The organism is Microcoleus sp. K4-B3, from assembly GCF_036704615.1.
Taxonomy (GTDB): Bacteria; Cyanobacteriota; Cyanobacteriia; order Cyanobacteriales; family Microcoleaceae; genus Microcoleus.
Genome location: NZ_JAUBSF010000028.1, coordinates 1 through 57671 on the forward strand (window position 1 = coordinate 1; position 57671 = coordinate 57671).

Annotated in this window: 47 protein-coding genes, 1 tRNA gene and 3 pseudogenes; 26 read left to right on the plus strand and 25 right to left on the minus strand. The window is 45.7% G+C overall.

Translation table 11 applies throughout. The features are described 5' to 3' along the window. Positions 1-75 precede the first annotated feature (75 nt). From QUA78_RS14400 to QUA78_RS14410, 3 genes and pseudogenes are all read right to left on the minus strand, one after another. Positions 76-330 (minus strand): annotated as a pseudogene (locus tag QUA78_RS14400) (DUF4277 domain-containing protein); the annotation flags it as partial. A 293-nt stretch (positions 331-623) separates the two neighbouring features. Next, positions 624-2744, minus strand: a complete 2121-nt coding sequence (locus QUA78_RS14405) for a ShlB/FhaC/HecB family hemolysin secretion/activation protein (RefSeq protein WP_333299964.1) — start codon at positions 2742-2744, stop codon at positions 624-626. Positions 2745-3044: 300 nt separating this feature from the next. Then, complete coding sequence (locus QUA78_RS14410; protein WP_333299965.1) at positions 3045-3914, minus strand: DUF928 domain-containing protein; 870 nt, start codon at positions 3912-3914, stop codon at positions 3045-3047. A 422-nt stretch (positions 3915-4336) separates the two neighbouring features. On the opposite strand from QUA78_RS14410, the gene QUA78_RS14415 reads away from it, so the two are divergent. Then, positions 4337-6028 carry a transglutaminase family protein gene (locus tag QUA78_RS14415; RefSeq protein WP_333300019.1) on the plus strand — a complete coding sequence of 564 codons (1692 nt, stop codon included), beginning with the start codon at positions 4337-4339 and terminating at the stop codon, positions 6026-6028. A gap of 108 nt (positions 6029-6136) precedes the next feature. Then, entirely contained in the window at positions 6137-6277 is a 141-nt protein-coding gene (locus QUA78_RS14420) for a hypothetical protein (protein WP_333299966.1), read from the plus strand. Positions 6278-6448: 171 nt separating this feature from the next. Here QUA78_RS14420 and QUA78_RS14425 read toward each other — a convergent pair whose 3' ends face one another. The 4 genes from QUA78_RS14425 to QUA78_RS14440 all read right to left on the minus strand — a co-directional run bounded on the left by QUA78_RS14425 (position 6449) and on the right by QUA78_RS14440 (position 10723). Beyond that, positions 6449-6979, minus strand: a complete 531-nt coding sequence (locus QUA78_RS14425) for a hypothetical protein (protein WP_333299967.1) — start codon at positions 6977-6979, stop codon at positions 6449-6451. A 10-nt stretch (positions 6980-6989) separates the two neighbouring features. Next, positions 6990-8396: an AAA family ATPase gene (locus QUA78_RS14430; RefSeq protein ID WP_333299968.1), complete on the minus strand. Its 1407-nt coding sequence runs from the start codon at positions 8394-8396 to the stop codon at positions 6990-6992. A gap of 162 nt (positions 8397-8558) precedes the next feature. Next, on the minus strand, positions 8559-9545 hold the full coding sequence (locus QUA78_RS14435) for an aldo/keto reductase (protein WP_333299969.1): 987 nt from the start codon (positions 9543-9545) through the stop codon (positions 8559-8561). A 266-nt stretch (positions 9546-9811) separates the two neighbouring features. After that, positions 9812-10723 (minus strand): alpha/beta fold hydrolase, encoded by a 912-nt coding sequence (locus QUA78_RS14440; protein ID WP_333299970.1) that lies wholly within the window; start codon positions 10721-10723, stop codon positions 9812-9814. 172 nt (positions 10724-10895) lie between these two features. On the opposite strand from QUA78_RS14440, the gene QUA78_RS14445 reads away from it, so the two are divergent. Next, on the plus strand, positions 10896-11087 hold the full coding sequence (locus QUA78_RS14445; protein ID WP_333299971.1) for a hypothetical protein: 192 nt from the start codon (positions 10896-10898) through the stop codon (positions 11085-11087). Between the two features lie 330 nt (positions 11088-11417). Next, the gene (locus QUA78_RS14450) at positions 11418-11906 is read left to right on the plus strand and encodes an anti-sigma regulatory factor (protein WP_333299972.1); all 489 of its coding nucleotides are present in this window, start codon (positions 11418-11420) and stop codon (positions 11904-11906) included. Positions 11907-12151: 245 nt separating this feature from the next. Here QUA78_RS14450 and QUA78_RS14455 read toward each other — a convergent pair whose 3' ends face one another. Then, complete coding sequence (locus QUA78_RS14455) at positions 12152-12427, minus strand: DUF6439 family protein (RefSeq protein ID WP_333056391.1); 276 nt, start codon at positions 12425-12427, stop codon at positions 12152-12154. A gap of 119 nt (positions 12428-12546) precedes the next feature. Here QUA78_RS14455 and QUA78_RS14460 point away from each other — a divergent pair, with 119 nt between their 5' ends. From QUA78_RS14460 to QUA78_RS14475, 4 genes are all read left to right on the plus strand, one after another. Next, positions 12547-12921, plus strand: a complete 375-nt coding sequence (locus QUA78_RS14460) for a DUF2203 domain-containing protein (protein ID WP_333299973.1) — start codon at positions 12547-12549, stop codon at positions 12919-12921. 119 nt (positions 12922-13040) lie between these two features. Continuing rightward, the gene (asnS, locus tag QUA78_RS14465; protein ID WP_333299974.1) at positions 13041-14432 is read left to right on the plus strand and encodes an asparagine--tRNA ligase; all 1392 of its coding nucleotides are present in this window, start codon (positions 13041-13043) and stop codon (positions 14430-14432) included. Positions 14433-14543: 111 nt separating this feature from the next. Continuing rightward, positions 14544-15290: a Uma2 family endonuclease gene (locus QUA78_RS14470; protein WP_333299975.1), complete on the plus strand. Its 747-nt coding sequence runs from the start codon at positions 14544-14546 to the stop codon at positions 15288-15290. Between the two features lie 290 nt (positions 15291-15580). Beyond that, a complete protein-coding gene (locus QUA78_RS14475) occupies positions 15581-16741 on the plus strand; it encodes a DUF6386 family protein (RefSeq protein WP_333299976.1) in 1161 nt (386 codons plus the stop codon). Positions 16742-16949: 208 nt separating this feature from the next. Here QUA78_RS14475 and QUA78_RS14480 read toward each other — a convergent pair whose 3' ends face one another. Continuing rightward, a complete protein-coding gene (locus tag QUA78_RS14480; RefSeq protein WP_333299977.1) occupies positions 16950-18431 on the minus strand; it encodes a pitrilysin family protein in 1482 nt (493 codons plus the stop codon). Positions 18432-18712: 281 nt separating this feature from the next. Further along, positions 18713-20308: a pitrilysin family protein gene (locus QUA78_RS14485; RefSeq protein WP_333299978.1), complete on the minus strand. Its 1596-nt coding sequence runs from the start codon at positions 20306-20308 to the stop codon at positions 18713-18715. Positions 20309-20695: 387 nt separating this feature from the next. On the opposite strand from QUA78_RS14485, the gene QUA78_RS14490 reads away from it, so the two are divergent. Together QUA78_RS14490 and QUA78_RS14495 are read left to right on the plus strand one after the other, a co-directional pair. Beyond that, a complete protein-coding gene (locus QUA78_RS14490; protein ID WP_333299979.1) occupies positions 20696-21313 on the plus strand; it encodes a helix-turn-helix domain-containing protein in 618 nt (205 codons plus the stop codon). Positions 21314-21337: 24 nt separating this feature from the next. Then, positions 21338-21859, plus strand: coding sequence for a GNAT family N-acetyltransferase (locus QUA78_RS14495; RefSeq protein ID WP_333299980.1), 522 nt, complete (start codon positions 21338-21340; stop codon positions 21857-21859). An 8-nt stretch (positions 21860-21867) separates the two neighbouring features. Here QUA78_RS14495 and QUA78_RS14500 read toward each other — a convergent pair whose 3' ends face one another. Then, entirely contained in the window at positions 21868-22230 is a 363-nt protein-coding gene (locus QUA78_RS14500; RefSeq protein WP_333299981.1) for a hypothetical protein, read from the minus strand. 75 nt (positions 22231-22305) lie between these two features. Between QUA78_RS14500 and QUA78_RS14505 the strand changes: the two are divergent. Beyond that, a pseudogene (locus QUA78_RS14505) lies at positions 22306-22548 on the plus strand (TetR/AcrR family transcriptional regulator); the annotation flags it as partial. A gap of 50 nt (positions 22549-22598) precedes the next feature. On the opposite strand, the gene QUA78_RS14510 reads toward QUA78_RS14505, so the two are convergent. Then, positions 22599-22961 (minus strand): hypothetical protein, encoded by a 363-nt coding sequence (locus QUA78_RS14510; RefSeq protein WP_333299982.1) that lies wholly within the window; start codon positions 22959-22961, stop codon positions 22599-22601. Positions 22962-23083: 122 nt separating this feature from the next. Here QUA78_RS14510 and QUA78_RS14515 point away from each other — a divergent pair, with 122 nt between their 5' ends. Beyond that, positions 23084-23875, plus strand: coding sequence for a cobalamin biosynthesis protein (locus QUA78_RS14515; protein WP_333299983.1), 792 nt, complete (start codon positions 23084-23086; stop codon positions 23873-23875). Between the two features lie 4 nt (positions 23876-23879). On the opposite strand, the gene QUA78_RS14520 is transcribed toward QUA78_RS14515, so the two are convergent. After that, positions 23880-24248: a phage holin family protein gene (locus QUA78_RS14520; RefSeq protein ID WP_333299984.1), complete on the minus strand. Its 369-nt coding sequence runs from the start codon at positions 24246-24248 to the stop codon at positions 23880-23882. A gap of 109 nt (positions 24249-24357) precedes the next feature. On the opposite strand from QUA78_RS14520, the gene QUA78_RS14525 reads away from it, so the two are divergent. Beyond that, positions 24358-24855, plus strand: coding sequence for a pentapeptide repeat-containing protein (locus tag QUA78_RS14525; protein WP_333299985.1), 498 nt, complete (start codon positions 24358-24360; stop codon positions 24853-24855). A 140-nt stretch (positions 24856-24995) separates the two neighbouring features. Here the strand turns inward: QUA78_RS14525 and QUA78_RS14530 are convergent, their stop codons facing one another. Next, a complete protein-coding gene (locus tag QUA78_RS14530; protein WP_333299986.1) occupies positions 24996-27200 on the minus strand; it encodes a transglycosylase SLT domain-containing protein in 2205 nt (734 codons plus the stop codon). Positions 27201-27650: 450 nt separating this feature from the next. Here QUA78_RS14530 and QUA78_RS14535 point away from each other — a divergent pair, with 450 nt between their 5' ends. The 3 genes from QUA78_RS14535 (at position 27651) to QUA78_RS14545 (ending at position 33028) form a co-directional block, all read left to right on the plus strand. After that, positions 27651-28829: a transposase gene (locus QUA78_RS14535; protein WP_333299987.1), complete on the plus strand. Its 1179-nt coding sequence runs from the start codon at positions 27651-27653 to the stop codon at positions 28827-28829. An 86-nt stretch (positions 28830-28915) separates the two neighbouring features. Then, positions 28916-30394, plus strand: a complete 1479-nt coding sequence (locus tag QUA78_RS14540; protein WP_333299988.1) for a leucyl aminopeptidase — start codon at positions 28916-28918, stop codon at positions 30392-30394. A 414-nt stretch (positions 30395-30808) separates the two neighbouring features. Further along, positions 30809-33028 carry a PAS domain S-box protein gene (locus tag QUA78_RS14545; protein ID WP_333299989.1) on the plus strand — a complete coding sequence of 740 codons (2220 nt, stop codon included), beginning with the start codon at positions 30809-30811 and terminating at the stop codon, positions 33026-33028. Positions 33029-33661: 633 nt separating this feature from the next. On the opposite strand, the pseudogene QUA78_RS32860 reads toward QUA78_RS14545, so the two are convergent. Next, positions 33662-34323: pseudogene (locus QUA78_RS32860) on the minus strand (cysteine peptidase family C39 domain-containing protein). 211 nt (positions 34324-34534) lie between these two features. Between QUA78_RS32860 and QUA78_RS14560 the strand changes: the two are divergent. The 6 genes from QUA78_RS14560 to QUA78_RS14585 all read left to right on the plus strand — a co-directional run bounded on the left by QUA78_RS14560 (position 34535) and on the right by QUA78_RS14585 (position 40097). Further along, entirely contained in the window at positions 34535-35704 is a 1170-nt protein-coding gene (locus QUA78_RS14560; protein WP_333299992.1) for a phosphotransferase, read from the plus strand. 17 nt (positions 35705-35721) lie between these two features. Next, positions 35722-36840, plus strand: coding sequence for a T3SS effector HopA1 family protein (locus QUA78_RS14565; RefSeq protein WP_333299993.1), 1119 nt, complete (start codon positions 35722-35724; stop codon positions 36838-36840). A gap of 90 nt (positions 36841-36930) precedes the next feature. Then, a complete protein-coding gene (locus QUA78_RS14570; protein ID WP_333299994.1) occupies positions 36931-37125 on the plus strand; it encodes a bacteriocin in 195 nt (64 codons plus the stop codon). A gap of 333 nt (positions 37126-37458) precedes the next feature. Beyond that, positions 37459-37650, plus strand: a complete 192-nt coding sequence (locus QUA78_RS14575) for a hypothetical protein (protein ID WP_333299995.1) — start codon at positions 37459-37461, stop codon at positions 37648-37650. 151 nt (positions 37651-37801) lie between these two features. Beyond that, complete coding sequence (locus tag QUA78_RS14580) at positions 37802-38947, plus strand: hypothetical protein (RefSeq protein WP_333299996.1); 1146 nt, start codon at positions 37802-37804, stop codon at positions 38945-38947. 55 nt (positions 38948-39002) lie between these two features. After that, a complete protein-coding gene (locus tag QUA78_RS14585) occupies positions 39003-40097 on the plus strand; it encodes a T3SS effector HopA1 family protein (RefSeq protein WP_333299997.1) in 1095 nt (364 codons plus the stop codon). Positions 40098-40458: 361 nt separating this feature from the next. On the opposite strand, the gene QUA78_RS14590 is transcribed toward QUA78_RS14585, so the two are convergent. Together QUA78_RS14590 and QUA78_RS14595 are read right to left on the minus strand one after the other, a co-directional pair. Continuing rightward, a complete protein-coding gene (locus QUA78_RS14590) occupies positions 40459-40806 on the minus strand; it encodes a hypothetical protein (RefSeq protein WP_333299998.1) in 348 nt (115 codons plus the stop codon). A 394-nt stretch (positions 40807-41200) separates the two neighbouring features. Then, positions 41201-41443, minus strand: coding sequence for a hypothetical protein (locus tag QUA78_RS14595; protein WP_333299999.1), 243 nt, complete (start codon positions 41441-41443; stop codon positions 41201-41203). A gap of 297 nt (positions 41444-41740) precedes the next feature. Here QUA78_RS14595 and QUA78_RS14600 point away from each other — a divergent pair, with 297 nt between their 5' ends. Beyond that, positions 41741-41881, plus strand: coding sequence for a hypothetical protein (locus QUA78_RS14600; protein ID WP_333300000.1), 141 nt, complete (start codon positions 41741-41743; stop codon positions 41879-41881). 521 nt (positions 41882-42402) lie between these two features. On the opposite strand, the gene QUA78_RS14605 is transcribed toward QUA78_RS14600, so the two are convergent. The 5 genes from QUA78_RS14605 to QUA78_RS14625 all read right to left on the minus strand — a co-directional run bounded on the left by QUA78_RS14605 (position 42403) and on the right by QUA78_RS14625 (position 48466). After that, positions 42403-42594: a hypothetical protein gene (locus tag QUA78_RS14605; protein WP_333300001.1), complete on the minus strand. Its 192-nt coding sequence runs from the start codon at positions 42592-42594 to the stop codon at positions 42403-42405. A gap of 327 nt (positions 42595-42921) precedes the next feature. Then, positions 42922-45132, minus strand: a complete 2211-nt coding sequence (locus QUA78_RS14610) for an NHLP family bacteriocin export ABC transporter peptidase/permease/ATPase subunit (RefSeq protein ID WP_333300002.1) — start codon at positions 45130-45132, stop codon at positions 42922-42924. 19 nt (positions 45133-45151) lie between these two features. After that, positions 45152-46924, minus strand: coding sequence for an NHLP bacteriocin system secretion protein (locus tag QUA78_RS14615; protein WP_333300003.1), 1773 nt, complete (start codon positions 46922-46924; stop codon positions 45152-45154). Positions 46925-47401: 477 nt separating this feature from the next. Further along, positions 47402-47800 (minus strand): alr0857 family protein, encoded by a 399-nt coding sequence (locus tag QUA78_RS14620; RefSeq protein WP_333300004.1) that lies wholly within the window; start codon positions 47798-47800, stop codon positions 47402-47404. A gap of 150 nt (positions 47801-47950) precedes the next feature. Continuing rightward, entirely contained in the window at positions 47951-48466 is a 516-nt protein-coding gene (locus QUA78_RS14625; RefSeq protein ID WP_333300005.1) for an HNH endonuclease, read from the minus strand. Positions 48467-49039: 573 nt separating this feature from the next. Between QUA78_RS14625 and QUA78_RS14630 the strand changes: the two genes are divergently transcribed. Continuing rightward, positions 49040-49375 carry a ribbon-helix-helix domain-containing protein gene (locus tag QUA78_RS14630; protein ID WP_039886507.1) on the plus strand — a complete coding sequence of 112 codons (336 nt, stop codon included), beginning with the start codon at positions 49040-49042 and terminating at the stop codon, positions 49373-49375. A gap of 435 nt (positions 49376-49810) precedes the next feature. After that, positions 49811-51229 (plus strand): D-alanyl-D-alanine carboxypeptidase, encoded by a 1419-nt coding sequence (locus QUA78_RS14635; RefSeq protein WP_333300007.1) that lies wholly within the window; start codon positions 49811-49813, stop codon positions 51227-51229. 177 nt (positions 51230-51406) lie between these two features. On the opposite strand, the gene QUA78_RS14640 is transcribed toward QUA78_RS14635, so the two are convergent. After that, complete coding sequence (locus QUA78_RS14640; protein WP_333300008.1) at positions 51407-52513, minus strand: N-acetylmuramoyl-L-alanine amidase-like domain-containing protein; 1107 nt, start codon at positions 52511-52513, stop codon at positions 51407-51409. Between the two features lie 179 nt (positions 52514-52692). Here QUA78_RS14640 and QUA78_RS14645 point away from each other — a divergent pair, with 179 nt between their 5' ends. Further along, the gene (locus QUA78_RS14645; protein WP_333300009.1) at positions 52693-54189 is read left to right on the plus strand and encodes a serine hydrolase; all 1497 of its coding nucleotides are present in this window, start codon (positions 52693-52695) and stop codon (positions 54187-54189) included. Between the two features lie 274 nt (positions 54190-54463). Here QUA78_RS14645 and QUA78_RS14650 read toward each other — a convergent pair. Further along, positions 54464-54535 (minus strand) — tRNA-Gln (locus QUA78_RS14650). Positions 54536-54636: 101 nt separating this feature from the next. Then, positions 54637-57351 carry a GAF domain-containing protein gene (locus tag QUA78_RS14655; RefSeq protein ID WP_333398879.1) on the minus strand — a complete coding sequence of 905 codons (2715 nt, stop codon included), beginning with the start codon at positions 57349-57351 and terminating at the stop codon, positions 54637-54639. Positions 57352-57671 lie beyond the last annotated feature (320 nt).

The window sequence follows — 57671 nt, forward strand, 5'->3', positions numbered from 1 at the left end:
GACTAATTATGAAATGGAACCGAAAGATAAAAAATAAAGGCAACTTAGTTAATGCAGTTTAGATGTTTAACAGCTTATTCCCTTTCCGATTAGATGTGATGTTGCTTGGACTACGAAAAATTCCTCGAATATGTATAATGGGGCGCTTAAAAATCCTAGTCCATTCAAAATCATTGCTTTCATGATTTGTCCTGGGCTGAGAATTTATTGGGTTGTTATTCCTACTATTTTATTGACTTCTTCTACTAATTCCATCTCGTCTATTATGCCTGCTACTATTCCTAGATGGTCTAAATTTAAGACTTTTATGGCTTCTTGATACTCATTCATGGTTTTTTCCTCTTCGATCCTAATTCGTTCATTGTAACTCAAAAAAGCCGGAAGTGATTACGGGGCAATCACTTCCGGCTTGAATTTTTCAAATTTACAACCATCAATTCTATTTAAAGACTTGCGGAATGTGGGTTAAACATACTGCCAATTTATTAACGGTTGTACAAACTTGTCGTCGTCAAGGACGTTCCGTAATTGATTTTTTTGAGCAAGCTATAAAAGCGATGGTTAATCCCGATATGCAAGAACCATCTTTAATTCCTCAAATTTAGACCTGAATTCTTACCATTTTAGGGTGTATAAATTATGTTGAAGTAAATTCCCTTATCTTGCAGATTGTCGCCCCGATCGCTAATTCTCACCAAAGGAAGAGCGTAATCTACGCGCAGGCTCAGCCGCTGTATCGGTTCCCAGATTACCCCCAAACCCACACCTGCTAAAAATGTCTGATTGGTTAATTTATTTGGATTGTTCGCAACGTTCCATACCGTACCCGCATCCAAAAATGGAGCCAATTGAAGTTTGGGATTTCCCGAAGCATCACGCTGCAAAGTAATCCGATCTTCGATCGAAACTCTGAAGCCGTTATCGCCAGAACGGACATTTTGGCGGTAGCCGCGCAAAGATTGCCCGCCGCCAATTACAAATTGCTGTGAAGGCAACAAACTATTAGCTGACAACTGCAAGTCTGACTGCAAAATTAATAAATGTTTGTCATTCAATCGCTGTACTCGCTGCACTTGACCCAGCCAGCTAAAAAATTGTCCGTCTGGATCGGAACCTTCGTTTTGAGTAGCATCAAACAAGCTAGTGCCGATCGTAAATTGCGATCGCACCGCCCAAGCACCCTGCGGATCGCGCCGAATGTAGTCCTGTCCCAGCTTAATGGCGCTCGTAGTGGTGACACCATTGGAGTCCGGGCCGATGCCAAAAGGAAACGGTTCGCCGGCGAGAAAAGTTCTGCCTGTCTGATAAGTAAAACCGGCAGATAAGGCAAATTCTTCGATCGGCGTTCTCCGCAGCGGCTGGCGGTAACTAATTTCAAATAAATGCGATTTTCCCGAAATGTCAAAACGGTTAAAAGGTGCTTGTACGATACTATTGCGATTCGGCGCCGCCCTCAATTGCAAAGTGCCATTCATCGCATTTAGTGGCAGGCGATAGCTGAAATCGAACACGTCTGAATCGCCGAGCGATCGGTAATAAGCCGCCGCAAGTTCGTCGCCATTTCCCGTTATATTGCGGTGCCGCAAACTAACTCCCAATCTTTCGGAACCGACACTGGGAGGCGAATAATTGTCAATGCTGAAACTAGGTTGAAACGGATTAGCTTCCGAGACTCGGACGATCAGAATGCTCTCGCCTTCATTATCCCCAGCCCGCAGGCTGGCTTCTACATTGTCAAATAAAGGATCGACTCGCAGCAGCCGGAGTTGGTCTTCTAATGAAGCTGTGCTTAAAGGCATTCGGGCCCCGAGTCGAAGCCGGCTGCGGATGTAACTTGGATGCAATCTTTTAGTTCCTTCTACCTCAATTCGGGTCAGCTTGCCTTCGATCACTTGAATCTGGACGACCCCTGCGGTGATAGTTTGGGGCGGCAAGACTGCTCTCGAAGTGATGTAGCCACGATTGAGGTAAATTTCGGTAATTTTGTCAGCGATTTGTTTGAGTTCTTCTAGGGTAGCCGAACGGCCTTCTAACGGCTTGACTAAGGCATTAATTTCGTCTTGGCTTAAAATTGTGCTGCCAACTACTTGAATTTTCTGCACCTCAATTGCTGCATTCGGCAGCGTTGGGGGAACTGGCGACGGGGGTTGGGGCGCTACTGTTGGCGGTACTTGGGGAGGTTCTGGGGAAGGCTGCGGGACCGGTTGCAGAAATCGATCGCGATTTGGATCTGGCTGAGTCGGTGGCGGAGGCAGGTTGAGAGGTGGCGAGGGTGGGTTCTGGGCTAAAACATGATTGCAATCTAGCTGGTTCTGACACTTGGGATCGTTGTCAACCAGATTTTTTTGTTCGGGCAAGATGCCCGCACCACAAGCAGTTTCATCGATTGTGGAACAAGCATCTTGCCTGTTCTCGGCGGGGTTCGATTGTGTTTCTGGTTCAGGATTGCTCTCGATGGAATCGGGGATTTGATTTAAGTTTGTTGCAGTTTCATCCTGCTTGATTTCCAGTTTTTGCAGGGCTAATACTTCGTTGCCCCTATCTGCTGAGTTGTCAGCGGCGACTGGAAACTGAGAAATATCGTCCGTTTGGGATATAGCTTTATTGGCATAAAAGCAAGCCATCGGGAGCGCTGTTAGAAGTGAAATCCCCAACCTAAATAGTGCAATATTTGCATTCGGGTGCATAATTAATAATTTCTCTAAAATAAGTTTGTCGGCTGTTTGACTATGCCAGTTTATCATTTAGTATTAGACGAAATTTGACATCAAAATTTCCCCAGTCCGGCTTTCAAGATGCCACAAGCCCGAACTGCTGATTAGCACAAAAATTTTAATTTATTTAGGACGATCGACCAAAAAACCCGGAACAGGCAAAAATCATCTGTGGCGCTGCCAAATACCGCGCTCGAAACCGAGTTTTTCGTACTTGCTGCACAAGTCATACTATTTTAGGTTTTAAATTTTAGATTTGGCAATGACTTATGGCGGCTATCACGGTTTGGGGCTTGCCTACCGTTGCATTTTTTTTTAACTGGTATCGAATTATTGTCTTGTGATAGGTGTTAACTCACTTGCGACTAAGGGTTCTTGGGCGATTTTGCCGAGTTGGACTGAGTTCAACACTGCTGACCACTTGATCGCTAAACTGGCATCGCTGGGAGACGCGATGCGCAATTGAGCTAGAGTTGCCAGGTACTCGTACCAGAGACCTTGTTGGGCGAAGATGCTGAGCTTGGCGCGATCGGGCGATCGATCCAACTCTGCTTTCACGTTTGGGGCGAGTGCGGTGCGGTTGATCCACCCGGAAACGAGAACATCATCTGTTGTATAGTTTTTTGGGTTGCATTTGATAGTAAAGTACCATTGATAGTTTTTGCCAACTTCCAGGGCTGGGGAGTTGTCGTCGGAGTCGAGGCTGACGCTAACGACACCTGCACGGCTAGTTACCATGCGAAAACTTTTTTTGTATAGTGTTTTGTCCCTTTCGTCTGCTAACTCAAACTGAACTGTTTTGTCGATGGCTACCGGAAGGTAGTAGAAAAAAGTCGGCTTTGCTGATATGGTTTGCCCCATAGTTGATTGGGGAATCAAGGCAGTTAAGGCAGTTGTGGCGGTCGGGCATTCTAAGCCGCGGGTTCCTCCCCCTTCCCGCCTTCCGGGTACTCCCTGCTCCGGCGGTTGAAAGCTATTCCACGCGGCTCCTAATTGCTGGTTGTTCGGTCTGCTTCCGCTGGGTTCAGGGGGTTGAACTGTTTGCCAGTTGAGGGGTAGCTGCGGTTGTGAGTGGCGGTGGACGCTGTTTGCGGGGCTGTTGAGAGCCTTTGCTGGTATTAAGAAACTACCAACGGCAACTGCGTCTACAGACAGAATTAAGGAAATGGCACCGATATTTAGAGCAGACTTCCAAGCCATGACGAACCTGCCTTCTAATAAACCTAGGAACTTTATCGCACGGTTTTATTCTACCCAAGGTTTTGACGCATATAGTAATCTGTTGTACTTAATTTATATCTTCAGGCAGATACGATTAGTTTGGTCGCTCTGATCAACATAGAATTCTCTGTCGCGTTTTTCAGTGGTAGCTTAGTAGTTATACTTACTTGCATTCACGGCAGGAGGTTGGGTTGAGCTTGTTTAACCCAATTTTGACACAGACTAATATTCCAGGTTTTTTAACTCTGACAAGAGGCTACAACGCCTCTTTTCGTAAAAACACCCGGTTGATGCGTCAGTCCTGGATATCAGGAAACTCGGCAATTTTGCTGGTGAACCTCAAGCGATCGGCTACAAGTTACAAATCAGGTTTTCTGTACAATACCGGCAAGAAATTTAGCATGAATCTCGATTCACCTGTTCTCTCGGACAAACAGCCTTCGGGGCTGCGGATGGTAAGACCCATCGGAGTCTTGGCACTGCACGGCATTGCTTTTTTAGGAAATAGGTTGTTCGCTGTCGATCGCGCCGAAGGGCTGCTATTGGAGATCGATCGAGAAAGTGACAACACTACTGTTTTGAATCCTTATCAAACGGCTAAGTTTGCCGGCGCAACGGGGCTGGCTATTTCGGAAGATACTCTCTGGTTTGCGCGGGATGAGGATATTTGTTGCTGTCCGGGGGCAATTCGGGGCGGGGCGATCGCTGAACTCAAATCAGAACATTTTGTTTCGCTTTCTTATGCTGCTGACGGGATTGCTGTTTGGAAATCTACGCTTTATGTTACGTGCCAGAGATTGGGATCTATTCTGGTTTTTGACGGGAAAACGGGTCGGGAAATTACTCGGTTTTACGCTCCCGGTATTGGGGTAGAAAATATCACTGTCCGGGAAGAAGAACTTTGGGTTTGCGACAAGACTGAGCAAACTGTTTACTGTTTGGAACGGGCAACTGGGGAGATTAAATTTAGCGTTTTGACTCCCTTTGAGTCGCCTTCTGGTTTGGCTTTTCACAAGGATTCCGAAACCGGAGAGGAGGTTTTGTACGTGGCTTATTCCGGGGATGAACTTTACATCCGGGATGACCCGAATGCGGAAGATCCTTTTCAGTTGACAAAGCGCGATCGCACTTTTATTCACCCTTTGTATTTTCACTACAATGAAGCCGACCGCTACGCTCTGTCAAACGGTTTTTTGATGGAAATGTCTTATGTGGAGGAACTGTCTCCTCTCGATGAGGTAGAAATCGAAAATTTGGAGTGGCGGATTGCTTTGCCTTCGGAAACTCATCGGCAAAAGGTCAGGAAAATTACGCCGATCGGAATGCCTTTTACTGAGGAAATTCAGGAAGGGGAACGGGTGGCGGTGTTTAAGTTCGATCGGCTGCTTAAGGGGGAACGCCGAATTTTTGGCTGGAAGGCTTTGTTAGAAGTTCGCTCGATTAAGTATCAGTTGTCGCCTCGGGATGTCGAAAAGATTCCGAAGCTGTCGCCGGATTTTGCAGCTAAGTATTTGGTGGACAATGACAATTTGGCGATGGATACGGAGATTGTGCGATCGGCTGCTGTGGCTGCCATTGGCTCGGAAACTAATATTTTGAGGCAGTTACTGAGCATTCGCAATTTTGTTTACGACCAACTTTCTTACGGGATTAGGCCTCACATTGACACTCCGGATCTTGTACTGCGCCGCGGCATTGGTTCTTGCGGCGAGTACGTGGGGGTATTGTTGGCTTTGGCAAGGTTGAACCGGATTGCTTGTCGCACGATCGGGCGCTACAAGTGTCCGGCTTTTGCGGACAGAAAAGGGGTGTCGCTGGAGCCTGATTTCAATCACGTTTGGCTGGAATTTTACATTCCGGGTTTTGGCTGGGTACCGATGGAATCTAATCCTGATGATATTCAAGACAGAGGCCCTTATCCTTTGCGATTTTTTATGGGTTTGGCTTGGTATCACGTAGAAATTGGCAAGGGAATTCGGTTTCAAAGTCTCACGAGCGGGGGTCTTCCTTTAAACAAGGAGGATGTTTCCGTGGGGACTCTGGCAATTAATCATGTGAGGTTTACAATTTTGGAAGAGTTGCCAGCAGTTTGAATTGAGTGTTAAGAGTTAACAGTTAGCAGTCAAAATTCAACTGTTAATTGTTAACATTTTTAATCTAAAATTGAAAGTAGAAAATGTAAAATCAGAGGAAGAGGCGTTGTGGAATTTTCGATTGCTAATATTCTCGTTTTAGTAGCCTTTGTACTGCTGCTGACGGTGACTGGCGGGGTCGCTTATTTGACCGCGGCTGAGTGGCGCGATCGCAGGCGGTTAGATAACGCTAAACGGAAAAAAGAGTAGCTCTTGGCTGTTGACAAAGTGCATTTTTTATAATAAAAAACAAGGCGACCAACCATGTCGCCTTGTTTTTTGATTTGGGGAGTTTTCACCCCAGAGGTGCAAGGAAAGAGATAACCTAGGTGTGGCGCTTCAAAAACATCTTATTGAATAGCCTTAATTGACAGATTTTTTCTACTTTTTATTTTTCCGCTTCCCTCCACCTGTTTTAGGTGGGTTTCCCCGCAACAAATCACCTAAAGCATCATTACTTCTGTTATTAAAATCAAAATTATTTTTCCCAAACGTCTTTAATAACTCTCTCTGATATTCCTCATGTTCGTAGGGTAAAGAACCGGCACACGCATAAATAAATGCTTTCGCCGTATAACTTTTTTTCAGATGTACCTTGAAAGTATTGTATGTATTAATTACTTGCTGTGTGCCATGACCTAAATCACCGATATTATCTTTTAATTCTACAAAACAGATAACGCGCTCGCTGTCTTTAGCGTAAAACACTATCAGGTCGCACATTTGTTGACCTTTTTCTATTCCCCATAAAAATTGACGCAGCTTACAACTAGGATTTGATTGGTCATCTATGTTAAAAAAAAGTATTGTTTCGCCCGCTAGGGGTTCTACTTTTACTGAAGCTTGACTTTCCTTAAAATAGGTTTGACCTGGAAGTAAACAGGAGGATAAAAGCAAATTTTCAAAAGGCATTAACTGTCTCTCAATCTTGAATTTTCAGTAAATTAGCATAAATGCGGGAAACATCATCAGACACTTGACCAAAAGTTTCCCAATTTATTGTACCTTCTTCACTGATAATGTTTTTTGCTGTTCCATCCTCAAACAAATAGACTGAAACTTTTTCTTGAGAAATAAAAGCATCTGTTCGCTCTAAATAAAACATTTCTTTAATGCTATCTGGATCTTCATGCTTAGCTGCTTGCATGAGATTAGCAAGATGGTCAACAATGTAGGGACTGTGGGTTGTAATTAAGACGTGCAATCCAGCATTGACTAACATTGCCAAAAATTCAGCTATCTCTACTTGAGCCGCTGGATGTAAATTCATTTCTGGCTCATCAATTATCAGTAACTCATTTGGTTTAACTAAATAGCGCAAACAGAGAACTAATGGAGCTAATTCTTTTACCATTGAAGAAACAATAGGCATCTCCAACTTGGTACTTTCTTTCGGTTGAAAAAGTAGTTCTTTTCGCAATTCGGATGTTGTTTCAAAGCCGACCTCTCCTTGTAAAATCTCCTTTTCCAAGAAATCAGCTAAGTTGATATATTCCTGTAATCGAGGATTTTGTTTTATTTCCTCATCTCTGTCTGTGTTTTGTTTTTGATAGATTGTTAAAATCATCTCCAAAAAACGCTTTACTGGTTCCAGTAAAGGCGTTTCTCTTCGTCCCAATTCAGATTTATCTCTCTCTTTTAAAGGTTGTTCGCCTCTAATTTCTTTGACTCTAAAAGAGCTAAAGGGAAAAGTTATAAAAGTAGTCCTTTCAGTAGGGAATATATGTATACAATCATAAAATGCTCTGTGGAGCATCTGAAAAATTTCCTGAATTACGAATCGCTTAATCGCTGTTTTAGGCAGCTTATTCAAATCTTTGCCTCCTCCTAAATAAAAGTATAATATTGTTTCGCCTGATTCTTTCACAGAATTTAGTAAGCCCAAAGAAATTTCTCTTTCGACAGAAACGGATTTTATCCTTTCCTGAAACTCTAATTTTGTTTCTTCCAACTTAAAATCTACTTGCAATTTTTCAAAATCTGCTCGTTCTGTAGCCATAAAAGAGGGCATCCAGTTTCGAGCAAAACGAGCCACATCATTAATATAAATTTCCGCACAGTCATTAGCAAATTTAATCATATCAATTTGTGCATTACCTTCATCAAAAAGTTGCTGAAGTGCGCTATCTATGATTGGATATGTCTCTTGGGTTTTACCGTCAAGATAAGCTTTTAAGTAATTTCCGTATCCCTGCTGTCCGAGGATCGCTGATAAAGTGTATGCAGCCCATGTTTTCCCTTCACCATTACGACCAATAAAAACAGTTAAAGGCTTTAAATCAATTTCTGCTTTTTCAACAACACCTAAGTTTCTAATTTCTAATTTCATTAAAAAATGTCCTGTTAATAAACTATCAGATAGAGAGGAACCTGAAACCGTTAGTTTTATATATTTTCCATTCCTCAACCCATTATACCTGGATTGGTGATTCCTGTTCAATATTAACAGCAAGTAGAGCGGCGACGAGCGCCGCATTTCCCAACATCAGATCTAAGTCCACTGTCGGAAAAAGGTATTTTCTTGCCAAGCGGCGGCGGTGCGCTTTTCAAGTGCTGCCATTTCTGTTGTGTTCAGGGGTTGGAATGCTTGGGCGACTTGGAAGTTTTCTTCTAATTGCTTTACTGAGTCGGCGGCGATGACGCAGCAGTGGACGCCGGGGAGTGAAAGCGTGTAGCCCATTGCTTGGTGCATTCCATCTAAAACACCGTTCTGAAATAATTTGCCGTAAGCTGGTATTTTCATGGCTATGACACCGATGTTTTTGGCTTGGGCGACTGGTAAAGCACTGGTAACAAAGGAGCGCGGGTGATGTTTTTCGGCGGCGTTGAGGGAGATTAATGTTGTGTCGAAAGGATAGCGCTGCAAGCCTGCGGCAATGATGGCTGGTTCGTGGTGTCCGGTGATGCCGGCAAAACGAATTATTTTTTGCTGTTTGGCTTCTTCGATCGCCTTTATTGCTCCTTTGGCACTGAAAATTTGGTCTAATTCTGTTTGGAATGAGACGTGGTGGAGTTGCCACAAGTCTAGCCGATCGGTTTTCAATCTTTTGAGCGATCGCTCTAAGTCTCTCCACGCGCCATCTCTGTCTCTGGCGGAGGTTTTTGTGGCTAGGAATAGGCGCGATCGATATTTTGGCAAAACTTTGCCTAAGTTTTCTTCGCTGGGCCCGTACTCGGCCGCCGTGTCAAAATAGCGAATGCCTAGTTCGATCGCGCGTTCAATTTGCGTCGCCGCTTCTGCTTCTCTTCCCGGCTGCGACAGCGGTGTTTGTCCGGCTCCCCCCAAACCGAAAATCGGCACTTTCACGCCGGTGTTGCCTAACAGTCGTTCTGGCATTTTTACTGTGGCGGCCGCCTTGTTATTGGGTGCGGCTGCGATTTCCCGATCCTGCTGTTCGATCGCCTTAGCACCTGCAATACCGCTGGCAACAGCTATACTGCTCAATATAAAATTGCGGCGAGTCTTTTTGCTGGTCATGGTTTCCGTATCCTCAGAATATTTGAGTTGAGATTAACCAGAAAGTTAAATGAAGTCATCAGTCATTAGTCATTAGTCATTAGTCATTGGTTATTGATTATTGGTTATTGGTTATTTGTCCTATGTTTCTCGTTAGTTCTTCAGTTCTAATAACCAATAACCAGTAACCCATGCCCCATGCCCTATGCCCTATGCCCCATGCCCTATGCCCTATGCCCCATGCCCTATGCCCCATGCCCTATGCCCCATGCCCTATGCCCTATGCCCTATGCCCCATGCCCTATGCCCTTGTCAATTATCCATGTGCGAATCAGTTCATTTATCTGTTCTGGTACTTCGTCGTGGGGACAGTGACCGGCTTTGATAAAGTGTTCTGTCAACTCTGGATAGTGGTTGCGAAATTTGGCGCTTCTTTCTGTAGAATTCATCCACGGGTCGCCTTCTCCCCACAGCATTAGCAACCGGCATTTTAATTGACTCAGCAATACGTCGATTTTTTCGCCTTGGGGTGTTCGGAATACGGAGGCGAATACTTTGGGGGCACCGGGATCGCAGGAGGGAAGGTAAATTTCTTCTACTAATTGGTCTGTGACGGCGCTTTGGTCGAGATAAACTTTTTCTAGGGTTTTCCGAATTGTCGATCGCTGGCGCACGTACTGGAATAGCAGAAAACTTGCCCAATCTTGCTGAAATAAAGTTTTAGCAACCGCAGATATGGCTTTTTGCAGGGGTGGGGCTTCGGGTGCGGGCTGCGGTTCGCTGAAGGGCCCGGCGCTATTGATTAATATCAGTCCGGCTGCTGATTCGGGGCGCTGGGCTGCTACACACAAGGCGGCGTAGCCTCCGAGGGAGTTGCCGGCTAATACGGCGGGCCGACCGATGATGTTGGTGATAAAGTCGTGGAGTTGGTCGCGCCAGAGGTCGCCGCTGTACTGCAATTCGGGTTTTGCCGATCGCCCGAATCCAATCAAGTCGATCGCCCACACTTCAAAGTCTTTGCTCAGCCCGCTGATATTTTTGCGCCAGTGGTCTGTGGACGCTCCAAAACCGTGAATTAACAGCAGGGGAGGGCGTTCTGGATGCCGATCGCTGGATCGAACGTAGTATACTGAATGCCCCCGCCACTGCCAGTAAGTGCCGGCTATGGGGGCTGAAGTCATGGCTGGGGTTGCTTGCATAATGTAAAGAAATAATTATTTACTTTAAATATTGTATCGCGACGCTCAGATTTATAAAGTTTTGCAAACGCGCCGGGCTTGCGCCAGCAAAGAATTATTCTATTTGGGCGAGTTGGGAGATCGCGATAGCCCGCTCTCAGGATGAATAAGTTTTGTAACGAATATTGATTTTGTGAGAGTCGCAACAATGGGAGATATTTTGCCCGATCGCATTTGGGAAATATATCGGGTCTGGGCTGCAACACACCTAGGTATGATGATTTTGCTGTGGGGTAGCCTAGCAAGTTGTTGGCGATCGGCGCAAAGCAGCGGCTGCGAGTGTCGAACCCGATTGGCAAGGGTGAAGGGATCGGCTTTTTTATAGTTATTTCCGAGCTTTTCAAGGTGGGGATCGTTTGGTAGGATCTGTTGACGGCTTGGGGGAGGCAGCGAGCCTAAGCGTTGCGAGTTGGCAAAAGCCGACATCAAAAATCTGGCTGCTGGGAGAAGTTATAAGTAAAATTACTGATGGTTCTCTGCAGAAGTTTCTCAGAATCGCTGAATATTTTGTGACGTTGTTTGCTGTTCTTAACTGCTTTGATACTCTAAGATAGAAGTAGAGCTGCGGCGCTCAATTAATTAGCATTTTGAATACTAGGGAGCCAACTATGCAGGGTGTGAACTTTATCCACCTGAAAGTTAGGGAGTTTTCTGAGTGATTGCTATTTCACCCCGTCCGGTCGGACGCAATTGGATTACGATTAGCTTCGCTTCTACTCTATACCTTTGTCCTATTTTGGATCTGCTCCTAGCAGAGGTGCCGGATTACTCGCAAGCGGAATTGCGGTTGGGGCTTCAAGAAGCTTTGGTAAATGCTGCTAAGCATGGAAACAAGTTAGACCCCGGTAAAACTGTTGGAGTCCGTTTTTCGGTCGTCCAAAACCAATATTGGTGGGTAATATCGGATGAAGGTTCGGGCTTTAATGCTCCTTGCAATTGCAACCTTTATACCGATGATTGCGACAGTCTCCTAGCAGAGGATGTTGTAGATGAATCTGCACTCCCCCATGTGGAACAGGAATGTGGTAGGGGGTTGTTTATTCTTTACCAAATATTCGATCGGGTAGAGTGGAATTCTCAAGGTACAGAGTTACGGCTGTGCAAAGAACTTCCCAGTGGCTACCGCCTGCCTCGCTTGCGCTAGCACCGCTATTTGGCAGCAGTTTTCACCTCAGCTAGACCTGGAATTTTTTTCGTTCCCGGGCTCAACCTTGCAGTGAGAACTTGGAGGATCTGGCTATTGATAGCCGATCGTAATGCAAAATGTGAGTTTTGAGTTAAAAAAGTATAAATCTTTTGAACTCACAATCGCGCCGCTCGATCGAGCGGCGCGATTGTCTAAGTTTTGAGCCACTAATCAAGTCAAAACTCAAGACTCAACACTCAAAATTATTTGCCGTGGGTCGGACAGGGAGGAGCAGATATCGATCGATCCAGCCATCCTGCTGCTTGGTTTAAGCGCGGGAGAGCTTCTTCTGGCTGTTTTTTGAGCAAAAAGACCAGAGCGGCCGCGGCTTGCTCGCAGGCTCGCGCGGAACGGTTGGCTTTGAGGCGGTGCCAATCTTTTTCGGGGATGGCGAGGCGCGCGGCGAGAGCTTGGGCTAGTTCTACCGTGCTAAGCTCGTTGAGGTTGACAGTTTGGGTTGTTTGTGTAGTTTCAAGCATAGGTGGCAATTATAGCGATTTGGCTGCCGTTTCTAAATTTAACAAATAATATACTTGACATAATAACAACTTAATAGCGAATTGGTTTTTTTAAATTATTGTCAGGTTTGCAGATCAAAATGCCTCAACAGCCGTCAGATTTAAATCGAGAGACACCGGGAGATGATGAAAGTGAGTTTGTTCAAGCGATCGCAGCAGTGGAGCGATCGCTCGCGGCAGTCAAAGAACGGTACACTCAAATTCAGGTCGATCGACAGCGCCAAGTCGAACTCGGCCATCGCCGCGAAGAAATCCGCCAGTCAGGGCGCCGAAATCCATTGCCGCAACTCAAAAAAGAATTGCGGGAAATTGAGCAAGAATTGGAAACTATCGAGTTGAATTTAGAAAGCAGCCTGTTTTCTTGGGGAAGCATAAAACAACCTTTTTGGCAAGCAGTTCGGTTTGGGGGGCTTGGCATTTTGATCGGTTGGATTTTGAAATCCTATGCAGGTTGAAGGATGTTGGGAGTTGGGATTTTTGATTTTTTTATTTACCGCAGAGGGCGCAGAGGGCGCAGAGGAAGAGAAAAGAGAGAAATATGGTGCAAAATATTAAATAAACAGGAGTGGATATTATGACAAATCAACGAATAGCAGCAATTTTGCGCGCAGGTGAACCCGACGACACTGTAACGGTTCAAGGTTGGGTTCGCACTAAGCGCGAATTGAAAGGATTTGCCTTTGTCGAAGTCAACGACGGTTCGGCGATGGCTAACTTGCAAGTAGTCATAAATTCCGATTTGCCAGATTTTGAAAATGTACTGAAACAACTGAATACAGGTGCATCTCTAGAAGTGTCGGGTGTGCTGGTAGCGTCTCCAGCAAAAGGACAGCGAATTGAGTTGAAAGCCTCGCAAGTACAAGTTTATGGGGATGCAGACCCGCAAACTTATCCGCTGCAAAAAAAGCGCCATTCCTTTGAATTTTTGCGGACAATCGCGCATTTGCGGCCGCGCACAAACACCCACGGTGCTGTCTTTCGAGTCCGCAATGCTTGTTCGGCGGCGGTACACCAATTTTTTCAAGAACGCGGTTTTTTGTGGGTTCATACTCCGATTATTGCTGCTAGCGACTGCGAAGGGGCGGGGGAAATGTTCGCCGTTACCAACTTTGATTTAAAGAACGTGCCGCGCACAGATTCGCAAGAGGTAGATTATGCTAAAGACTTTTTTGGAAAGCGCGCCTATTTAACAGTTAGCGGTCAGTTGGAAGCGGAAGTTATGGCGATGGCTTTCGGCAATGTTTACACTTTCGGGCCGACTTTTCGAGCGGAAAATTCTAATACTTCGCGACATTTGGCTGAGTTTTGGATGATTGAACCGGAGATGGCTTTCTGCGATCTGCAGGGAGATATGGATTTGGCTGAGGCGTTTTTAAAGTACATTTTTAAATACGTTTTGGAGCATTGCCCGGAAGATATGGAGTTTTTCAACGACCGCATTGACAAAACGGTTTTGGCTACTGCTGAAAATATCATTAACAATCAGTTTGAGCGGATTACTTATACGGAGGCGATCGCACTTTTGGAAAAAGCCGACAAAAAATTTGATTTTCCCGTAAGTTGGGGTTTAGATTTGCAGTCGGAACACGAGCGTTATTTGGCTGAGGATTTGTTTAAAAAGCCGACGATTGTCAGCGATTATCCCGTGGAGATTAAAGCATTTTATATGCGTTTAAACGATGACGAGAAAACGGTGCGAGCAATGGATGTTTTGGCTCCTAATATTGGGGAAATTATCGGCGGTTCGCAGCGGGAAGAAAGGCTGGATGTGTTGGAGCGGCGCATGGAAGCGCAGGGTATGAATAAGGAGGAATTGTGGTGGTATTTGGATTTGCGCCGCTACGGTACTGTGCCTCACGCTGGGTTTGGTTTGGGATTTGAGCGGTTAGTGCAGTTTATGACGGGAATGGGGAATATTCGGGATGTGATTCCGTTTCCGAGAGCGCCTTTAAGTATTGATTTTTAGTTGAGGATTGTGCGGGAAAACGTAGGGACACGGCAATGCCGTGTCCTCCGGGTAAGGACACGGCATTGCCGTGTCCCTACTAAAATCTAAAATGTCAAATGGTATAAACTAATGGTTCTTCAAATCCCATCAAGTTCCAAAGCACCAACTGTCACCTGGGAAGCCTTACCAGCCGACTTTGTATTACCGGACGATCCCGTGGAAAATATTCAACAACCGCCCCTTGCTGCCGCCCTCACCGATGCTCTGGGAGCCGCCGGACGCATTCAACCGATCGCACTAATCGGTTCCAATTTTGGACTGGTAGCGACAGTAAATAAGCAGACTGTAGTCAAAGCACCGGATTGGTTTTACGTGCCGCAAGTGCATCGAGTCGCAGAGGGCAGCATTCGTCGCAGTTACACGCCCAATCTCGAAGGTGCGCCGGTATCGGTGGTGATGGAGTTTTTGTCTAACGAAGATTACGCCGAACTGTCGGCGCGATCGACTCCTCCCTATGGCAAGCTCTACTTCTACGAACAGATTCTGCAAGTGCCCACCTATGTTACCTACGATCCCTACGAGCCCAAGCTGGAAGTGCGGTATCTGCAAAATGGTGGTTATGCAGCCCAGACCGCTGATGCTGAGGGACGGGTGCGGATTCCAGAGTTAGATTTGTGGCTGGGGATTTGGTCGGGGGAACGGCTGGGGCAAACTATGAATTGGCTGCGCTGGTGGGATTCGCAGGAAAATTTGCTGCTGTGGAGCTCGGAACAGGCCCAACAGGAACGGCTGCGGGCAGAACAGGAACGCCAGCGGGCGGATGTATTGGTGGCAAAGTTGCGCGAGTTGGGTGTCGATCCCGATCGGCTGGCGTGAACGGGCGGGATGTCTGTCAGCCGAGTTTTTCAAGGGGGCGATCGGCATTCCGCAAACAGGAGTTATATGATGCCCGCTTATTGCTCATAACTAGAAGGACTTTAGTCCTTACTACAAAGTTAAAACGGCATTACCACGTCCTTAACTGGTTCCCAGGCGCTTAGCCTAATAACCAGTAAAAAGGGTTAGAAGAAAACGAGTTCAATCTTTATGAGTTGGTGTTCACGGAACCTGCTATTAAAACTGGTTTAGTCCGTCGTTAAATCCATACACTTCAGGTAGAACTTCTGATGCTAGATGAAAAACGTGTTGTAGGAACTGAGATCGCTACATGGTTTCTATTCCATCCTGACGATCTCGCTCATCGTCTTCAAAATCCTGAGGAATGGTGTTGGCATGAGTTTGCGATTAGCAAAGAGTTCGCATCTGGTAATCTGGTTGCCATCACGACAGGAGCAGATGGGGCATTTCTCATTCGCTTTACAGATCAAAATCTAACAGAACAAGAGCAGTTACACGTGCTCGCCTCTGTTACTTTTCGGTTGTGTGTTAGGAACAATTGCCTGTATCTGGATGGCGGTGATTTATTGCCCTCCGCTCAAATGTTCGGCTACCACGACGCAACTTCCTGGCTAGAAATACCCAATGGAAATTATCAGGTTATAGTCCATACTTTTGACTGTAAAAAATGCTCTAATGATGCCAATCTTCCTTCCTATACTGTTCAGTTCCAACCTGTCGTGACCATCGACACGCTCGATTCACCGACACTCATTCCGAGATTGATCTATGCAAAAGGACTCTTTGAGCAGTCAGACCCACGCCAAGAATGGCGGCAGTCTATTACTTCGACCCTTGAGTCTGAATACGCACTAATGCAATGGCCAGAGATGATTTTTCCCAGTTTTAATACAAAATTGTTAATAGACAGAAATCAATGTCAAAATTTAAAGTTGATTCGTTATCGATACACGAAATCATCTCACTATCGTGAATTTGAAATTGTGATTGGTCATGCTTTAGAACCTCAAGCCATCGGGACACTTTTTCAAGTTACAAGTTATGGTCAGCATTATGACCAATTTGACTTGAGCGGAATTGGAAAAAAGCTTGTACAGCTTATTCGGATCTTTGAGCGTGACGATTTATGGTGGGCAGAAGTAGAACCATTCCAACCTCCGACAGTTGCTACCGACTCTTCATCACTGGATCACCTGAAACGGCTTTTTGCTCACTATGCAGAAACCAATGCAAATTATCCTCAACTCGTTGAGTACCCTCAATTCTATGCAGAACGAATAGCTTCACTCTCTGTACCAAGAGAATTGGGTTGGGCGATCGCCTACGCCCTCGATCTAACTCCAGAGGTTAAACGCAGTCTATTAATAATGATGTCAGACCAGGATTTAGTTCAACAGTTGTCTAAAATCCTGGAACTGAAATCCCAGTAAGATTACCTTGGATGGAGTTAGTGAGTTAGCTGTAGCCATAGGGTGTGGAGCCATCGAAAATTCACAAATAAAGAGCGACAATCTCACAGCGACGCACCACACAATAGTTAGGTGCGTCGCTCAAAAACTTACAAATTCCAGCGAAGTTTCGGCAGCGACGCACCCTACAAAATACTGAAAAGAGAGGAATGCAAGTCTTTGTTATCGGTTAAGTCGCCGAGGGAATAGTGATATCAACAGATTGCACTTTGACAGAATTTCCCAAACTCGATAACGGCGGTTGAATTGCCGCAGTATTTCCCACTACTAATGTTACCAAATTCTCCGGTTTCAAGTAAGTCTTGGCTACGCGCTGCACGTCGGCAATTGTTGCTGCTTCGATGCTGCGGCGGTAGCGAAAAATGAAATCTTCGGGATAACCGTAGTATTCGTAGCGAATTAATCGCGACAAAGTTTGACTGGGATTTTCAAATTTGAAGATGAAAGAATTCAGGGTGGAATCTTTAGCGAAAGCTAATTCTGCCGGGGTAATTGGTTCGGTGCGGATACGATCGATCTCTGCCCGAATTGCCTGGATAAACGGTACTGTTGCGTCCGATCGCGTTTGGCCTCCAGCGACAAACACCCCCGGATAGTCATATCTCGGACTCCAAGCAGCGTATACTGAATAAGCTAAACCTTGGCGCGATCGCACGTTATTGAACAAACGGCCGCCGAAACCGTTGAGAACCCCATTCATTACGTCCAAAGCACCGTAATCTGGACTGCTGAGCATTCCGCCCAAATGTCCCATTTGCACGTAACTTTGACTTAATTGCGGCTGATTTACAAAAAATACGCCGCCGCCCTTTGCTGGCGATACGGTTGGTAGCGCAGGCACTTCTGCACTTGGATTCGGTTGCCAGTTGCCAAATTTTTGCTCGACGAGCGATCGCATTTTAGCAGTATCAAAATCGCCAGAAATACCCAAAATCATGTTTTTGGGGTGGAAATATTTCTGGTAGAAACTCACCACATCGTCGCGGGAAATATTGGCGATGGTTTTGTATTCTACCGTGCGCGCGTAAGGACTGCGATCGCCGTAAATTAACTTTTCAAACTCGCGGCCGGTAATATCGTTAGGATCGTCATTGCGGCGGGCGATCGCACCTTGAGTTTGATTCTTCGCTAAATCTAACTTTTCCTGAGCAAATATTGGCTCCCGAATCACTTCCGCAAATAAGTCAAACACGGGTTCCACATCTTCAGCTAAAGCACTAAAATTAGCGGTACCAGAAGCAACATCAATCCCCGTTTCTACCGAAGCTGCTCGCTGTTCTAGCAACTGATTTAGTTCATCAGCCGTATGCCGGCTCGTGCCGCCAGTTCGCATCACTTCTCCCGTCAATCCTCCCAATCCAATTTTATCGGCAGGTTCAAAGCGCTCGCCCGTGCGAAATAGCGCCGTTCCCCCGACTAACGGGAGTTCCCGGTCTTCCATCAGATACACCCGGATGCCATTTTTCAGCTCGAAGCGAGTGTATTTAGGCAGTTTAATTTCTGACAGCGGGGGAAATGTTAATTCGTCGTAGTGTTTGGGTGCCGCCGCAAAGGAAGGTAACAAATTAAACGTGCCCAGTGAAACAGTAAAAAAGCAAAGCGATAGCAGAAATAACTTTACTTTTTTCAGTCTCAATTTAGTCCTTTTCATTCTTTCTCCAATGTTTCCTATTGTGATGATTCTCAATCGAGGCAGAGCCTCTGGATCTGCGTTCCCAGGCAGAGCCTGGAAACGAGTGTTTCTTCCTTCTTTTTCAGGGCTTACGCAAATGGCACATTGAATGAGGTTTGTAGTTGGGCGCCGGCCTCGGTGCAGCGGGCTAGAGCATCGACTACAAACCTCAAAATCGCTCAAAAATTGTGAGACTTGCGTAAGGCCTGTTTCTTTTATCCGTTACATCTTGTACACTGCTTCGTTGCCGAACCTTCTTCTTACAGCGGCAAAAGCTTACCAATCGTGCGATTTTCCGGGCGGAAAGTTGCCTGAGAGACACGCTGAATGTCAGCGGGAGTAACAGCCGCGATCGCATCCAATTCCTTGAACAAATTTCGCCACGAACCAGTTTTTACTTGATAGTCCAGCAGCGAAAATGCCATGCCCATATTAGAATTTAGCGATCGCAACAAATCGGCTCTCGCCTGAGTTTTCACGCGCTCCAATTCCAAAGCAGAAACCGGCTCAGTTTTCAGGCGGTCGATTTCCTTGGTCAAAGCTGCCGCCACCTCATCAACCGTTCGGTCCGGAGCAGTTTGAGCGTAAAATAACATCAAATTCGGATACTTTTCCCCCGGATAACCGCTGAAACCTTGAGCCGCCAGCGCCAATTGCTGTTGTTCTACCAAAGACTTATAAAGCCGAGAAGTGCGGCCATCGCTGAGCAAAGAACCAATCATTTCATAAATCGCATTGTCGGGATGATTCATCGCCGGCCGATGGTATCCTTCCAAGTACCAAGGTTGAGTTTTTAATTTCAGCGTGAATTCCTGAGTTTGGGTTTGGGGAGGTTCGACAATTTGCAATTCTGGAGGCGCTGGTTTCGCCTTGTAACGGCCGAAATAAATTTGAGCGAGTCGCTTCACCTCCGAAGCTTTCACGTCTCCTACCACCGCAACAGTCAGCTTGCTGGGGACGTAGTGAGTCTCGAAAAACTTCTGCACGTCGCTGCGGCTGAGGTTTTTAATGTCTTCAGTGTAGCCTATTACGGGGCGGCGGTAGGGATGAACAGAGAAAGCTTTGTTGGCAAAAACTTCAACCATTTGTCCGATCGGAGAATTCTCGGTTCGCAGCCTGCGCTCTTCTAAAATTACCTGTTTTTCTTTGTAAAATTCCCGAAATACCGGTTCGAGAAATCGCTCGGATTCCAGCGACATCCACATTTCTAACTTATTAGCTGGAAGGCTGTAAAAATACATTGTGGCGTCGGTGGAAGTAGCGGCATTTAGTCCGACTCCGCCTGCTTGTTCGACTATTTTGCCGAGTTCGTTGCGCTTGACAAATTGCGAAGCTTCGGCTTCAATTTTGTCAAATTCTGCTTTTAATTTGGCGACTTCTTCAGTTTTGCCGCTGGCCTTGGCTGCTTGCATTTGCTCGAAGAGTTGGTCTTGTTTTTCTAGCAGCGGCTTTTCGGCTTTGTAGTCGGTAGTGCCGATTTTTGGCGTGCCTTTGAAGGCTAAATGTTCGAGATAGTGAGCGACACCTGTTTGACCGTCGGGTTCGTTTGCGCCGCCGACATCGGCGTTAATCAAAAACGATGCTACGGGCGCTCTTGGCCTTTCGAGCACGATGAATGTCATGCCATTGTCGAGCTTAAATTCGGTGACTTGGCTGATTACTCGATCGAGCGACGGTTGAACAGAGACTGCTTGGGAGCCGCTAGCGGGGTTGGGGCGGGCGAGGGCGATTTCGGGAGAAATTCCCCACCACAGCAGTACAGCGGCCAGCAGGGAGGCGATGAATCGAGTTTGGCGATCGGGCGATTCCCTACGGGATAGCTTCGCTTCACGGGGTTTTTGGAACTGCGGGGTCATTCGATTTTAGATTTTAGATTTTGGATTTTGGATTGTCAAACAAAAAATGTTTGTGCTCGGCGGCCAGAGATTCTTTTTTAAGGATAAAGATTTTTGGAGGCATAAGCGATCTGTTGCGCCCCAGATGTTAGGCTGATACAGCAAATCTCACAAAGGGTCATGGGATTTTAGATTTTAGATTTTAGATTTTGGATTGTCAAACGGCAAGAAGTTTATGCCGAATAACAAGAGATGCTTTTTAAGCATGAAGATTTTTGGGGGCATAAGCGGTCTGTTGCGTCACTTCCAGTTTAAGATTAAAATCACGCACAACTTAAAACTTAACATAATTTAGTTTTTCAGTCCTGAACCTGCTGTTCCAAGTCGCCAATTACCGATTGCAAAGCCATGCGAATTTTTAATCAGTCTCCTCCTTCTGAAACAGAAACCAAAAAGCGGATTTTACAAGCCGCTCAGCGGTTGTTTGCCCGCAGCGGATACGACGGCACTACAACTCGCGATTTAGCAGCGGCGGCGGGGGTGGCGGAGGGTACGCTATTTCGGCATTTTGATAATAAAAAAGCGATTTTGATTGAGGTGGCGACGGAAGGATGGGTGGAGTTGCTGACGGATTTGCTGACAGAATTGAGCGAGATGGGAAGTTACAAAGCAGTGGCTCAGGTGATGCGGCGGCGGATGCTGAATATCCGCGAGAATAGCGACATGATGCGGGTGTGTTTTTTGGAGGCGCAATTTCACCCGGATTTGCGCGACAGAATTCAGTTGGAAGTCATCGGAAAAATGAGCGCTGTGGCTGAGGCTTTTTTTGAAACGGCGATGGAAAAAGGAGTTTATCGGAAGATGAATCCCAAGATTGTCGCTCAGGTATTTTTGGGTATGTTTGCAGTCGCGGGTTTCAGTCAAAATACGATTATGGAGCCGAATGCTTCTCCGCAGCAAATGCAGGAAATGGCTGAAGGATTAGCCGATATTTTTCTGAATGGGGTTTTGCAGAAAGATGAATAATTAGGGCAACAGGGAAAAGTTGTTATGGGCAAAGTTTGGGACTATTCTATTCGGCCGCTAACGCAGGAAGACGAGCCTTTTCTGTGGCAAATGCTATATGAAGCGGCGCACATGGCAGAAGAAGGCGAATCAACGGTGCAAGCGGTTGTCAATCATCCTTTAATTGCGAAATATGTCAAGAATTGGGGACGTGCAAACGATCTGGGCTTCGCAGCAATCGAATTGAACGGGAGCCAGCCAGTAGGAGCCGCCTGGCTGCGTTTGTTTACAGAGGATGACAAGGGGTTTGGCTGGGTTGACGATACTACCCCGGAATTGGCGATCGCCGTTCTTCCAGAATATACTAATCAGGGTGTAGGAACGCAGTTGCTCGCTCGTTTGTTGTCAGCAGCAAAAGTCTCTTATCGATCGGTATCCCTGAGTGTCAGAAGCTCGAATCGAGCCCTGAGTTTGTACGAGCGCTGTGGATTTAAATTAATTGAGGGAAGCGAGACAATCAACCGCACAGGAGGGACATCATTCACCATGAAAGTTGATTTGGATTAAGTGAATGATTACTCTATAAAATAGTACATTTCCTGTACCCAATTCTCCCGATTTTCCTGCCATTCATCCGTCACGACTTCCCAAGTTGTATTGCTTTCAAGCTCCAGCAATAGACTTGATACTTCTTCCAGCGTCGATGCTATATGACATTCTTGTACCCAACTTGCCCTGAGTATTTTCCAGAGACTTTGTACCGCTTCCCGCTGAAAATTAGATTCTAATTCAACTAGCAATTTGGCTAGGTGTTTTTCGTCAATTGCTGCTGACACCTCGCTCATCCAACAGTCGCGACGTTCATTCCATTCTTCCGTCACTGCGTCCCCGTTTAGGTGGGATTGAAACTCTAACAGTAATTGGTTTAGTTCTACCATATTAAATTTTGTCTTGTTTGCAGTATGTGCTATTTTTGTACAAATTTTATTGATTTAGACTGTTGGTTTTTTATAATGAACGATGTGGCTGAGGCTTGTTTGGAAACGGCGATGGAAAAACAAGTTTATCCAAAGATGAATCCGAAGATTGTCGCTCAGGTATTTGTGGGAATGTTTGCAGTCGCGTGCTTCAGTCAAAATACGATTATGGAGCCGAATGCTTCTCGGCAGCAAATGCAGGAAATGGCTGGAGGAATCGCAGATATTTTTCTGAATGGGGTTTTGCAGAAAGATGAAGAATTAGTCATTAGTCATTAGGAAATTTTAGAGCCTGAAAACGCATATCTACAGGCTCTGACTCGTCGAAATTACTCCTTAAACTTGTGCATTTGCTGTACCCAATTCTCGCGATTCTGCTGCCATTCATCGGTCACAGCTTCCGAATTTATATTGGTTTCTAGTTCCAGCAATAAACTTGATACTTCTTGAACAATCGATGCTCCCAGACATTTTGCTACCCAACTGTCCCGGCGCTCTTGCCACTGAATATCAACCGATTTTCCCTGCAAGTTAGATTCCAATTCAACTAGCAATTCTGCTAGATATGTCAGGTTAACTGATGCGGCCACATCGCTAACCCAACTTTCCCGGCGCTCTTTCCATTCTTTTTTCACTCCTTCCGATTTGAGGTTTCTTTCAAACTCTAACAGTAACTGATTTAATTCTACCATCTTAAATGTTTGATTTTTTGTAGTTTGTGCTACAATAATTATACAAAAGTTTTCCACAAACAAAGTGTTAATTTTTTTAAAGCTTGCGGTCGCAGTGAAACTACAGAATAGATAACTGAATAATGAGCGATGAATTTACGTTAGATATGCTAGACATTCCCAGCAGTTGGAGGGGCGGGGAAGGGGACTGGACAGGAGTGGCGACAGCTATTGCGAGAGGGGAAACTGTCGAAGTAATTCAAGAAGTTGGTTCTACGTTGTGGCGAAATAGTTTGCCAGAAAAACATTGTTTGTGTTGGGAGGGGGAAAATCTATCCACTATCAAAGCCAGAATTTGGATTAGTTTCACCCAGAGAAGATTTTCGCCGGAGTCTGCTTTTCCCAAAGTTCAGTGGCATCCGAGAGTGTTGTGGCTAGGGATAGGTTGCGAACGCTATACAGCGCGAGAATTAATCGAAACTGCGATCCAAAATGTATGTCGCGGTTATCATTTAGCGGAAAGTGCGATCGCAGGTATTGCGACAATAGACACTAAAGCATGTGAAGTCGGCTTGCTGGAACTTTGTCAAGCGCGAAATTGGCCGTTAAAAACTTTTGCTGCTGACATTTTAAGTTCAGTAGAAGTCCCCAATCCTTCAAATATTGCAGCAAAACAAGTCGGGACGCCCAGCGTAGCAGAAGCTGCGGCACTTTGTGTAGTTAGAGAAGAAAATTTAACCGCAGATGAACGCGAATATACGCAGATATCAATCAATCATCAGCGTCCATCTGCGTTTATCTGCGGTTCAAATCCCCTCTTAGTCCCTAAACAAATATTTCGCACTAAAAATCCCCCCCTTTCACAAGGAGGGGTTAGGGCGGGTTCTGCGGTAACAGTAGCGGTTGCAGTTTGCCCGATCGAGTATCTGGGATAATGTATTACTGAGCCAAAGTATTGGCATTCACAAATCGACCAATCAACCCAGAAACGAATGACAAAACAATCGAACCAAACAAAGCCGGCCAAAAACCGTTAACCACAAAGCCGATACTGAACGCACCCGCCAACCACGAAGCCAGGGAAAGCGAAATTGCATTCACAACAAACAAAAACAAACCTAAAGTAATAATACTCAAAGGCAGCGTCAGCAAAGTAATAATCGGTCTGACAACCGCGTTCACCAATCCGATAACAACAGCAGCCAGCATCGCCGCCGGAAAGCTAACCACCGCAATACCTGGTACAATGTTAGCGGTAACGATCAGCGAAACCGCTGCGACTATCCAAGTTAAGAAAAAACTTAGCATATCTTTTTTTCCATCTCCATCACTATTAATTAAGATTGTAACTGTTTAGTCGATCGACCAAAGTTCGGGATACACTACGAAATACCCACCTTGCGAGAATATCAGACTTATGAAACTCCGGCAACTAGCAGCATTCCTCTTGGCGCTAACTATCTTCATCCTGCCGCGGTCAGCCCAGGCTCAATCTAAATATTACCCTCCTCCGCTGTCCTTTAGCAACGCCGAACTGACAAGACGCGATTTTTCCGGTCAAATGCTGCGGGCCGCTGAGTTTTCTAACGCTAATATGGACTTGACTAATTTTTCTAATGCCGATTTGCGGGGAGCAATTATGAGCGCTTCGGTGATGACTCAGGCGAATTTGCACGGAGCAAATTTAACTAATGCAATGGCAGATCAAGTTAAATTTACTAATGCCGATTTAAGTGATGCAATTTTAGCGGAAACAATTTTGCTGCGTTCTACTTTTGAGGGTGTAGATATCACCGGCGCTGATTTTACTGATGCACTTATGGATGGCGCACAAGTTAAAGAATTGTGCATAAAGGCAAGCGGTATTAATTCCCAAACAGGGATTTCTACTCGCGATTCTTTGGGATGCCGCTGATTTATTTTATAATCCCATAATTTCAATTTCTGGAATATTGGTAGGGGCGGGCTAGAAGCCCACCCCCAACTCAATAAATACAACAAATAAACTTGTTTGTCAGGAACAGGCTCTCCGGCTTCTGACAGCCTAAACCAGAATTACTGAGGCTTTGCTTTTTTCAGAGAAGCCGCATAATTCTCACTCATTAACTGATTAACTTCTGGATTGTAAATCCGCAGATAATTCCAGTAATTCTCAAAGACCGATTTTACGTATCCTTTCGTTTCAGGAAACGGAATCTTTTCCGCAAAAGCATCCGGGTCACTAAAATTAAACCTCTTCAACCAATCTGATACTGCATTAGGCCCGGCATTGTAACTCGCCACAGCTAACATCGAGTTATTCTTGTACTCGTCGTGAGTGTGATCCAAATACCACGTACCGAGTTTAACGTTGTCGTCAACATTCTCCAATGAATACTTTTTGAGGCTAATTTTATCAGCAACCCAAGCTGCTGTTTCCGGCATTACTTGCATTAAACCGGTAGCGCCAACTGATGATTTGATAGCGGGCATAAACCGCGATTCTTGCCGGATTAATGCTGTCACTAATACTGGATTTATTTTGCGTTCTTGCGACCATTTGACAATTGTTTCTAAGTAAGGAAAAGGATAAAGTGCTTGCCAATAAGCCGGCTCCTGTCTGAAAGCGAGGTATTGGGTTCTATCATCTGGTTTGTCGCGCTGGCGCAAACTCCCAACCATCCACAAACCGTCTAAATTGTCTCCGACTCCAATTCGCATTAAACCGTCGGTAAACTGTTCGGCAATACTTGGTTCTACGCGGTCGATAAATTCTACTTGCCATAGCGTCCAGGCATCTCTATCTTGACCTAATTGATAGAGTTCTTTCAACGCAGGAGAACCGGCGGTTGGTTCGGGGCGCTGAGGGGGCCGCACTACATTGGGAGACAAATTTCGGACTGTGGTAAAGTCGCCTACGGGCCAGCCGAGAAGTACAGCCGATCGCCACGCAAAATATGATTCTGGATAGCGTAAGAGAGTGTACTCAAATGCAGTATTAGCGTCTTGTTCGCGGCCGAGTTGCTTTGCCCATTTCCCGACCCAAAATGTTGCTTCTGGAGCTTGTTCGCTGTCTGGATTGTGGGTGCTTAATTCTCTCGCCCACTGCCAAGCTGATTTTAAATCTCCGCCTTTGGCATACTGCTGGGCGATCGTCCACCGCAATTCGCCGGCTTTATCAGAATTATTGTATTTTGTCAAGAGCAACTTCCGGGTATCTGAGGCGGATTGACCGCTGCGTGCTTTGTCGAGAAGTTGGGATTTATCTAACAAAGCTTCGGCGGCATAATTGGGAAATTTGCTAATAACTCGATCGAGCAAAACGATCGCTTCTTTCGGTTCGTTCAAGCGCGACAGCCGAATTAAACCCAAACCACTATCTTCGGCATCGGGAAACTCCCGCACTAATTCTTGATAGGCAATTCTAGATTCCGGGATTTTGCCGTCGAGCCACAAACCGCGAGCTTTGCGGTAAAGATTTTTGGCGGTGCGGGGAGCTTTCCCGTAAGCAATAGCTCCTTTACCGTAATCCTGTTTTTCCCAATAGCCGAAGGCAATTTCTTCCCAATCTTCCGGTTTCAAAGCAGCGCTGTTTCGCTGCACAAGTTGTTCCAAAATTGTACCGTAATCTTTGACATAATGACCGTATTTTGCTACGAGCAGCATCAACTCCGGCTGATTGGGATTTTCTTTTAACTTGCTGAGGGCAATTTCCACGCTGCGAGGATGAGCGGGAAATTCAGTAATTGCCTGTTGCCAATATTCCGGTTTGGACTTGCCTAAAACATATAAAGCTTCCGCTGCTACCGGGTCGTTCGGATAGTTTTTGAGCAGTTCCTGCCAAGCTTTTTGGGCTTTGCCTTTGTCGCCGCTCAATTGGTAGGCTTCCGCCCTTTTTAGGGCAATGTGAGCAGCTAAAACCGGATATTCTTGCTCTAATTTGTCCAATAATTTTAATGCTTTGACGGCATTTCCTTGCTGGATTAAATCGCTGGCAAGCAGGTAACGGGCCCGGCTTTGAGGGGAGATTTGCTGCTGCGGGTTCGCACTTGCAGACTGAGTAGCCGCGAGTTTAACTAATTTCGCCTCTCGATCGCTCGGTGACAGCGATACCAGCATCTTGACTTCCGATTCGGAATTCGCTGCCTCCAGAGGCTGCTGGGCCTTCTGGAACGAGCCCAAACCCGTCCATTTCGTCCCAGCAACCAAAGAGCCGATCGCCATAACGCAAACTGAAACGCTGATTAAAACAGAAACTTTGGCCCGGCGTCGTTTTACCATGGGAAAATTTAAGAGAATAAGAATAAAGAACCGATCGTTTGTCAAGAGCTATCACAGGCAGGATGCCTGTTCCACCCCATCACAGGCAGGATGCCTGTTCAACGAGAAATAAATGTTAAGAGTGGGGCCAAAACGGACAGCCGGCCCCCAAACAGATTATTGAGATTGGGGCGATGTCCGATCGCAGGCGGACTTGGCTGATATAGTAGCAGAATTTATTTTGATGTGGAGCGGAAAATTTGTGCGATCGATCTATTTACCCGCACCCATGAAAAACCACAAACCACTAACTACCAAAACTTATGCTTAGAGCCTCCGTGCTGGGGCCGGCGGAGGAAAGCTAACAACAGGCTGTCTTCCCGCAGTATGGGTCGGATCTTTAACCATTCTTCATATCCTACGACTATTTGCAGGATACAATTAACAGGTCAAGTTAAGGTCGTTCTTAATATGGCTCAGCTAACACTAACGTTAAAGCTTCCGTTTCACAGGTTGAATGCCTGCAAAGCACTTGAATTTGAGCGGCTCACCGCCGTCAATACGGCTGTTGCAAATGATTTGCTGGCAGTTGACAACAAGGATCGTAAAAAGCTGACGAGTGCCGCGTTTAGACATATTGAGATTGGATCGATGTGGATCAATCAAACCATTCGGAATACCCATGCAAAAACTAAGGTGAAGCACTTTAAGCAAATGTGGCTTGAAGTGAACAACCAAGGTTATGAGGTTCTCAAGTCGGGCAATTTATTCACTGTCTCTTTCAGTCTCTATCGAGGGCGGAAAGGAAGAATTCCTCTTGATGTTCATGCCGCCTCGCATACCGAAGTTTTGGATAAAGCGATCGAAGGTTCTGCCAAATTAGGCAGTCTGAAGCTATGCAAGTCCAAAAAAGGTGTTTGGTATGCACTCATTTCTGTATCGATGGAAGTTCCCGATGCAGGTGATGTTAAAGGTTGGATTGGAGTCGATCGAGGACAAAACAATATTGCAGTCGCAGCACTGCCCAACTCCTTCGGCAAGTTCTGGAATGGTCGCAAAGTTAAAGCCGCCCGACGACGGTTTCAGAAAACCCGTAAGGTTCTCCAAGAAGCGAAAAAGCTGAAAAAGGTTAAGCAGCTAGAATCGCGTGAGCGTCGCATCATGACGCAGATCAATCACGAGATTTCTAGGCAGTTGGTTCAGTTTGCTTCATACTTCGGAATGGGATTGCGGTTTGAGGATCTTTCTGAAATCAGAAGTACCTCAAAGCAACGCAAGAAAACCAAATCGGATGCAGCTCAGAACCGAGATGCTTGGGCGTTTTATCAGCTTGAAATCTTCACTCGCTATAAAGCGATTCGTGCAGGTGTTCCCGTTGAGTCGGTGCCGGCACCCTATACCAGTAAATCGGATCATCGAAATGGTGTTATCGGCAAACGAGTCAAGCACCAGTTCAAAGGATTTGATGGGTATCGCTGTAACGCGGACTGGAACGCTTCGCAAAATATTGGGCAGTGGGTAGGATTTGCGTGTCCTTTGAATCTTCAGAAAGCGGTGTCTGCAATGGAAATCGTTGATTCAGAGGATGGGGTCAATGACAGTCCCTTAACTGGTGATGCGTCTTTGACGACGGCTTCAGCCTCGTCTTAGACAACCGCTAGAATCCCTCGCGCTTGGGCCGGGGGGGTGTCAAAAAGTACAATCTAAAGTCTAAAATCTCAACTCTAAATCAAAACATGGAATTTCTAGTCACCGATACGCCCCGCTCTGTTTGGACCGGAGACGCCTTGGCAATTGGTCTATTTGAGGACGCCCTGGAACTCACCGGGGAGCTGGCACAATTAGATGAAAAGCTTGCAGGCACCTTGAAAGAGCTGCTACTGGAAGTAGATTTTAAGGGCAAAGCTGGTACGAGCGCCATCACCCGCGTCGGCGGCAATAATCCCATTCGCAAAATTGCGATCGTCGGTTTGGGGAAAACAGAGGACTTAAAATTAGACACGGTGCGACAAGCTGCGGGTGTTTGCGGCAAGTTAGCCAAAAAGGAGAAATGCAAAACCCTCGGAATTAGCTTTCCAGTGTGGAAAAACGCGCCGGATGTTACAGCCAGCGCGATCGCCGAAGGTGTAGAACTCTCCTTGAATCAAGACAACCGTTTCAAATCGGAACATGAAGACAAAAGCCCGCAACTCGAACAAATTCATTTGCTCGGTTTTGCCGGTACTGAAAGTGCGATCGCCCGCGCCCGCCAAATCACTGCCGGAGTCATTTTAGCACGGGAATTAGTCGCAGCACCGGCAAATTTTGTCACCCCGATTACAATGGCCGAAACCGCTCAAAGTCTAGCTGCCGAATGCGGTTTAGAATTAGAAATATTGGAGCGGGAAGACTGCGAAAAACTAGGCATGGGAGCTTTTCTCGGCGTTGCCCTAGCATCTGATTTACCGCCAAAATTCATCCACCTCACTTACAAACCCGAAGGTACACCGCGCCGCAAAATAGCAATTGTGGGCAAAGGATTGACCTTTGATTCCGGCGGTTTGAACATCAAAGGAGCGGGCAGCGGCATTGAAATGATGAAAGTAGATATGGGCGGCGCTGCGGCTACTTTGGGAGCGGCAAAGGCGATCGGGCACATCAAACCCGATGTGGAAGTTCACTTTATCAGCGCCGTCACTGAAAACATGATTAGCGGCCGCGCCATGCGCCCTGGAGATATCCTTACAGCTTCCAACGGCAAAACAATTGAAGTCAACAATACCGACGCAGAAGGCCGTTTAACCCTGGCCGATGCTTTGGTATTTGCTGATAAATTGGGAGTTGATGCAATTGTCGATTTAGCAACTCTAACCGGGGCCTGCGTAATTGCTTTAGGCGAAGATATCGCGGGTTTGTGGAGTCCTCAAGATAGCGTCGCCGCCGAAATAGTCGCCGCCTCAGAATTGGCAGGAGAAAAATTTTGGCGAATGCCGATGGAAGAAAAATATTTTGAGGGCTTGAAAGCATTGCACGCCGACATGAAAAACACTGGCCCGCGTCCCGGCGGGTCGATTACGGCGGCGCTATTTTTGAAGCAGTTTGTGAAGGATACTGCTTGGGCGCATTTAGATATTGCCGGCACGGTTTGGAGTGACAAAGAAAATGGCTACAATGGCCCTGGGGCTACCGGTTTTGGAGTTCGGACTTTGGTGCATTGGGTGCTGGGCGGCGCTTAATTGTGGATTTCCAGCACAAGCATTGAGATGTTCTCTGCCTTAAAAGCCCGTTAGTCCATGAGTGAGCCAGGGGTTTAAGACCCCTGGCTTACAGCTTAAGTCATCTAAAAGTAAACTTAATAACGATCATTAAAAATTTAAATGTTTCAGAAGCCATAAGTAGGCGAATTTATGTATTCCGTGACTGCGAGGAACGTAAGCGTTGCGAGCCGCGACACGATCGCAATCGCTCATACTTGCCGAAAGCTTTGCTCCCCGGGCCCAACCTAGACTGTTTTGACATTCCCTGAAAAAATAGCTGTTTCATAAAAAATGAAAAAAGTATATAATTATGTAAACATTTCACTAGCAGAAATCAAATAATTATATTTGATCGGATTTGCATTGGTACAGATAACTTTTTTCTTGAACTTTATGCAAGAACAATTAACAATTTTTTTTTCAACACTTGCTGTATCTTCCCCACTCGGCTGCGACGCGCTGCCGGAGTTGCGACTTTACGCTGTTTTTGACTCGCTGACGGCACTGGCTTATTGCTCGATCGCCCTATCTTTAGTTTATTTTACCCGCCAAGGTTCTCACAGCAAGATTTTCCGGGTGTTTGCCATTGGTTTTTTTGCCTGCGGCGCTGCTAAATTGACGGAAGTTTGGACGCTTTGGCATTCCATATATTGGCTGTCGGTAACTCTCAAAGCTGCAAGTGCTTTGATTTGTTTGCTTTTAGCCGCATTCGCCCTCGCCGTCATGCCGAAAGCACTTGCCGAGTCTGGTTTAAATCAAAAAGAAAAATTTCAACAACAGTCGTTAAAACAGGTAGAAGAAAATCAGCACCAGCATGATATCGAGAAAGGAGAATTGGCACAACAATCGCTCAATTTTTATTCTTCAGATACTATTGTCGATCGCGCTTTAGCTCTCAATTCGCTTAACGAACAGTTAGAAAAAGAAATTGCCGATCGCCAGCGGGTTGAGGAACAGTTGCAACTGACTCAATGTGCGATCGACCGATCGGCAGATGCGGTATTCTGGATCGGGCCGGACGGTAAATTTTTGTATGTCAACGACGCTGCTTGCTCTTCATTGGGATATTCTGCCGCAGAATTGCTCTCGATGACCGTGCACGACATCAATCCAGATTTTCCCCAAACTGCTTGGAGTTTGCACTGTAAAGTCTTAAAACGCTGCGGTTCGGTTAATATTGAAGTTCACCACCTCACTAAGTACGGTCGTATTTTTCCGGTAGAAATTACGATCGACCATTTGGAATTTAACGGCAAAGAGTATCAGTGCGCGTTTGCTCGCGACATTAGCGAGCGCAAGCGGATTGAGGCAGCTTTGCGAGAAAGGGAAGAAGAATTTAGGTCATTAGTTTCTAGCATTCCCGGTGCGGTTTACCGGTGCAGTGCTGCTGGGCGATCGAGCTTAACTTTTATCAGCAGCGGCATAGAAGCTATTTCCGGCTATCCCGCAGCTAACTTTATGCAAAAACCTGTGCAGGCTTTTTCTAGTATAGTTCATCCCAATGACGTGCAGCATATCGAGACAACTATCGATCGGGCTATTAAGACAAAACAACCTTACACGCTCGAATATCGCCTGATTCACTGCGACGGAAATGTGCGGTGGGTTGCAGAGAAAGGTCAAGCCATTTTCAACGCAGCAGGTCAAGTTTTCTCCCTCAACGGTGCCATTTTTGACATGACAGAGCGCAAAGCAGCGGAGGATGCTTTGCGGCTCTCCGAGGCGATCGCCAACAACAGATCCCAGCAGCTAGAAATCGCCCTCAAAGAACTCCGAGAAACTCAAGCTCACCTAATTCATACCGAAAAAATGTCAAGTCTCGGTCAAATGGTAGCTGGAGTAGCTCACGAAATTAATAACCCTGTCAGTTTTATCTACGGCAATATTTCCTATGCCAGCCAATATATCAGAGACTTGTTGCAGCTTGTGGAACTTTACCAAAAACACTATCCTCAGCCAGCGGTAGAAATTCAACAATTTATTGATAATATCGATTTAGGATTTCTGAGAGAAGATTTGCTTAAAATATTATCTTCCATGAAAATGGGAGCCGATCGCATTCGCGAAATAGTTCTGAGCTTGCGAAACTTCTCGCGTTTAGACGACTCGGTAAAGAAGCCTATTAACCTTCACGAAGGCATAGATAATACGCTCCTAATTTTGCACAACAAACTGCGAGCACGAGGCGAATATCCTGAAATAAAAGTAATCAAAGATTACGGGAAACTCCCCTTAATAGAATGTTATGCAGGTCAGCTAAATCAGGTATTTATGAATCTGCTTAGCAACAGTATTGACGCCTTGGAAGATGCTTGCAACCAAAAAAGGCGAGCGGCCGTCGGCAACGATTGGGAACCAACTATTAGCATTCGCACAGAAGCCCTGAACGAAAATAGTATTTGCATCCGCATTGCCGATAATGCGATAGGCATGACAGAAGACGTGCGGACCCGATTGTTTGACCCGTTTTTCACGACAAAACCGATGGGAAAAGGCACTGGTTTGGGGTTAGCCATCAGTTACCGAATTGTCGTGGAAAAACACGCCGGAGCCCTTAGCTGCCGTTCCGCCCTAGGAGAAGGTACGGAATTTGCGATCGAGATTCCTTTATGAATTAGTCCGACGGAAGTATCAAGACTTTGGCAGAAGCTATCGCTCACTCTAAATCGGGCAGTAGAACTATCAAAAAAGGAAAACTGGCTGGAGTAGGAAGTGAAAACCAGCTCATATCAAATCCGGTAGCATCGTCCTGGTAAAATCCAGTTCAGGGGGCGACAATCGCCCCCAAACGATTACAGGCTAGTGTTTTCGCGATTGGGACTCACTTCATAAATTTGGGCCGACAGACAAAAGAATCTCAAGAGAGTAAAAAGCACTTAGTTGTGATAAAAAGCAAAGGTCTCGTTAATACAACAAGACCCAAGTTATAATATGTTACCCTCATTCTATCACAACATCCTCGAAAAATATCTCAACCCACAACAGCTATTTACGCTTCAGATGCTCGCACAAGTTGTTACAATCACAGCAACAAGTTAGAAGAGAACGATTAGCTGCAACAGAGCCACTAACCATCTTACAAAATAGTCACCGCCCTCACATACAACGTTTTTTATCTATTAAAGCACGATCGCATACTTGTGACGCAGGTTCCCGATCGTTAGAGAGGTGATATCTCGTCAAATATCAGCCGGAACTCAATTAATTGTAGCTTGGGAGAGAACTCAATAGAAAGAATATAATGTCTTAAAGTTTTTCCCCCTTCCGCGTCCGCAACATCAACTGGAGGGCGAAGAAATTAATCGAGGCAAAAACCACGGCTATTCCGGTCAGGAGGCGATCGTAGCGAGGAACGTTGAGCAAAAACCCCGCGAACAGGCAGAATAAGATGGTACCCCAAGAGTGCCGCAACCGCGACACTAAAGCGGCGAGAGTGTTCCTTTTTTTACCGCCCTTTTGAAAAGAAGGGCCAGGTTCCATTACCAGGATAACCCCTGTGTAAGCGCGATCGAACTCTTCGAGGGAAACCGTTCGCCGTCCCGTAGCCGGGTCATTGAGATAAACGCACTTTTTCCCGAACCCCTCTACTACCACAAAGTGGTTAAAATTCCAAAATACAATGAAGGGAGATTGAGGTAATCTTTTGTACTAGGGGCGTTCTTAAATCCTTTCCCAGTTAAGCCATAATTGCGGCCTGCTTTCAATATATTAGCCGCGCTCGTACCATCTCGCGATACATTGCATTCGCGACGCAGTTCTTCTAGGGGCACAATGCAGTTATAATAGCTTAGAATAATTCCCAAAGCAGCAGCGCCACATTCTACAGCTTCCATTTGCAGTAGTGTAGGAGTGCTAGTGCGATTGGGTTTAGTTTGCTCTAAAATTTTCCGAATCAAGACAAATTGCATAATTGATAAAAAAAACCATCCCAGAGTACCCCACTTATGCAAATATACTCTTGGTGGACGGTAAAGTGTTCGTATTTCCGGTGGAGACTATGAGGTGTTGCCAGAAAATTACGAAGACATGATTTATCTAGTGAGAATTCGTTGACGCTACGTTGTCGGGCAAATAACCACCGCAAACGAAAGCTTAATTCATATTTAAAAAGAGTTGCTTATGCCATTCCTGTTAAATTCTCAGAATGTTTTCAATTATTTAGTCGAGCATAGCTTAGGCAATAATTTTGAACAAGCACTAATTAAGATAGAGCTAGTTGCCGCTAAAAACTTTAACTTATTAGTGACTTTCCCTGATAGTCGTAAGCTATTAATTAAGCAAGAGCGGCATAATCATTCGGGGCAAGCAGCAGGAGAGCTTTTTGGAGAGTGGCGGATCAAAGAATTCTTACAGGAATTTTCAGAACTAAATTACCTATGCCTATTTTTACCTGATGTGCTGCATTTTGATCTGGAGAATTCTATTATTGTCCAGAGATATTTAGATGAATATGATAATTTAGCGAATTATTACCAAAAAGACAATAGTTTTAACAGTGAAATTGCTATAGCGATCGCCACCATCCTCGCCACCATCCATCGAGCGACTTTCAACCGCCAAAACTATCAGGAATTCCTCTCTGCCAAACCCGATCATCTAAGCCCTGCTCATGTCCCTAACTGGCTTCGCAGTATAGAAGAGATAGGGCCGGAAATTTTTGGTATAATTCCCGCAGATGGGCTGAAATTTTTTAAGCTCTATCAGCGATACGAAAGCTTAGGGCAGGCAATGAGGGAACTTGCCGATGCTTTCCAACCCTGCTGCTTGACCCACAATGACCTCAAACTCAACAACATTCTTCTCCACAAAAATTGGGAACAAGAAAGTTCCAACATCGTGCGGCTGATTGATTGGGAACGCTCTTCTTGGGGAGATCCTGCCTTTGATTTGGCAACACTCATTGCCAGCTACCTGCAAATCTGGCTGACTAGCTTAGTTATTAGTAAGTCTCTGACTATTGAAGAATCTCTGCGTCTGGCTATGACCCCACTGGAACACCTTCAACCTTCCATTGCTGCTCTGACAAAAGCTTATTTTGACAACTTCCCGGAGATTTTAGAGCATCGCCCCGATTTCTTGCTGCGAGTCGTGCAATTTGCAGGATTGGCATTAATTCAACAGATTCAAGCAATGATTCAGTACCAAAAATCCTTTAGCAATCAGGGAATTTGTATGCTTCAAGTTGCCAAGAGTTTGTTATGTCGTCCGGAACAATCCTTGGCGACTGTTTTCGGAACCGCAGCTACAGAATTAACTCAACTCAGGTCTTCTGCTGCTATTGATGTTTAAATCGCAACGAAACTATCATGCAACTAGAAAATTTTTCTCAAACTCAACAGCCAGATTTTGCTTCACAACAGCTACTGGATACTTTGCAAGACATTGTTAATAATGTGCAAATCCATTCCAACTTCTGTATTAGCCATCCAAATTACAAACCTTTGGAATTACCAGATGAAGTGGTCGTCCGCTTCCAGCGAATGCCTGCGGATATTCAGAATAAGTATTTGAGCCTGCAACTGCGAAGTTTTCTCTACGGTATCTATTACAATGGCTCTATGCGATCGCTTTTCGCACCAGACGCCGATTTAGATAGTTTGGCACTGCACCAAGATTTAGAAAATAACACCCGCTTAGGAGTAGATATAGCATTTTACGAACAATTGCACTCCTGCAATGGGGGCACTGGCTATTTCGATCGAGGTTGGTATGTGGTGAGGCAAGAAAGCGACGGCACTCTTGCTGTGAATAAGGGCGGTTTGACTTTACACATTAAGCCTGAGAAGCATCTGCAACTCGCCGAAAACGCTGCTATCGGTGAGTTGGTGGCGATCCGAATGCCTCGTAATTTAGTGCAGAACGGGTTCTACGTGGCAGTTGGCAATGCCGGACTGCGGAGTCACAGTCATCCTGACCGCGAATTAGAAATCGTGCGAATTTACTTCAATTTCAACCCAGAAGGTTCTGTAGCGGTCATGGAAAGTCTGACGCAGCAGTTAAACAACATCTCGATTCCCTTTCATTTTAAGACGCTATACAACCCAGGTGACTATCAGCGCTATGACTCAGGCGTACTCTATTTCGAGAAGAGTCACTATGAAGCCGTCCGGCAGGTTCTTGAGAGTGTTTATGCAGAAACAAAAGCGCACTTTAACGCAGATGTCCCCCTATTCACCAAGTTCCTGGCACCAGGCGTTGGTCTAGCAGAGGAACCAGACAGCAAATTTGCCGACCAAGAAAGCTTTGGGATGAACCGCTGCCAAATAGTTGCTAATGGCTTGCTGGAGGCTTGGCACTCGGTCGATGACTCCCCAGAGGCGCGGATGACCTCTATCCTCAAGCAATTCTCACTTTTGGGAGTTGAATTGCTGCGTTCCTACCTGAATGCTAATTCTCTTGATATATATACGCAGATGAAGTTTTGATGAAGATTAGCTCTTATGGCAGAAGAACTTCCTACGGGAGAATACTGTACGGTATAGTAGAAATCAAACACACATTGAAAGGGAACTCAAATGATTAATCCCAAAAATAACGACGAAAATAATGACGTGACAATCGCCGGAACTGACTTGTTTGCCGATTCCGAAAGCTTCTTGAATGAACTAACCGATGATGAATTACAGCAGGTAAGAGGTGGACGTAAACCAGGAAAGGCTTGTGGGCCGGCACCTGCGCCAAGCAACCTTAGCCTACTATTGTGTGGTTAAGTCAATTTCCTGTTCAAAACTTGACATTTGTCATGTAAAGTTAACTTGCTTTGAATAATTACAGAACGGATCGATACCCATTCTGTAATTATTCCATTCAATTAAAAAGTCATAAAGTATACTCCCCCGCTCATCACAAAAAAGCTTTTCGTGACTATATCGGTACTTAAGTTCTCAGTCGTTAAAATTTATACATACCTGAATGCTAATTCTATTGATATACATACGCAGATGAAGTTGTGATGAAGATTAGCTCTTATGGCAGAAGAACTTCCTACTGGAGAATACTGTATGCTAGAGTACAAATCAAACCCACATTGAAAGGAAACTCAAATGATTAATCCCAAAAATGATGACAAAAATGATGACAAAAATAATGATGTCACAGTCGCCGGAACTGACTTGTTTGCCGATTCTGAAAGCTTCTTGAATGAACTGACCGATAGTGAATTGGTTCAAGTAAGAGGAGGTATAGACGTGCAGGTGAAGCTGAGCGGCTTAAGCTTATTGCTCTGTGAGCATTAATTGCTCGTCCAAAGCCTGACACTTGGCACGTAAAACTAATTTTGCATAGTTAAATATAGAGTGGGCTAATACCCACTCTATAATTTATTTCTTGTATTCAATTCACCATGTCCGAAAACACACTCGTTTGATAAGAAGAAAAAGGCTTTTTGTGAGTATCAAACTCAACTACAAAAACTTATTTGATTACTTAATTGATGCTGCTATATGCCAAAAAGAGGACTTAGGCTATCTCAAGGTTGGCGTTAATAGCAGGACTTTTCATTGGGTAATCGAGTTGACCCAAAATCAGGGCAAGCTATTTGTTAAGCAGCTACCTCATTTTAGTACACTTACTAACGATGTTAGGATTTCCAAAGAGTGGCATCTTTATAAATTTTTGCAGTCTCGCAAAGATTTAGATTACGTCTCATCATTAACTCCAGAAATTCGGCACTTTGATAACAGCAATTCGGTACTAATATACAAATGTCCCAATAATTATATTGCCTTACAAAGTTATTATGAAAATCAGGTAACTTTCCCAATTGCGCTTGCAGAATTGGTGGGAACGACTTTAGCAAAGCTACATTCACAGACGATGAGTTCTCAGGAGTGCTACACTTTTCTGACTGAACTGGAAGAATGTAAACTTAATTACCAACTTTCTTATCCTGATTATCTTTCTGACTATCTTGTCAGCCGAATTGAACCTGAGAGTTTAAAGAAGACTCAAGCTGTTTCTTGGAGATTTCTTGGTATTTTTCAACAATCTGAAGCTGTGAGGGAAGTAGTTACAGAACTGGTGTTGAATCATCGCCACTGCTGCTTAACACACAATAATATTCAATTTCATAAGATTTTTATACCCCAGCATTGGGAGAATTTTGTATCGGAAATTCAGCATTCCGATCGAAGCCTAATTAAGCTTATTGATTGGGAATCATGCAGTTGGGGCGATCCAGCTTGCGATCTAGGAAAAGCAATTCTTGGCTATTTTCTCTTGTGGATCGACAGTATGATTGTGCATCCTGCTATTGAAATCAAAAAATCTATACAGCTAGCCACAATCCCTCTAGAAGTCGTTCGTCCTTCAATTGTAGCCATGACCAAAGCTTATATCAATACTTACCCAAAAGTTTTAGAAGATTATCCGGAATTTCTCAAACGGGTTATTCAGTTTGCTGGACTTGGTTTAATTTATCAACTCTTAACAGACTTTCAACTTCAGCCAGAGATGGCTTTAAGTCACCAGAACCTCTATTTTTTCATTGCTGCACAATTACTATGCAAACCAGAAAAATTCCTGTCAATTTAAATTTTATAATTTTTGATTCAATACCCTGTTACAACTGGATGTAGGAGTATCTATCATGCAATTCCCACCTACTTTACAGAAGACTTTACATGATATTGCTGACAATATTCAAATAGAATCCTCCGAATTCCGCATTAGTCATTCTCACTATCCTCTTATAGAAACTCCTGCTGCTACTGTAGCACAACTGCAAAAAATGCCTCAGGAAATTCAATATAAGTATTTAAATTCCCAGTTATTAGAATTTATACATAGCATTTACTTTGAAGGTTCGCGGGTCAGAGAAGTCTGCTCAGGAATTAAGACAAACGAGCAAATTCTCCAAGAAATAGATTCCAGAGGAATAGACTGGGAATTTTATGAACAACTGGATAGAAACAATAGTGGGAGAGGTTGGTTTCACCCAGGTTACCGCATCATTAGACAGGAAGCTGATGGTAGCCTTGCCGCAGAATTCGATGGTGTGGTTCTACACATCCAGCGAGAACGCCATCTTCCTTTATCTTTGCAATCAGCTACTGTAAACGATCCAGTAGCAGTATCGTTACCTTCTAGCTTTATTAATGGAAATAGGTATAGAGCAAATGGCGATGGCATAGGTGGTTTACCGCCTCTAAAATTTCACAGTGACGGAATAATTGTTTACTTCAACTTTAGTCCTGAAGCTGCCGTTTCTGCCATGAAGTGCGTAACGACAAAATTGAATGAAGTGAAAGTCCCCTTCGGCTTCGAGGTGTTACACAATCCTTTAAACTACAGCTTGTATAACTCAGGATTTCTGAAATTTCCTTATAATCCAGACGAGTCTTACCGATACAAAGAAATTCTTTTACCAGTCTTACAGGCGATTTACGCAGAAAATAAATCTCACTTTCGGGAGCAGGTTCCCCTATTTACTAAGGTACTCGCACCTGGTATTGGGTTAGCCGAACATCCGGCTTCTGAACTGAAGTTTGGACTTCAACAAGAGTTTGGAGAAAACCGCTGCGAAATTGTTGCCAATGCTTTGTTAGCAGCTCATCAGAACGGTGATGAATCTTCAGAAGCTCGGATGAAATATATCATCCAACACTTTGAGCGGTTGGGGCTTGACATAGAGCGTCCCTATCTCAATCCTAACTCGGAAGATATCTACACATTATTGGACTGAACCAACGGTGTGATATCAATTCCGGTTGCACTCCTCCGGAATTGTTGAGTGTTGACGGTTGACTGTTGACTGTAGAACGAGGGGTCGAAAAACTGAATGGTTGAGTGTTAACTGTTGACTCGATTTTATGATTCCGATGCAACCGGAAACGAGATGAGTTGGTTCGTGACAGGTTAAAAATTACAATAGCAAATATTTCAGCATGATTCTGTCTTTTTTTGCTCATTTTCCTGTTAAAAAACAACGCTGTTTATTTTTTTAAACGAAATACGTATTTTTATCATTGACAAATACGGCAATTTACCCATCTACACTTAAGACTCTATCCCTAGAGCCCCGACTTCTCTAAAAAGTCGGGGCTCTAAAAATCATCTTCCGACTGCAACAGCACATCCTGACTGACGATTTTTTCTTCAAACAAACCACGACGACTTTCTACCCGCTGTTGCAAAGTTTGCAGTAACTTGCTAATTTGTTGCTTTCGCTGCATAAGACTTTTGCGTTTTTCTGCCAGCGCTGCGAGTGTTTGTTGGCGCAGCAGTGGCGTAACTTGCTCTCGGCGCACACTTTCCTCCAGACTTTTACGCTTTTGTGCAAGTGCGGTGAGAGTTTGTTGGCGCAGCACAGGCGTAACTTGCTCTCGGCGCACACTTTCTTCCAGACGAAAGCGTTTTTGCTCTAGTGCTTTGAGCGTTTCTTCTCGCAGCATTGGTGCGAGTGACTCGCGACGAAAACTTTCTTCTAAGTCTTTCTGCTGTTGAAGTTTATTGTTTTAGTTGTTTAAGTAGATGAGTATGAAAAGACATAAGTAGTCAAAAGCGAGGCGAAGCGAAACGAAGCGAAGCAATCTCAGGGGTTACGCTCGCTTTACATTTAGACTTATACTTTATGCTTTTTGTCAACCTCTTTTACTGGACTGGCGCTCTAGCAGGCTGACGATTTCAAGAGAATGGAAAACAGAAGGAAAAGCAGAAATTCTCGCCCTCTGCTATGGATGTTCCTTATTGGTTGTGCGATAATTGTAGAGGGAGGTTTGAGGTCAGATACTGCTTTTCTTTCCCCTCGCTCTCCCTCATCGTTGGCCTCCCATCTGGGAGGCTACGTTACAGAAGTGATTTGACAACAGGAACCAGTCCTGTGAGAACAGGCTCCAAGTCATCACCCAACTGATCCACAGCGGGAGCTAGCACGCCTAGGAGGGGTAGGATCGGTGTTAGCCCAAGTAATAGATTGGACACTGCACCACCACCAATACCACCAACTACAGCTTGCAAATCGTCATCTGAAAGTTCACCTTCCCACATATCAGCCACTTGCTCTTGGTTGGAAATTTTTGTCAGTTCCATGATTTTCTTCTCCGTATATGTATGTTGAGTTTGGTGCTTCGTAGCCTCGCTTCGCTTGCTTTCGCTTTGCTTGCTTGGTTACGTCGCGATAAATGCCTTAATGAGCGGCAAATCTCTTAAATATATTAATAACGCCTTTGGTTTATACTAATCAATCTTTCGCAGGTAGTAAAATCTAATCTGAAATTGTCAGACTTTGGTAGTATTGCCTTTTCTTGCGGTCTTGCTGTATTTACGAGGGCGTTTGGTACTCCCGTGTGTATCCTATTCGGGCGGTGCAAGGCGGTTCTTGCTTTCTTGGCATGGCTCACACAAGAGGCGATCGCAGGTAGGTGGCGCGTGCGAGGGGTGCGTAAAATCACAGGCGGGAGATACCGACCATCGGCAAAAAGGCGATCGCGAGTGGTGCGATCGCCTATGATTGGTTACATAAAGTAAAGCAATTAGGGAAAAAGTTTTAGGAGAAAAATTCTATCGAAGGTTAAATCATTAAATCAGGAGGCGATAGGCGTCTAGTAGAAAAAACAATTGAAGACCCTTCCATGCGACACGGACGCAAAAGCCGTTCCAAAAGGTTTGACGGATCTAAATGCCATATCCTCAAAGACTTAGATTAAAGTATCGAGGTTTTGAAGAGCCGTATCAGCCAAAGAATAAGTCAGCTAGCAGCACATCCCGCACTTGGAAGTAAGCTGCTAGCTGGCCTAAAAGTTAGTGGTAAGGGCATTTTGGCAAGCAATTTTCCTCGCCCGAATAGATGGCGCTTCTGCCGGAGTTCCAGGTATTGGTAGAAACCCAGGAAGTACACGACGGGCGTAGAACAGTTTGTCCGGGCTGATTGCTTCAAAGGAAAGACTTTTTGGGAGGTAAGGTGGTTACAACCAGAGTCATTCGACGACGAAAGTCCCTATGGAGAGTCTCCTCCGTCCCCCTCTTTCTTTAGCCTACAGTATTATTAATCACACCCTTGCGTCCACTACATCAACACCCACCTTGAGTCTCGCGTTGATTAAGCCGCCTGCCACTGCCAATAACTCCTCATCACTTAACTCCACACAAGACAAGGTGCTTTCTTTGGTGCTAGTGATGGTGCTTTGTTGTTGGCGAAGATTAGCTGCGGGCTGGCTTTTTTGTTGTTTTTTGAAAAACATTTTTTTTCTCTATGAATTTGTGTGTGATAATCTAAGTATAAGAGTTTTTTTTTGTGTGTCAAGCTTGAGTAAGACTTTTTATCGAGATTTTTAAAAGCGGTATAAGCCAAAGAATAAGTCAGCTAGCAGCAAATCCCGCACTTGGAAGTAAGCTGCTAGCTGGCCTAAAAGTTAGTGGTAAGGGCATTTTGGCAAGCAATTTTCCCTCTTATTTAAGCGAAATACGTATTTTTATCATTGACAAATACGGCAATTTACCGTTATCTACACTTAAGACTCTATCCCTAGAAGCCCGACTTCTCTAAAAAGTCGGGCTTCTAAAAATCATCATTCAGTGCGAAGCAAACGCACATAACTCCCCCCTTGGGCCCACAACTGCTCGTGAGTACCCCGCTGTACAACCAAACCCTGCTCCAGTACAATAATTTCATCGCAATCCCTAATCGTACTGAGTCGGTGGGCAATCACAACACAAGAACAACCGCGCCGTCGCAAATTCCGGTCTATCATCAACTCAGTTTGAGCATCCAGGGAACTGGTTGCCTCATCCAACACCAACACCGCCGGATTTCTCACCATTGCGCGGGCAATTTCCAAACGCTGGCGCTGTCCCCCACTCAAATTCATTCCCCCTTCAATCAGCTTCGCCTCGTATCCTCCCGGCAATGATAGGATTGTTTCGTGAATCGCTGCATCCTGACAAGCCTTCACCAAATCCGCTGGCGGTACAGTCGAATCCCACAAAGTGAGATTTTCCCGCACAGTTCCACCAAACAGAAAGATATCCTGTTCCACCATTGCCAAAGCAGAAGTTAAAACAGAACGCGAAATCTGTTTTCTGGGTGTACCATCAAACAAAATCTCTCCCGACCAAGGTTGGTAAAGACCGCAAATTAGCTTAGCAATTGTAGACTTACCAGAACCGCTAGTCCCCACAACCGCCACTCGTTGACCGGGCTTCAAACTCAAGCTAAAATTTTCAATCAAGGGCTTTTCCACCCGACTGTAACCAAAAGTGATATTCTGCAACTCCACATAACCCTGCAAGCCAAAGGTGATTGGTGATTGGTGAAGAGAAAAAGTTTTTCCCCCTTTTTCCTTTTCCCCTTCTCCTCCCCTTTCCACTTCTGCATCAACCGGATTTTGCAATACATCATCCAGTCGGTTCAAATCGGCTTCCAAATCTTGCAACAAACTGCCAAAATTAATTAAACTGTCGATCGGCGCAAAAAAACCAGCCATTAAACTCTGGTAAGCCACCAGCATCCCCACACTCAGCGTCCCGTCCATCACTTTCTTGCCGCCGACTATTAATATAGAAGCTGTCATCAGCGCCGACAGCAGCGTGGGTAAGATTGTCAAAACTTGAGATTGTAAACCTAAATCTTGCTGTGCGTTCAGCGCTTTGGCATAGTAGCCGGCGAACTTGGCAAACGAATCGGACTCCAGACCAGAAGCTTTGAGTGTTTCGATCGTTTGAATGCCTGCGATCGCCACCCCGTTGAGCTTACCATACTCCTGCGCCAGCTTGAGATTCGCATCCACCCGCGTCCGCAACATCAACTGTAGGGCGAAGAAATTAATCGAGGCAAAAACCAGGGCTATTCCGGTCAGCAGGCGATCGTACTGTAGCATAATTAAAAAGTAAAACACCATCATCACCGTGTCGATGATAGTTTTACCCAAAGTACCCGAAAGTATCCCCGCAACCTTGTCATTCAGCGACACGCGACTGCTAATTTCACCCGCAAACCGCTGTGCGTAAAACCCAACTGGCAAACGCAAAATGTGCCAGACAAACTGCCCCGACATCGTTACCGACAGCTTCAACATCAAATTCCGCAAATAGGTAAGTCGCAGCGAAGCGAGAATACCCCTGAGTACCGCCGTGAGAACCATTCCCAGCACCAAAGGCTGTATCCAATCTTGGCGTTCGGAAACCAAAATTTCATCCACGAACACTTGGGAAAAAGCAGACACCGCCAAGCGAGGAACGGTGAGCAAAAACCCCGCGAATAGGGAGAATAAGATAGTACCCCAAGAGTACCGCAAGCGCGACACTAAAGCGGCGAGAGTGTTCCTTTTTGTACCGCCCTTTTGAAAAGAAGGGCCAGGTTCCATTACCAGGATAACCCCTGTGTAAGCGCGATCGAACTCTTCGAGGGAAACCGTTCGCCGTCCCGTAGCCGGGTCATTGAGATAAACGCACTTTTTTCCGAACCCCTCTACTACCACAAAGTGGTTAAAATTCCAAAATACAATGTAGGGTGAGGGAATAGTTTTCAGTTTTTCCAACTGCGCTTTCAACCCTTTGGCATTTAAACCATAATTCCGCGCTGCTTTGACGAGATAAAAAGCACTAGAACCATCTCGCGACACGCCGCACTCGCGCCGCAGTTCCGCTAGCGGGACAATGCGCGAGTAATATCCTAGAATAATGCCCAAAGCAGCAGCACCGCATTCTACAGCCTCCATTTGCAAAAGCGTGGGAGTGCGAACGCGACGGGGTAGAAGTCGCCGGAGATTACTCGAAATCATCGCTGTCTTTTGTTAAATTTCAATAAACACCAGTCCAAGAGCGAAACAGAGGAATAATATAAGAAATCGGAGCCACTTCTCCTACTTTGACCCGAACTAATGTAGTAGTACCTGATGAAAGTTTTAACTCAGGCCCCTTGGAAGAAGACCAATTATAACCACTTTTTGTAGTTGCATCTTCTTGCAATTGAACAAAAATTTGCACTCGGGCACCATTCTCACCAGCCAGACTTTTCGCTAACTCTTCATTGCCAACAATTGCAGCAATTTCCTGAGTTGTCACCGAAAAAGGAGAAACCTTCGTTACTACCCCAACAATACCACCGTAGCGCTCGCGCTTGACAACGCTGGGGGTAACTTGTACATTCATACCTTGTTTAATTTGTTTACCATCTTTATCCGCAAAATAAACAATACTTTCCAGTTTGACATGAGAATCTTCAGCTTCAATTATTCCCAAACGAGTGCCAGCGCCAACAATTTGACCCGGAATAACGCTGGTGTCTAAAACATACCCATCATGTTTGCTGATAACTTGACTTGACTGAGTCAATTGCACTTCTAATTGAGAAATCTTGTCTTTTATTACTTGGGTTTGATTGGTTTTGTCAATGGACTTTTCTACGTCTTGTTGAACCAGTTGACCTTTTTGGGATTCGATTTCCTTGATTTTGGTTTGGAATTCGTCAATTCTATTTTGAGCTTGTAGGTATTCGCGCTCGGCATTAGTTTTTTGGACTTGGATTTCTTGTAAGTTGGTTTTGAATTCGTCAATTTTATTTAAGTTTTGCTGGTATTCCCGTTCTGTATTGATAACTTGAACATCAATTTCTTTAAGAGCATTCTTGATGTCATCAACTTTATTGAGATTTTGGAGATATTCCCGTTCGGTATTGGTTTTCTGAACATCAAGTTCCTTAAGTTGCGTGTCGATATCCGACACTTGCGTCTGCGAGTTCAACAATTCCTGTTCCGACTGCAACAGCACATCCTGACTGACGATTTTTTCTTCAAACAAACCACGACGACTTTCTACCCGCTGTTGCAAAGTTTGCAGTAACTTGCTAATTTGTTGCTTTCGCTGCATAAGACTTTTGCGTTTTTCTGCCAGCGCTGCGAGTGTTTGTTGGCGCAGCAGTGGCGTAACTTGCTCTCGGCGCACACTTTCCTCCAGACTTTTACGCTTTTGTGCAAGTGCGGTGAGAGTTTGTTGGCGCAGCACAGGCGTAACTTGCTCTCGGCGCACACTTTCTTCCAGACGAAAGCGTTTTTGCTCTAGTGCTGTGAGCGTTTCTTCTCGCAGCATTGGTGCGAGGGACTCGCGACGAAAACTTTCTTCTAAGTCTTTCTGCTGTTGCTCGAGCGTTCTTAATTGTAGCGCTATCTGCTGCTTTTGCAGAGTTAAGGTACTTTGATTCTGCTGTTGCAGTTGGGCTAACTTGGCTTTCTGTAAGTCTAGTTCTTTTTGAAGTTGAGACTGATCGATCGTAGCGAGTACCTGCCCTTGCTTAACTCTATCTCCCGCCTTAACATTTATGTTTAATATTTGACCTTCCTTAGGCGCTTGAAATTGTACCACATGACGGGGACGAATCAATACGCCAGCACCGGTAACGTTGAGAGGAATGCGCCCAACTACACTCCAAACGCCAGCCCCAACAATTAAACAGCCCATCGAAACCAAAGGCAACCAAGTTTGGGGGCTGACTACCCGCATTAGTTTGTCGAGTTGTTCGGGTGAGGAAAGGCGCTCAAGCGCTTCTTCACGGAAGAGTTTTTTGCCTTGAGACATACATTTTTTTGTGTTTGCTTGGCTAGTGATCTTTTCTATAGTAAGCTTTAAAGTTCCATGATACTTTACCTATTGGTTGCACCCCAAAAGCCCTAATTTGGCGTTGCTGAATACAGGTAGGAATTCCAGATTTCCCAATTGCTATGGGCCCTCGAAGGGTGAGTTTTGTAACATCAAGCGAAAAGTTGATTCATACCGTGAATCAGCAACGCCCATTTTCAGACTACGGAGCTTTGAGCTCATCGGAATATTTTTGGGGGGCTGTTTCAACATCAATAAACTGACAACCGCAATCTACACAAATGTGATGAGTGTTTACCTCGGATCTTACCTTTCTTAGGGATGTGTTGGGAACAGCATTCAGGACATTGCATCAGATTTGACTTCAATTCATAGCACCATTATGCAACGCCGAAAATATTTCCTTCTTGCTTGTTCCCTCTTGCTTGTTCCCTCTTGCTTGTTCCACATCCGATATCAATCGCCGACTTCCCCGACAACCTCCGCAGCAGCCTGAGTTTCGAGCCAGAGTTTGAGCAGCAAGAGCTCTGCCCGATCGCCCAAAACAGTCGCAAACACGCCGTCAGCCCCCTCAGACGCGTCAGAAATCCACGTACCGCGCAGAGTCACTTCTACAAAGTCAGCATCAGCAACACAAAGCTCGATCGCATCATTGTCGTTTCGGCGGGCCTCAGATTCTAACAGAGACAGCGCGGGCAAATTCGCGGGCAGCAAAAATGCCGCAGTGCTCGGTTCGACGCTGATGCTTTGACCAACTCGCATAGCCAGCACAACTCGCAGCGCCACTAACTGTTCGGGAGATTGAGCCAAACGCTCCAGGTTAAAGCCCGTTTCAGTGTAAGTCAACTTCAGCATATTGACAGCCCTAAATTTGGAATTGAAAATTTGTTATTTGTTACTTGTTATTTGTTACTTGTTATTTGTTACTTGTTATTTGTTATTAGAAAAACCACTAACAAGTAACCACTAACAAGTAACTATGTCCGACGCCCCATGCCCCATGCCCTATTCCCCAATTTGGTATTCGTGCCAAAACAGTTCGGCAAAAGCAACAGTGGGGTGTATGGGGGCCTTCGGCTTAGTTCGCAGAGACATTCCGGCTTCTACGGGAGTTCGATCGCCCTTACGAGAGTTGCACCGTTCGCAAGCAGTCACCACGTTGTCCCAAGTATGCGGGCCGCCCTTCGATCGAGGCATCACGTGATCCAGCGTCAAATGCCGGTTGCTACCGCAGTATTGGCAAGAATGAGCGTCGCGGCGCAGAACTTCCCGCCGATTGACCGGGGGCACTTTCCACAGGCGTTCCCTGTTGCCAAAAGTCAAGCGGATTTGTTCGGGTACGTGGATGCTGCTGCTGGGCGATCGTACCAGCCAGCCCTTGCCAATGCTAAAATCCAGAGGTTCAGCCTTGCCTGTTACCAAAAGTACGATCGCCCGTTTGATGTTGACACGGCTCATTGGTAGGTAATTCTGAGAAAATACCACCACAGATTGCCTCAATACATCAGTTACTACGGTCACGGCTTGCTCCTCCTCATCAATTTGGGATTTTAGATTTGGGATTTTAGATTTGGGATTTTGAATTTTGGGTGCTTCATCAGCATTGGCTACATCTGGTTTTTTGCCAGTTCCCCAAGGCGATCGAATTTTTCAAATATCCAATCAAATGCCCCCGCTTCTCTTACTTAGAAGCGGGGGCTAGAAAAACTGCTAAAGGCAAATTTTCATCCTGTGTTGGTACAGTCGTTTAGCTGTACCTCCCGCTTCGCGTATCTCGATGTGGCTGTGCCACTTGCAGACCGTCCCGGTCTACCTCGTTGTAATTAATTTCTGCAATTTGTCCTAATCCACTATAACCGGGTTTAATTGAGCCCCGGCCCGCCCGCGAGGTCGCTGCGACAGTCGCAAAACCCGTCCTAAAGACGTGCCGTAACGACTCGGAGCGACCCTTGGGGCGATCGCACTTCAGTTGATAGGTGGAGTAAGTGGGGAGAAATTTCAAAGTCGGCAGAAAGTGGTAAGAGACCTTTAAATCTAGCTTTAAACATACTACACTGATATTACACATATGTCCACCCGTCACGGAGAAAAATTATGCATACCCTACCTAGAACCTCAACCACCGAAATGGAAGTCACCAGCATTCGACTGGAAAGAGAGCTCAAAGAGAGACTCAAAGAACTCGCGGGCAATCAAGGCTATCAAGCTTTGATTCGAGATTTGCTCTGGAATTACGTGCAGCAAAAGTCTGGAGAGTATCGCCAGATGTTTTCTCGATCGGATATTCGAGCCAGCATTAATGCCACAGCACAGCAGGAGGAACGCTGCGCGCTTACAGGAGAGTTGATCCGACCGGGCGGGCCGATGTTATTAGGCTTGACGATGCACGGCGAAATGGTGCCGCTGAGTATAGGGAGTATGGCTGGATAAACCAGTTTATCGAGAATTTGCGAGCGATCGGCCTGGGGCCTTCACCCCAGGCGCTGAAGATCATACTATTTTAGATTTTAGATTTTAGATTGGGGAATGGCTTATAAGATAAGGGTTGGGAGCTTGGCTAGAGTTGCATTGTTTTTGGGAAATGGTATAAAAATACTTCGGAAAGTTTGTGATTGCCAACGATAGAATAAGGGTTTCAAGGCGATTCTGCAAGTTCGCTACCAACGGCAAATCGTGGGTTTAAGACTACGAACTAAAAACAGTCCGGACTATTGTTATAAAATCCCGCAGTATTTAAACAATTTCTATTTAACCAACCACGAAGACGCGTTCGGCGCAGCCGTTCCCGTAGGGTAGAGCGCGAAGAAAGATGGAGAAGAAGATAGCTAATGTCAGCGGTTCGCAATTCTGGTGAGGCAGATGCGGATGCTCCAAAACGCGCGGGCTAGTGCTAAAATTTCCATCGGGCGTGCCGAACAGACGATCGTACATTTGATGAAAAAAATTAAAGTAATGCTGAAAAACCGCTACTTGACTGCTGCGAGTTCGATCGCCCTTCTCACAATTATTGCCGGATGCGCCGCTACTGGATCGCCCCAACTTGCATCTCCCTCTCCTGTAGCTGAATCTTCCCCGCCGCCTGTTAAACCAAGTCAGCCTCAGCCCTTAATAGTCTCTGTTAACAATCCCGAAACCCCCACAAATACCAAAATCCAGCAATATCTCAACGGGTTGACAGCACAAGGTTATGCCAAAGAAGACCAAGGGATATGGATGCAATCTAGCAATACTTTGCTAGCCAATCATCAAGGTACAGTTCCTCTGTCAGCCGCTTCTATTACCAAAGTAGCAACATCTCTTGTAGCGCTGCAACAATTCGGGCCGGAACATCAATTTATTACCTTAATTGGTACAACAGGAAAAATTGAAAACGGCGTATTAAAAGGCGATTTAATTGTTCAGGGAAGCGCCGATCCGTTGTTTGTTTGGGAAGAGGCGATCGCCCTCGGTAACGCCTTAAATCAAAAAGGCATCAAGCGAGTCACTGGCAGTTTGATAATTGTCGATAAGTTTTACATGAATTTTGAACTTGAGCCCCTCAAGTCGGGAGAATTGCTCAAACAAGGATTGAACAGTCAAATCTGGCCCAGCGAAGCCGCCGCCCAGTATCAAACACTACCTCCAAATACGCCGAAACCCCAAATAGCAATTGAGGGGACTGTCAAAGTTTTGCCAGCACCTCCCAACGGCGTGCAGCCTTTAGTCAAACATTATTCTTTGCCCCTCGCCGAACTGATCAAAAAAATGAATCAGTACAGCAACAATCTCATGGCAGATATGCTAGCTGATACTGTCGGCGGTGCCAAAACAGTCGCGAAAAAAGCGGCAGCAGCAACCGGAGTTCCTCCTGCTGAAATTCAACTCGTCAACGGTTCGGGATTGAGCGAAGAAAATCTCATTTCTCCCCGGGCTGCTTGCGCGTTGTTTATCGCTTTAGAACGCTATCTTGAACCTTACAGCATGACAGTTGCTGATGTCTTAACTGTAGTTGGGAAAGATAAAGGAATACTGTCAGAACGGCCGCTTCCCAAATTAGCAGTAGTCAAATCTGGCACGTTGGATAATGTTAGCGCTTTGGGCGGAGCGCTGCCAACTCAAAAACAAGAAACAGTGTGGTTTGTGATTATGAATCGCGGGGCAAATGTCGAGACATTTCGCACTCAGCAAGAGGTTTTGCTGAAAAGCTTTTTGAATGAGTGGGGAAGTGTTCAAGTTTCGCCGCCCGAATTAACCTCAAATCCTGCTAGAAGTAGTAAGGTATCTCGCAGCGAAATTGTCAATTGATTTGAGGCTTACGCATGGGGGCCCAGAAACCGGGTTTTTTTACAAAAATACTTCGTGGCAACCCGTAAATTCGGCAAAAAACCCGCTTTCTTTAGTTTGTAGGGTGCGTCAGCACAGAAGTTTTAAATTTTCAGCTAAAATAATGCAAGCTGTCGCACCCTAGGAGTACAAACCAATTTAATTAGGTGTTTTTGCCCTAGCGACTACTATGCCGATCGCACTTTCGACTCTCCTAATATATCTCTGCAAGTCGTAAGCAACCCTCACCTCCCCAGCCGGCGAAGCGTGAATTAAACCAATATTGCCGTCAGCATTGCGGTAGACTAAACCTGTGTGCGTGACATCCAATCCTTTAACATCTGTGGCTACCGCTACAATATCCCCTGGTTTTAACTGAGAATAAACACTTTTTATCTGATTTGTCGGGATGTAATTAACAGTAGTTTTCGCTAAGTCTGCTTCTTGGCTGACTATGCACTGATAAGTCGTTTCGTCTTTGACCATTTGTGGGTAAATGCTGCGGTGCTGGCTCATGAAATTTAGTGTTTTATTCATGGGCACTCCGCCTAATTCAGCGGTGATATTTTCCACTGTTTGCCGTTTTTGATTTTCGTTAATCCATTCGGAAAAATAGTGCAATCTGCTGCAATAACCGTTGATTTTACCGTTTAAATACCGCTGTTCTTCTATGCGATTGACAAAATTTTGATAGTCGTAATCTTGTACTGCTACGCCCCTGGCGATCGCCAAAACGGTTTCTACAAACAAAACGCAATCAAATTTATTCAAAGTTATAATCAACTTTTCTTCCCCGGATGTGTCCAGCAAACCCTCGGCGTAGGGCAATCCTTGGAAATTATCGGCGATCGCCTGGACGATTTCTCCCATAGAGCGATCGTGCAAATTTTGTTGTTTTGCATACTGTACAACCTGTTCAAAACGTGCTATGTCTTCGGGTTGTGCAGCGGTTTCTATCTCCGTATTATTTGACTCTGGTCGTCTCACCAGTACCTCCAGCAATTCGGAATAGGAAATTTTCGCTAAATTGTTGAAGTCCCAAAACATACTCGGAAAACTGGAAACAGTTTGCTTGTTTGTTACTTCCAGATTTTCGCTTTCTCCCGTCAAGGAAAACGCTACATCCGCGCCCTGTCCTGCTGTTTGTTGCTCCACAACATATCCTGTAGTAGATTGAGACTGAAATGCCCAAACATCAGGTATCAAATAATTATTCACGCCGACGATCGCAAATCCCAAAACAGCCAGACTCCAAAAATTTCTCATGTTTTTCAAAGGATTTTGCTTCAACTCAGTGCTATCCTGAAAATTTTACAATTACTAGAAGTCTCAAGCAGCCTAGTAGACAGATAAAATTGGCAACAGCGGGCTAGATCGATACACTTGTCATTTAGATGCCGCCCTATTATAAACTGATCGTGCGAGTTTGATAGCACAAAACTGTAATGCAAGTAGAACGCCGACGCCGCCCCATCGGGCCCCAACGCCCAATCGAGTCCCGACGCCAAAGCAGCGAGCGTCCAGTCCAGTCCCGACGCCAAAGCACCGAGCGCCGAGTCCCATCTCGTCGCCCAATCCAGACCCGACGCCCCATAGACCTCTTGCAAAAGTCGCTCTCAATTCTTGAAATTATCTGGGTTAATCTGCGTTCATCTGCCTGGTATCTGCGGTTGACCGATCGAGCAAAGATTCATGCAACAGGTCTAATCCAATCCCGACCCCAAAGCAGCCAGCGCCCAGTCGGACGCCGACGCCAAAGCAGCGAAGGCCCAGTGCCATCTCGTCGTCGAGTGAGGACGAAATTTTCTCGGCTAAAATACCGTAACATTTTGTGTTTAATCGCCGGGGCGATCGCGTTCTTTTGGCTCGTCACAATGCCCTTCAGAACTCGCCGTCCCCCAGAACCGCCAGTCATCTTGGCTCAACAGGCCGTCTCGCCTCAAGAAACACTCTCGCCTCCGACAATTGAACCATCGGAAAATTTAGCCGCTCGTCAAAGCGAGCCTACCTTCAGCTACAACATCAAAACACCTCCCAATCCAGTTTACTCTCAAGAATTGCAAGAGATTGTTGATGAATCTGTGAAGATTGCAACCAGCAAAGGACTACCCGCCGAACCCCTATCAATTACCTTATTTGATGTCAGCAATTCCAAAACTCACACCTTTGCCGGATATCAAAATCAAACTCTCCGATTTCCCGCTAGCGTTGCCAAGTTATTTTGGATGGCAGCTTTTTACTCAGCCATCGAAAAAGGCATCATTACGCAAAGAGAATCTGCCTTTAAAGACGACCTAGAACAAATGATTCGCGTCTCCAACAACGATGCAGCAAGCAGGATTTTAGACAAAATCACAGATACAAAATCCGGCTACAGGCTCGCAGGAGAAGAATTGCAAACCTGGCTGAAAAAGCGTACTCAAATTAACACATTTTTCCAGTCAGCAGGCTACAATGATATTCGTATAAGCACCAAAAATTATCCCATATACTATTTGAGGCAAGAAGGTCCAATCGGTCGCGACTTGCAATTGCGGGGCGATGCTTCCCAGCCGATTCGCAATCAAGTAACTACCGACCAAGCCGCCAGATTGATATATGAAATATATACTAGACAAGCGGTTTCTAGCGTCGCCAGCCGCAAAATGGCTTACTTGTTGACGAGAGATTTAGACCCCAAAGCCTGGAAAAATGACCCTAGCAACTCAATACAAGGATTTCTCGGCGAATCTTTACCAACTAATATTTATTTTGGTTCCAAAGTGGGCTATACTTCCAAATCCCGCAGCGAAGCGGCATTTGTCAGAACTTTAGACGATCGCGCGATTTATATCTTAGTCGTTTTCGCAGACGATCCCGCTTATGCCAAGGACGAAACAGCATTTCCGGCAATTTCCCGATACGTTTTCGATCGGCTAAATGCTCGCGGGCCCAGCAATTAAGCTGTTGCACATCTAGATTGTCTGTTATGTTCTAGGGGGAGAAGGTTCTAGGGGTGGACAATAGGGAATTCAAATATACAATTTAAATGTACAACAGCTTATCGAGTAGGGCCGATGGAGTCTGTTCGTATTAGGACTCATCTGATGTCAAATCCGGTTCGATCCGAAGGATACCCCAGTGCAAGCCGGACGATCGAACTTCCGTCCTCTCTCCCCTGCAAAGCCCAGAGGCAAAACAATTATGAGATAATCGAGTGCACCGGACACAATTTAACTGGGGCGAAAGGATTCGAACCTCTGAATGGCTGGACCAAAACCAGCTGCCTTACCACTTGGCGACGCCCCAACGTCTTAACCTTCACTATCTTAACATTCAAACACAGCAATCTGTCAAGCATTTTGACAATAAAATTTAAAAAATGTTTTTGAAGCCGATCGCCAGCAGGTTTATTCTTCGATCTTAGGGGGGCGAGCTACCGGGATTTCAATCCAGAACTCCGCTCCCTGTCCAGGTTCCGAGATACACTTCAAGCTGCCTCCGTGTTTTTCCACCACAATCTGGTAGCTGATAGACAAGCCGAGCCCCGTACCCTTGCCCACAGGTTTAGTGGTAAAGAAAGGGTCAAACAAGTGGCATTTAGCTTTTTCAACCAATCCCGGCCCGCTGTCTTGAATCCGAATCACCACAACTTGACCGATCGACTTTCCTGACTCACCAGCCTCCGAGTCTCGATCCACCAACGCCGTCGAGATTTTGATCGTCTTGGGTGCGGGCTGATTTTCCAAAGAGTCGATCGCATTCCCCAAAATATTCATAAATACTTGGTTGAGCTGTCCGGGATAGCACTCTACCTTCGGGAAGTCGCCGTAGTCTTTAATTACCTCAATTCCCGGTATTAGCCCGTTTGACTTCAAGCGGCTCTGCAAAATCAGCAGCGTGCTGTCAATCCCTTCGTGAATGTCCACCGGCTTCATCTCGGCTTCGTTAAGGCGCGCGAAGTTCCGCAGAGACAGGACAATTTTGCTGATGCGTTTGGTTCCCATCTCTATTGAAGACAGAATTTTCAGCAAATCCGGAACTATGAAATCAACATCGATTTCTTCGTTTTTGTGGAGAATTTCGTGGCAAGGCTCGGGGTAGTGCTTTTGATACAAGTGCAGCAAATCCAGCAGATTTTTTATGTACTGCTTGCAATAAGTCAAGTTGCCGTAAATAAAATTAACCGGATTGTTAATTTCGTGGGCGACGCCGGCGACCATTTGACCGAGAGAGGACATTTTTTCGTTTTGGATGAGCTGAGCTTCTTTCTGCTGCAGAGTTTGCAAAGTTTCCGTCAGTTGGCGGGCTTGAGTTTGAGCGGCTAAGGCTGCCGCCCGGGTTTGGGCGTAAAGTTCGGCTTGGTCGATCGCGATCGCCAGTTGATCCACCACCGCTTGCAGCAATTCCACTTCGCTCGTCGCCCAGGAACGGCTGCTGCTGTAATGGTTGCAAACTACAGCACCCATTTGACCGGAGCGAGTCTTGAGCGGCAGCAGCAGGTTAGAAACAATCCCGAGACTGGTCAAAAAAACTCGCGTGGGCGGTTCTATGCAGAGTGCTGTTGCCGCGTCGCCGATCCGGAGCGTTTGGCGGTGGCTAATTTTCTCGGCCAGCAGCGTTACTTGTTCGATCGGGTATTCTGTGAGCCGCTCTTTGAGTTCGGGATTTGCCGCCTCGTGGGTGATCGCAAAGCTTGGCTCCCCGTCTCGCGAGATTGAGTACCACAAAAAGTAGCACTGGTCAACCTGCAACAAGCTGCGAATTTCGTTGACAGCCGTATCTAAAATTTTGTCGAGGTCGAGGGAATTCCGCATCTGGCTGGCGAGGCCCAACAGCAAGCCTTCCCGCCTGCTCAACAATTCTTCTCGGGCGGTGACGCGATCGATCGCCACGGCGATGGCGTTAGCCACGCAGCCCAGAACTTCTAGCGCTCCATCGCTTGCCAAAGCGCTACTGCACAGAACCATCACTCCCACCAGCCGCTCTTCGACAATCAGCGGATAGGCAATGGCGCAGAGAGACGGGTTCGACAGTAAGCACACAGGAGCCGTTTGGAGTTTTCCCGGTTCTGCTTGCACCCAATCTTCTCTTTCCCCTGCCCACTCTTCGCTGCTGAGTCCTGAATTGGCCTGCAATTCTAACCGCTCTGTCTGCGGGTTGAACGTCCAGATGCTCGCCGCTGTGGCGTCGAGGTACTCTACCATTGCCTCGGTGCAGCGGTTGAGGATAGCCGATAGTTTCCCGCCTTGTCCGAGGGCTGCACCTACTTTAGCTTGCAGGGCTCCCAAGCGCGATGGATCTTGTAGCGAGGCTGCCCTTAGTTGGCCCTGGGAGGTGTCCCGGGATCGGGCAACGATTTCTCGGATTTTTTTGGTATCAGGATAGCGCCCGATGCCTGCTGAAGTTTCCCACAAATATTGAGATTTGCCGGTTCCCCCGAGCGTCGGGAGCTTTTTTGTTCGGTATATTCTGGTGCCGCTCTGTGGCGTCTGTACGGCACAGAAGCTGGATCGGTTCGAGCCACGAACTAACTGCGAGATTTGCTGACTCTCAGAGGTGATATCTTCTACTTCTGGCAACTGTTTCTGGGCTTTGACTAATTGCCAGCGCAGCTCCACCAAACTCGCAACTTGCCGACTCAAAGCTTCTATTGCTTCTATGGTTTCTTTTGTCAAGTCTCTCGGTACGGAGTCCATGACGGATAGCACTCCCAGCGTCTGCCCATCTGAGGTTACGACTGGGATTCCGGCGTAAAATTTCACGAAGGGGTAGGAAAAGGTCAGCGGATGCTCGGCAAATCCCACGTCTGTGGAAGCGTCTCGGACAATGGCGGCGGGCGGTTCCTTAAAGGAATTTGTAGGGGGTTCGATCGCAGATTCGGGAGCAACTGGCGGTTTTTGCAGGGGAATTGTCCGGTCAAATTCCGAGTTTGAGTTTGAGCCGACGGCGAACTCTTCGGGAGTGCGGTCGAGCGCGCTCGCGCAAAAATTCAGGTAACTATCGGCCAAAGTTCGATCGAGACCTAACTGCGACTTCAACCAGTGGCGGTTACCGTCAATCAAGCTCAAGAAAGCAATAGGAGTTCGGCTGATATGAGCTGCCAAACCGACCAAATTGTCCAAGCAAACCTCTGGATCAGAGCCAAGAAGCTGATACAAGTCGATGTTATGGAGCTTGAACACTTTTTTTACCAAGAGGCAAGGGTGCTTTTATCATTTGTAACTGCCCGTCTAGTTGGTGGCAACCGCCCTTCTCAATACTTCCCTTGAAAAACAAGCTATGAATTTTGTGCTGGGAGAATGTGGGCGCAAGTCCCGCGCAGGCTGCTTGCGCCGAACTCAGACTAACCTGTTGACTGACAGGGAAACTTTTAAGTTATGGGAGTTAGAGCGCCCCAGATCTAAGACTGTATCAATTATACTTCCAGTTAACTCTGCTTTTG

Bases quoted from the DNA above. Each gene is read 5' to 3' on its own strand.
- QUA78_RS14640 (WP_333300008.1), bottom strand. From the start codon at position 52,513: ATGAGAAATTTTTGGAGTCTGGCTGTTTTGGGATTTGCGATCGTCGGC.
- QUA78_RS14615 (WP_333300003.1), bottom strand. From the start codon at position 46,924: ATGTCTCAAGGCAAAAAACTCTTCCGTGAAGAAGCGCTTGAGCGCCTT.
- asnS (WP_333299974.1), top strand. From the start codon at position 13,041: ATGACAAATCAACGAATAGCAGCAATTTTGCGCGCAGGTGAACCCGAC.
- QUA78_RS14480 (WP_333299977.1), bottom strand. From the start codon at position 18,431: ATGAAAAGGACTAAATTGAGACTGAAAAAAGTAAAGTTATTTCTGCTA.
- QUA78_RS14530 (WP_333299986.1), bottom strand. From the start codon at position 27,200: ATGGTAAAACGACGCCGGGCCAAAGTTTCTGTTTTAATCAGCGTTTCA.
- QUA78_RS14415 (WP_333300019.1), top strand. From the start codon at position 4,337: ATGAATCTCGATTCACCTGTTCTCTCGGACAAACAGCCTTCGGGGCTG.
- QUA78_RS14515 (WP_333299983.1), top strand. From the start codon at position 23,084: ATGAGCGATGAATTTACGTTAGATATGCTAGACATTCCCAGCAGTTGG.
- QUA78_RS14560 (WP_333299992.1), top strand. From the start codon at position 34,535: ATGCCATTCCTGTTAAATTCTCAGAATGTTTTCAATTATTTAGTCGAG.
- QUA78_RS14570 (WP_333299994.1), top strand. From the start codon at position 36,931: ATGATTAATCCCAAAAATAACGACGAAAATAATGACGTGACAATCGCC.
- QUA78_RS14575 (WP_333299995.1), top strand. From the start codon at position 37,459: ATGATTAATCCCAAAAATGATGACAAAAATGATGACAAAAATAATGAT.
- QUA78_RS14490 (WP_333299979.1), top strand. From the start codon at position 20,696: ATGCGAATTTTTAATCAGTCTCCTCCTTCTGAAACAGAAACCAAAAAG.
- QUA78_RS14485 (WP_333299978.1), bottom strand. From the start codon at position 20,308: ATGACCCCGCAGTTCCAAAAACCCCGTGAAGCGAAGCTATCCCGTAGG.
- QUA78_RS14590 (WP_333299998.1), bottom strand. From the start codon at position 40,806: ATGCTGCGAGAAGAAACGCTCAAAGCACTAGAGCAAAAACGCTTTCGT.
- QUA78_RS14425 (WP_333299967.1), bottom strand. From the start codon at position 6,979: ATGCCTTTTGAAAATTTGCTTTTATCCTCCTGTTTACTTCCAGGTCAA.
- QUA78_RS14455 (WP_333056391.1), bottom strand. From the start codon at position 12,427: ATGCTTGAAACTACACAAACAACCCAAACTGTCAACCTCAACGAGCTT.
- QUA78_RS14525 (WP_333299985.1), top strand. From the start codon at position 24,358: ATGAAACTCCGGCAACTAGCAGCATTCCTCTTGGCGCTAACTATCTTC.
- QUA78_RS14440 (WP_333299970.1), bottom strand. From the start codon at position 10,723: ATGCAAGCAACCCCAGCCATGACTTCAGCCCCCATAGCCGGCACTTAC.
- QUA78_RS14410 (WP_333299965.1), bottom strand. From the start codon at position 3,914: ATGGCTTGGAAGTCTGCTCTAAATATCGGTGCCATTTCCTTAATTCTG.
- QUA78_RS14520 (WP_333299984.1), bottom strand. From the start codon at position 24,248: ATGCTAAGTTTTTTCTTAACTTGGATAGTCGCAGCGGTTTCGCTGATC.
- QUA78_RS14460 (WP_333299973.1), top strand. From the start codon at position 12,547: ATGCCTCAACAGCCGTCAGATTTAAATCGAGAGACACCGGGAGATGAT.
- QUA78_RS14540 (WP_333299988.1), top strand. From the start codon at position 28,916: ATGGAATTTCTAGTCACCGATACGCCCCGCTCTGTTTGGACCGGAGAC.
- QUA78_RS14605 (WP_333300001.1), bottom strand. From the start codon at position 42,594: ATGTTTTTCAAAAAACAACAAAAAAGCCAGCCCGCAGCTAATCTTCGC.
- QUA78_RS14475 (WP_333299976.1), top strand. From the start codon at position 15,581: ATGCTAGATGAAAAACGTGTTGTAGGAACTGAGATCGCTACATGGTTT.
- QUA78_RS14535 (WP_333299987.1), top strand. From the start codon at position 27,651: ATGGCTCAGCTAACACTAACGTTAAAGCTTCCGTTTCACAGGTTGAAT.
- QUA78_RS14645 (WP_333300009.1), top strand. From the start codon at position 52,693: ATGCAAGTAGAACGCCGACGCCGCCCCATCGGGCCCCAACGCCCAATC.
- QUA78_RS14610 (WP_333300002.1), bottom strand. From the start codon at position 45,132: ATGATTTCGAGTAATCTCCGGCGACTTCTACCCCGTCGCGTTCGCACT.
- QUA78_RS14635 (WP_333300007.1), top strand. From the start codon at position 49,811: ATGCTCCAAAACGCGCGGGCTAGTGCTAAAATTTCCATCGGGCGTGCC.
- QUA78_RS14585 (WP_333299997.1), top strand. From the start codon at position 39,003: ATGCAATTCCCACCTACTTTACAGAAGACTTTACATGATATTGCTGAC.
- QUA78_RS14630 (WP_039886507.1), top strand. From the start codon at position 49,040: ATGCATACCCTACCTAGAACCTCAACCACCGAAATGGAAGTCACCAGC.
- QUA78_RS14500 (WP_333299981.1), bottom strand. From the start codon at position 22,230: ATGGTAGAACTAAACCAATTACTGTTAGAGTTTCAATCCCACCTAAAC.
- QUA78_RS14620 (WP_333300004.1), bottom strand. From the start codon at position 47,800: ATGCTGAAGTTGACTTACACTGAAACGGGCTTTAACCTGGAGCGTTTG.
- QUA78_RS14510 (WP_333299982.1), bottom strand. From the start codon at position 22,961: ATGGTAGAATTAAATCAGTTACTGTTAGAGTTTGAAAGAAACCTCAAA.
- QUA78_RS14495 (WP_333299980.1), top strand. From the start codon at position 21,338: ATGGGCAAAGTTTGGGACTATTCTATTCGGCCGCTAACGCAGGAAGAC.
- QUA78_RS14435 (WP_333299969.1), bottom strand. From the start codon at position 9,545: ATGACCAGCAAAAAGACTCGCCGCAATTTTATATTGAGCAGTATAGCT.
- QUA78_RS14405 (WP_333299964.1), bottom strand. From the start codon at position 2,744: ATGATAAACTGGCATAGTCAAACAGCCGACAAACTTATTTTAGAGAAA.
- QUA78_RS14470 (WP_333299975.1), top strand. From the start codon at position 14,544: ATGGTTCTTCAAATCCCATCAAGTTCCAAAGCACCAACTGTCACCTGG.
- QUA78_RS14545 (WP_333299989.1), top strand. From the start codon at position 30,809: ATGCAAGAACAATTAACAATTTTTTTTTCAACACTTGCTGTATCTTCC.
- QUA78_RS14430 (WP_333299968.1), bottom strand. From the start codon at position 8,396: ATGAAATTAGAAATTAGAAACTTAGGTGTTGTTGAAAAAGCAGAAATT.
- QUA78_RS14565 (WP_333299993.1), top strand. From the start codon at position 35,722: ATGCAACTAGAAAATTTTTCTCAAACTCAACAGCCAGATTTTGCTTCA.
- QUA78_RS14595 (WP_333299999.1), bottom strand. From the start codon at position 41,443: ATGGAACTGACAAAAATTTCCAACCAAGAGCAAGTGGCTGATATGTGG.